This window comes from Porphyromonas levii (genome assembly GCF_018206105.1).
Lineage (GTDB): Bacteria > Bacteroidota > Bacteroidia > Bacteroidales > Porphyromonadaceae > Porphyromonas_A > Porphyromonas_A levii.
On record NZ_JADRGN010000016.1, the window covers coordinates 1 to 44,485 of the forward strand.

Annotated in this window: 36 protein-coding genes and 2 pseudogenes; 27 read left to right on the top strand and 11 right to left on the bottom strand. The window is 43.9% G+C overall.

From position 1 onward, the window contains the following. Positions 1-418 precede the first annotated feature (418 nt). The 9 genes from IX315_RS04815 (at position 419) to IX315_RS04855 (ending at position 14,973) form a co-directional block, all read left to right on the top strand. Positions 419-625, top strand: coding sequence for a hypothetical protein (locus IX315_RS04815; protein ID WP_211837237.1), 207 nt, complete (start codon positions 419-421; stop codon positions 623-625). 214 nt (positions 626-839) lie between these two features. Beyond that, complete coding sequence (locus IX315_RS04820; protein ID WP_018359265.1) at positions 840-3,344, top strand: ribonucleoside-diphosphate reductase subunit alpha; 2,505 nt, start codon at positions 840-842, stop codon at positions 3,342-3,344. 31 nt (positions 3,345-3,375) lie between these two features. Beyond that, entirely contained in the window at positions 3,376-4,416 is a 1,041-nt protein-coding gene (locus tag IX315_RS04825) for a ribonucleotide-diphosphate reductase subunit beta (protein WP_018359266.1), read from the top strand. A gap of 104 nt (positions 4,417-4,520) precedes the next feature. Next, positions 4,521-6,005 (top strand): proline--tRNA ligase, encoded by a 1,485-nt coding sequence (proS, locus tag IX315_RS04830; RefSeq protein WP_018359267.1) that lies wholly within the window; start codon positions 4,521-4,523, stop codon positions 6,003-6,005. A gap of 23 nt (positions 6,006-6,028) precedes the next feature. Beyond that, a complete protein-coding gene (locus tag IX315_RS04835) occupies positions 6,029-6,778 on the top strand; it encodes a 3'-5' exonuclease (RefSeq protein WP_211638633.1) in 750 nt (249 codons plus the stop codon). A 218-nt stretch (positions 6,779-6,996) separates the two neighbouring features. After that, positions 6,997-9,411: a TonB-dependent receptor gene (locus IX315_RS04840; RefSeq protein WP_211837238.1), complete on the top strand. Its 2,415-nt coding sequence runs from the start codon at positions 6,997-6,999 to the stop codon at positions 9,409-9,411. Positions 9,412-9,443: 32 nt separating this feature from the next. After that, entirely contained in the window at positions 9,444-10,943 is a 1,500-nt protein-coding gene (locus IX315_RS04845) for a PepSY domain-containing protein (RefSeq protein ID WP_018359065.1), read from the top strand. 345 nt (positions 10,944-11,288) lie between these two features. Further along, on the top strand, positions 11,289-13,043 hold the full coding sequence (gene recJ, locus IX315_RS04850) for a single-stranded-DNA-specific exonuclease RecJ (protein ID WP_018359066.1): 1,755 nt from the start codon (positions 11,289-11,291) through the stop codon (positions 13,041-13,043). Continuing rightward, positions 13,021-14,973: a RecQ family ATP-dependent DNA helicase gene (locus tag IX315_RS04855; protein WP_211636530.1), complete on the top strand. Its 1,953-nt coding sequence runs from the start codon at positions 13,021-13,023 to the stop codon at positions 14,971-14,973. The genes recJ and IX315_RS04855 overlap by 23 nt, the downstream gene beginning before the upstream one ends. Here IX315_RS04855 and IX315_RS04860 read toward each other — a convergent pair. Then, entirely contained in the window at positions 14,927-15,745 is an 819-nt protein-coding gene (locus IX315_RS04860; RefSeq protein ID WP_211837239.1) for an META domain-containing protein, read from the bottom strand. The genes IX315_RS04855 and IX315_RS04860 overlap by 47 nt on opposite strands. Position 15,746: 1 nt before the next feature. Beyond that, entirely contained in the window at positions 15,747-17,063 is a 1,317-nt protein-coding gene (locus tag IX315_RS04865) for a UDP-glucose dehydrogenase family protein (protein WP_018359069.1), read from the bottom strand. A 113-nt stretch (positions 17,064-17,176) separates the two neighbouring features. On the opposite strand from IX315_RS04865, the gene IX315_RS04870 reads away from it, so the two are divergent. From IX315_RS04870 to IX315_RS04910, 9 genes are all read left to right on the top strand, one after another. Beyond that, positions 17,177-18,166 (top strand): tyrosine-type recombinase/integrase, encoded by a 990-nt coding sequence (locus tag IX315_RS04870; RefSeq protein ID WP_211641045.1) that lies wholly within the window; start codon positions 17,177-17,179, stop codon positions 18,164-18,166. Beyond that, complete coding sequence (gene hpf, locus IX315_RS04875) at positions 18,135-18,425, top strand: ribosome hibernation-promoting factor, HPF/YfiA family (RefSeq protein ID WP_018359071.1); 291 nt, start codon at positions 18,135-18,137, stop codon at positions 18,423-18,425. Before IX315_RS04870 ends, hpf begins: the two co-directional genes overlap by 32 nt. 692 nt (positions 18,426-19,117) lie before the next feature. Then, positions 19,118-19,462: a helix-turn-helix domain-containing protein gene (locus IX315_RS04880; protein WP_018359206.1), complete on the top strand. Its 345-nt coding sequence runs from the start codon at positions 19,118-19,120 to the stop codon at positions 19,460-19,462. Further along, on the top strand, positions 19,453-19,842 hold the full coding sequence (locus IX315_RS04885; protein WP_211837240.1) for a helix-turn-helix domain-containing protein: 390 nt from the start codon (positions 19,453-19,455) through the stop codon (positions 19,840-19,842). Before IX315_RS04880 ends, IX315_RS04885 begins: the two co-directional genes overlap by 10 nt. Beyond that, complete coding sequence (locus IX315_RS04890) at positions 19,835-21,898, top strand: AAA family ATPase (RefSeq protein ID WP_211837241.1); 2,064 nt, start codon at positions 19,835-19,837, stop codon at positions 21,896-21,898. The genes IX315_RS04885 and IX315_RS04890 overlap by 8 nt, the downstream gene beginning before the upstream one ends. Positions 21,899-21,951: 53 nt before the next feature. Further along, positions 21,952-22,194 (top strand): helix-turn-helix domain-containing protein, encoded by a 243-nt coding sequence (locus tag IX315_RS04895; protein WP_211830934.1) that lies wholly within the window; start codon positions 21,952-21,954, stop codon positions 22,192-22,194. A 141-nt stretch (positions 22,195-22,335) separates the two neighbouring features. Then, the gene (locus IX315_RS04900; RefSeq protein WP_211830932.1) at positions 22,336-23,340 is read left to right on the top strand and encodes a type IV toxin-antitoxin system AbiEi family antitoxin; all 1,005 of its coding nucleotides are present in this window, start codon (positions 22,336-22,338) and stop codon (positions 23,338-23,340) included. Next, positions 23,318-24,157, top strand: a complete 840-nt coding sequence (locus IX315_RS04905; RefSeq protein ID WP_211830930.1) for a nucleotidyltransferase — start codon at positions 23,318-23,320, stop codon at positions 24,155-24,157. Before IX315_RS04900 ends, IX315_RS04905 begins: the two co-directional genes overlap by 23 nt. Beyond that, the gene (locus tag IX315_RS04910) at positions 24,157-24,792 is read left to right on the top strand and encodes a PP2C family protein-serine/threonine phosphatase (protein ID WP_211830928.1); all 636 of its coding nucleotides are present in this window, start codon (positions 24,157-24,159) and stop codon (positions 24,790-24,792) included. The genes IX315_RS04905 and IX315_RS04910 overlap by 1 nt, the downstream gene beginning before the upstream one ends. Positions 24,793-24,923: 131 nt before the next feature. On the opposite strand, the pseudogene IX315_RS04915 reads toward IX315_RS04910, so the two are convergent. Continuing rightward, positions 24,924-26,459 (bottom strand): annotated as a pseudogene (locus tag IX315_RS04915) (helicase-related protein); the annotation flags it as partial. 279 nt (positions 26,460-26,738) lie between these two features. On the opposite strand from IX315_RS04915, the gene IX315_RS04920 reads away from it, so the two are divergent. The 9 genes from IX315_RS04920 to IX315_RS04960 all read left to right on the top strand — a co-directional run bounded on the left by IX315_RS04920 (position 26,739) and on the right by IX315_RS04960 (position 34,409). Beyond that, positions 26,739-27,968, top strand: coding sequence for a site-specific integrase (locus IX315_RS04920; protein ID WP_211638818.1), 1,230 nt, complete (start codon positions 26,739-26,741; stop codon positions 27,966-27,968). A gap of 22 nt (positions 27,969-27,990) precedes the next feature. After that, positions 27,991-29,265, top strand: coding sequence for a site-specific integrase (locus IX315_RS04925; RefSeq protein ID WP_134849847.1), 1,275 nt, complete (start codon positions 27,991-27,993; stop codon positions 29,263-29,265). Positions 29,266-29,269: 4 nt separating this feature from the next. Continuing rightward, positions 29,270-29,734, top strand: coding sequence for a DUF1896 family protein (locus IX315_RS04930; RefSeq protein WP_134849846.1), 465 nt, complete (start codon positions 29,270-29,272; stop codon positions 29,732-29,734). Between the two features lie 841 nt (positions 29,735-30,575). Then, positions 30,576-30,863 carry a helix-turn-helix domain-containing protein gene (locus IX315_RS04935; RefSeq protein ID WP_134849845.1) on the top strand — a complete coding sequence of 96 codons (288 nt, stop codon included), beginning with the start codon at positions 30,576-30,578 and terminating at the stop codon, positions 30,861-30,863. A 16-nt stretch (positions 30,864-30,879) separates the two neighbouring features. Continuing rightward, positions 30,880-31,182, top strand: coding sequence for a helix-turn-helix domain-containing protein (locus IX315_RS04940; protein WP_134849844.1), 303 nt, complete (start codon positions 30,880-30,882; stop codon positions 31,180-31,182). 5 nt (positions 31,183-31,187) lie between these two features. Beyond that, positions 31,188-31,562 carry a DUF3408 domain-containing protein gene (locus IX315_RS04945; protein WP_134849843.1) on the top strand — a complete coding sequence of 125 codons (375 nt, stop codon included), beginning with the start codon at positions 31,188-31,190 and terminating at the stop codon, positions 31,560-31,562. A 186-nt stretch (positions 31,563-31,748) separates the two neighbouring features. Continuing rightward, on the top strand, positions 31,749-32,138 hold the full coding sequence (locus IX315_RS04950; protein WP_134849842.1) for a plasmid mobilization protein: 390 nt from the start codon (positions 31,749-31,751) through the stop codon (positions 32,136-32,138). Continuing rightward, the gene (locus IX315_RS04955; protein ID WP_134849841.1) at positions 32,122-33,132 is read left to right on the top strand and encodes a relaxase/mobilization nuclease domain-containing protein; all 1,011 of its coding nucleotides are present in this window, start codon (positions 32,122-32,124) and stop codon (positions 33,130-33,132) included. Before IX315_RS04950 ends, IX315_RS04955 begins: the two co-directional genes overlap by 17 nt. Before the next feature lie 89 nt (positions 33,133-33,221). Beyond that, complete coding sequence (locus IX315_RS04960) at positions 33,222-34,409, top strand: IS481 family transposase (RefSeq protein ID WP_211837243.1); 1,188 nt, start codon at positions 33,222-33,224, stop codon at positions 34,407-34,409. Between the two features lie 21 nt (positions 34,410-34,430). Here the strand turns inward: IX315_RS04960 and IX315_RS04965 are convergent, their stop codons facing one another. From IX315_RS04965 to IX315_RS05000, 8 genes and pseudogenes are all read right to left on the bottom strand, one after another. Then, the gene (locus tag IX315_RS04965; protein ID WP_134849839.1) at positions 34,431-35,612 is read right to left on the bottom strand and encodes an HlyD family secretion protein; all 1,182 of its coding nucleotides are present in this window, start codon (positions 35,610-35,612) and stop codon (positions 34,431-34,433) included. A gap of 3 nt (positions 35,613-35,615) precedes the next feature. Further along, positions 35,616-36,959, bottom strand: coding sequence for a TolC family protein (locus IX315_RS04970; RefSeq protein WP_167620631.1), 1,344 nt, complete (start codon positions 36,957-36,959; stop codon positions 35,616-35,618). Positions 36,960-37,003: 44 nt separating this feature from the next. Then, the gene (locus IX315_RS04975; protein ID WP_134849837.1) at positions 37,004-39,184 is read right to left on the bottom strand and encodes a peptidase domain-containing ABC transporter; all 2,181 of its coding nucleotides are present in this window, start codon (positions 39,182-39,184) and stop codon (positions 37,004-37,006) included. Between the two features lie 3 nt (positions 39,185-39,187). Then, the gene (locus tag IX315_RS09870) at positions 39,188-39,664 is read right to left on the bottom strand and encodes a CPBP family glutamic-type intramembrane protease (protein WP_134849836.1); all 477 of its coding nucleotides are present in this window, start codon (positions 39,662-39,664) and stop codon (positions 39,188-39,190) included. Between the two features lie 136 nt (positions 39,665-39,800). Next, the gene (locus tag IX315_RS04985) at positions 39,801-40,031 is read right to left on the bottom strand and encodes a hypothetical protein (RefSeq protein WP_134849835.1); all 231 of its coding nucleotides are present in this window, start codon (positions 40,029-40,031) and stop codon (positions 39,801-39,803) included. A 185-nt stretch (positions 40,032-40,216) separates the two neighbouring features. Next, positions 40,217-40,420, bottom strand: a complete 204-nt coding sequence (locus tag IX315_RS04990; RefSeq protein WP_134849834.1) for a hypothetical protein — start codon at positions 40,418-40,420, stop codon at positions 40,217-40,219. Positions 40,421-40,467: 47 nt separating this feature from the next. After that, positions 40,468-40,635, bottom strand: coding sequence for a hypothetical protein (locus IX315_RS04995; protein ID WP_167620630.1), 168 nt, complete (start codon positions 40,633-40,635; stop codon positions 40,468-40,470). 147 nt (positions 40,636-40,782) lie between these two features. Beyond that, a pseudogene (locus tag IX315_RS05000) lies at positions 40,783-44,485 on the bottom strand (DUF2958 domain-containing protein); the annotation flags it as partial.

Genomic DNA, 44,485 nt, shown 5'->3' on the forward strand with positions numbered 1-44,485 from the left:
ACCCTATATCAGCGAAATTTATTCCTAGGAATAAATATTTTTATTTGTACAGATAAATAAATTTATTCCTAGGAATAAATTTCGTTGCTCAGGCGAGACAAAAGTAGTGCTCGCCTAATAGAGATTCATTCAGATACGATGATCTCTATTAGGTGAGCTTTATTACTTTCTTTACTTTTATGAGAACAACTATATGTTTTTTGAAGTTAAAAGAAAAGAGATATATGAGTAAGCTGAAATTATTTTTGGAAGCGTAAAGAGCTACACCGTAAATGCACCTATCCAAACCTATGGAGAGGGTGCTAGAGGCTACAATCAGTACGATGGCACTGTAGACGAAATACATTTCCAGAGTATCGAGACCTTTGGTCAAGGCTCGGTAGGCGTCCAGATTAGTAAGCCTATTGGCACACTTACCGTGGAGAAAGATATTGTCAACCATGGCTCTATTGGCAATTCGCTAGTGAAGGGGGTCATTGTCCAACTCCCTGCGTATGCCCTAAGTATCAAGGAGGGCGGTTCGGTAAACCTTATCGATGTGAAAGGGAGCATACGTACCACAGGTGACAACATAGTTTCCTACACGCTCGAGAAGGGTGGTGAAGTGAAGCAGTTGACTGTATGAGGCACTATCGAAGCCCTCGGAAAAGGAAGTAAGGATAGAGATTAAAGGCGGTAGTCTCTATCCTTCCATACCATGAAGTTATTCTCCTTGGGTGCTACAATGGAGGTGTCATACTTTTACATTTATGAAATTTTATTTGGAGTAATAGTAGCTAAAAAGAGAAGTTTACTGTACCTTTGTGGATAAAGTAGAATGTATCCCCTTTTTCTGACCGATGAAGATAATCAAACGAAATAAGCAAGCTGAAACGTTCTCTGTAGCTAAGATTAAGAACGCCCTGAGCAGAGCTTTCAGGGCTACAGAGACAAGGATTACCAACTCCCAATTAAACGCTTTATGCGAAAGTATCCTCGCCGAGATTGGCACCCCGGATGCTATTGAAGTGGAGACGGTGCAAGACATCGTGGAAACGTGCCTAATGGCGAATGGTTACTACAAGGTGGCTAAAGCCTATATCCTCTACAGGACAAAGCATAGCGAAGCACGCGAAGTGATTAATCTATTCCGAAAGTACATTGTAGATGAGGAGATAATCTCCCTTCTTAAGGAACTTCAGGAGCAATACACAGGAGCGGCCTATGCGCTAGACCTGCTCTACGCCAAGTTTTATGCCTTTCATAAGGAGGGGGCAGACCCTTTGCAGATGCTTATCAAGGCTGCCGTAGAACTCATTACTAGAGAGGCGCCCAATTGGGAGTTCGTTGCCGCTCGACTGCTGGGCTTGGAGCTGCGCAAAGGACTAGAGAAAGTGGAGGCGAAATATCATATCTCCACCTTTTACGACAAGATAAAGTTCCTCACCGAAGAGGGGCTTTACGGTCGGTATATCTTGGAGCACTATTCCAAGGAAGAAGTAGATGATCTGGCAGCTATCATGGATAACCGCCGCAATAATCTACTTACCTATAGTAGTCTGCACCTAATAGCCAAACGCTACCTTATACACTCTGGCAACCACGTAGTACTGGAGAGCCCTCAGGAGATGTTTATGGGTATCGCTATGCACCTTGCCATACCTGAGCAGAACAAGGTACAATGGGCTAGCAAGATCTACGATATCCTCTCGCAGCTAAAGGTGACTATGGCGACGCCTACGATGAGTAATGCGCGCAAGCCTCTTAGTCAGCTCTCGAGTTGTTTTATAGATGTGATGCCGGACAACCTCATCGGTATCTACCGTACGATAGACAACTTTGCCCAGGTCTCTAAGTATGGTGGCGGTATGGGTATTTACCTTGGCAAGGTGCGTGCTGTGGGAAGCGATATTCGCGGATTTAAGGGCGTGGCTGGCGGCGTACTCAAATGGGTGAAGCTGGCTAACGATACAGCTATTGCGGTAGATCAATTGGGCGTACGACAAGGCTCAGTAGCACTGTACCTAGATATATGGCATCGTGATATGCCGGAATTCCTCCAGATCAGGACCAATAACGGTGACGACCGCATGAAGGCGCACGATGTATTCCCTGGGGTATGCGTTCCCGACTTCTTTTGGCAGCAGCTTGAAGCAGACCCCAATGGCACGTGGCACATGCTCTGTCCGCACGAAGTCTTGAGCGTAAAGGGGTATGCCCTTGAGGACTACTGGGGAGAGGAGTGGACACGACGTTACCAAGAGTGTCTGCAAGACAATCGGCTCGCCAAGCGCCCTATTGCCATCAAAGATATGCTCCGCCTTATCATAAAGAGTGCGGTGGAGACTGGAACACCATTTATCTTCAATAGAGATACGGTGAACCGTATGAACCCCAACGGTCATTGCGGTGTTATCTATTGCTCCAACCTATGTACCGAGATTGCCCAAACACAGAGCGAAATCCGACTGAAGCAACAGACAGTGGTGCTAGAGGATGGCGAAGAGGTGGTGGTAGAGAAGACTATCGCAGGCGACTTCGTGGTATGTAATCTGGCTTCGCTCGTACTGGGCAATATCGACACAGATAGCTCTACAGAGCTGAGAGATACGGTGCACACCATTGTGCGTGCGCTAGACAATGTGATTGATCTCAACTTCTACCCCATTCCGTATGCCGAGATAACCAATCATAAGATGCGCCCTATCGGCTTGGGGAGTAGTGGATATCATCACCTACTTGCAAAGCGAGGCATCGCTTGGGAGAGCCAAGAGCACCTCGACTTTATGGATAAGCTCTATGAGCGTATCAATTACTACGCTATCGAGGCTTCGTCTCTCCTTGCTGCCGAGAAGGGGAAGTACGCTCGCTTCGAGGGGAGTGACTGGCAGACGGGGGAATACTTCACGAAGCGCGACTACACGAGTGAGCGTTGGCAAAAGCTAGCCGCACAGGTGGCTGAACTGGGTATGCGCAACGCTTATCTACTTGCTATAGCCCCAACGAGTTCGACCTCAATCATTGCAGGTACGACAGCGGGCACTGATCCTATCATGAATCGCTTCTTCCTAGAGGAGAAGAAGGGCTCGATAGTACCGCGTGTGGCGCCCGACCTCTCCGACGAAACCTATTGGCTCTATAAGACGGCGCATCTGATAGACCAAAATTGGGTGGTAGATGCAGCGGGAGTACGGCAGCGTCATCTAGATCAGGCACAAAGTGTCAACCTCTATATTACCCAAGACATCACCTTTGGTGGCATACGAGACCTTTATCTCAGAGCTTGGCACCAAGGGGTAAAGACACTCTATTATATCCGCAGTCTGGCACTCGAAGTAGAGGCGTGCGAGACTTGCTCTGCATAAGTATTACGCAATCAAATACAAATCATTCCCCATGGAACTAAAAAAGAAAGCGCTCTTCAATGAGCATGGCGATATAGACCTATCGAAACGTAGGATGATCAATGGCAATACCACCAACCTTAATGACTTCAACAACATTAAGTATAGTTGGGTATCCAACTGGTATCGTACAGCGATGAATAACTTCTGGATTCCCGAGGAGATTAACCTAGGGCAGGATGTAAAAGACTACCGTATCCTGAGCAACGCCGAGAAGACAGCCTACGACAAGATTCTCTCATTTCTGATCTTCCTAGATAGTATACAGACGGCCAACCTCCCCAACGTAGGAGAGTATATTACGGCCAACGAGGTAAATCTATGCCTTACTATTCAGGCCTTTCAGGAGGCGGTACACTCACAGAGCTACAGCTATATGCTAGACTCCATCTGTTCACCTGAAGAGCGCACGTCTATCCTATACCAATGGCGAGACGATGAGCATCTCCTGAAGAGAAATAAGTTCATTGGCGATATATACAATGACTTCCAGCTGCACAAGACGCCCGAACAGCTAGTCCGTACTATGGTGGCTAACTATATCTTGGAGGGGGTTTACTTCTACTCTGGGTTTATGTTCTTCTACAACCTAGGGCGTATGGGCAAGATGCCAGGCTCCGTGCAGGAGATCCGCTATATCAATAGGGATGAGAACACCCACCTTTGGCTCTTCCGCTCCATTATACTCGAGCTTAAGAACGAACACCCAGAGCTATTCACCCCAGAGCGCGAAGCGGAGTTCGTAGAGATGATAAGGGAAGGAGCGCTGCAGGAGATCGCTTGGGGGAAATACGTCATCGGCGACGACATTGAAGGGCTCACCACTCAGATGGTCAGCGACTACATCATGTATCTAGCCAATCTTCGCAGCTCCAACCTTGGCTTAGGCGTAATTTTCCCAGGGCATGAGGAGGAGCCCGCAAGTATGAATTGGGTATCACAGTATAGCAACTCCAATCTCATCAAAACCGACTTCTTCGAAGCCAAGCCTAGCGCTTACGCCAAGAGCGCTTCCATAGAGGACGACCTTTAATACCGCAATTACAATGGGATAATTGGGATTGTATACCCCTCCTGATATCTGAGTATTTGGTATCTTTGTGCATTAAAATACTTTAGACGATATAGATAGATAATATGGCAAAGAAGACTGATGCCCTCACACCTCGTAGCGAAGACTACTCTAAGTGGTATAACGAGCTAGTGGTAAAGGCAGACCTCGCTGAGAATAGTGAGGTACGTGGCTGTATGGTGATTAAGCCTTATGGTTATGCGATATGGGAGAAGATGCAAGCGGTACTGGATGGCATGTTTAAGGAGACAGGACATGTCAATGCCTACTTCCCGCTATTTATCCCGAAGTCGTTCCTCTCTAGGGAGGCAGACCACGTAGAGGGTTTTGCTAAGGAGTGCGCAGTGGTGACCCACTACCGCCTGAAGAATAACCCCGATGGTTCGGGTGTGGTTGTTGACCCTGCGGCTAAGCTGGAGGAGGAACTCATCGTACGCCCTACTTCTGAGACTATTATCTGGAATACCTATAAGGGGTGGATACAGTCTTGGAGAGACCTCCCTATCCTATGCAATCAGTGGGCTAATGTTGTCCGCTGGGAGATGCGCACCCGCCTATTCCTCCGCACGGCAGAATTCCTATGGCAAGAGGGACACACCGCCCACGCTACACGCGAAGAGGCGCGTGAGGAGACCGAGCGAATGATCGGAGTATACCGCGACTTCGCAGAGCAGTATATGGCTATGCCTGTAATAGTGGGACACAAGAGCGAGACCGAACGCTTTGCGGGCGCTATTGATACCTATACTATCGAGGCGCTGATGCAAGACGGCAAGGCGCTACAGAGTGGTACTTCCCACTTCTTGGGGCAGAACTTTGCCAAGGCCTTCGGTGTTACCTTCACCAATAAGGAGGGCGAGGAAGAGCTCGTATGGGCAACCTCTTGGGGTGTTTCTACCCGTCTGATGGGTGCCCTCATCATGAGCCACTCCGACGATAATGGTCTAGTACTTCCTCCTAAGTTAGCCCCTATCCAAGTGGTCATCGTACCTATCTACAAGTCTATGGAGCAGCTAGAGGAGCTTCGTGTAGCCCTCAAGCCAATCGTGGATGGACTCAAGGCAAAGGGTGTCTCCGTAAAGCTCGACGACTCCGATAATAAGAAGCCAGGCTGGAAGTTCGCTGAATACGAGCTAAAGGGTGTACCCGTACGCCTCGCTATGGGTGGTCGCGACTTAGAGAATGGCACTATAGAGGTGAGCCGAAGAGATACGCTCACCAAGGAGACTAAGGAGCTTGATGGCATCGTAGAGTATGTGGCACAGCTGCTCGAGGATATCCAGAAGAACATCCTACAGAAAGCACTCGACTACCGTGCCGAGCATACCACCATCGTAGACACCTACGACGAGTTCAAGAGAGTACTAGATGAGAAGGGCGGATTTATCCTCGCCCATTGGGACGGTACCCCCGAGACAGAGGCTGCCATAAAAGAAGAGACCAAGGCAACTATCCGTTGTATCCCTTCCGATGGCGATACCACGCCAGGCACCTGCATGTATAGCGGCAAGCCTTCAGCCCGCAGAGTGCTCTTCGCACGCGCTTACTAAAAGCTCTCCCAATATGTAGCATTATGCTATACATTATAAATGAGCTACCGCCCCTAGCACCTAACATCGTCATGATGATAGTGCTGGGGGTGGTAGCTCTTTATATCCTCTTCCTCTTACTGCGCCAGTCCAGCTCCCGAAAGTTCAAACCAAAACCCACAGAGACCTATAAGGCAGTCCCTCAGACTAGGCAGGCAGCAATCGTAGTACCCCCAATCCCCCATGCGCCCACCGGAGCAAAGGCAAGGTGGATGGTTCTCGACCTACAGACCACAGGGCTAAGCACGATACGTGGAGCCGAAGACCTGATCGTTGAGGCTACTTGGCTGCTTCTAGATGAGGCATACCAGCTCATCCGCAAACGCACACACCGAGTGTACCAATCATACAGTGGCAGCCAGGAGGCACAAGAGGTGCATGGTCTATCAGAGCAAGACCTAAGGCGGCATGGCATAACAGAAGCTCAGCTGGTAGAGTACTTCCTCGCAGACCTATTGCCTCAAACCACGATTGTGATGCACAATGCTGAGTTTGACCTCGCTATTATCTTAAGCACCATCGAGCGAGTAGCACCTAATTCTCTGCCCCAAGTCAGGAGCCACTCCACCTTCTGTACCATGACCTATCTACCCCTCGAGCACTATCCCTCGCTAGGCGCACTCACCACAAGCATTACCTCCTTCACCCAAGCACAGTTCCGCGCCCTCCGACCTATCTCCTACCGCAACGCCTACTTCACCCGTCACTGTCTCATCGCCCTCCAACAATTGTAGGCACATGTGGCACAAGGACTCCCGTTTTCTTATTATCTTTGCATTGCTTAACAGCATTTATCATCATACAAAGGACGCATGCACATACGGTAAGCGGTATAGTAGCCATTTCAGTTTCCCCAAATCCCACCCTCCCTACTTGTGCCTCTACGGTCTTTTATGCAGGATGAACAGACGTTGGATAAATAGCGATTATTCATTAACATATTGATTATTAGATGAGACAACACTCTGCATTCGCACTCATTATGGGTGCATTATCTTTTCTTGCAACGCCACAAAAGGGGTTTGCCGACCAGCAACCAGTGAGCGTGCTGAGCTCTGATACGGATAGTATCTCGGGCAATACCTACAAGCTCAACACCTTAGTCATAACTGGCAATAGGCGACCCAAGATGAGCAAACTCGATGTGGCACTAAAGGACATCCCCGTAACGATTTCCAATATCAGGCTAGAGCCACTCAAGCTAAGAGGCATTTTCAACTTCCAAGAAGCTACACGCTTCGCTCCTAGTGTCAATACACGTACCACCTACGGTGCCTTCCAGCAAGTGAGTGTACGCGGATTCGACTACTCCCCTATCGAAGTCGATGGCATGCGCGATGAGCGTACCACCTGGAACTCATTCCCACTCCCCGACCTCTCTATGGTAGAGTCCATCGAGGTGGTAAAAGGTCCCTCTTCAGTACTCGGTGGGCACTCCTCTGTAGGTGGTTCTATCAATATCGTACGAAAGGCGGCAAAGAACGAACCCCTACTAGAGCTCTTACTCGCTACGGGATCGTGGAATACCCACCAGATTGCGGGCACCATTGGGGGCAAGGTAACCGAGGGTATCAATACCCTATTCAATGTCAATCGTGAATGGGGCGATAGGTGGAGACACACAGGAGACCGCAGGTTCTCGCTCTATAATAATACCACCTTTCAGCTAGCGGCAAAGCACATCCTAGACCTCAGGCTAAGCTACGTACACGATTTCTATGGTACCGAAGCCGGACTGCCCCGCACCATGCCTGGCGATATCACCTACGAGCCTACAGGTAAGGAGATATACAAAAAGGGAGATATGCTCAGAGGGCTCAACCCTACTTGGCGGTACAACAACCCTACCGACTTCATGTGGAATAAGGGCTGGAATGCCTATCTCCGCTACAACTGGTACATAGCAGAGGGCTGGAAACTATCCAATAAGATGATGTATAGCCACGACATCATAGACTACTTTTCTACCGAGTCCCTCTCCTATCCTACTAGCGACGAACCTATATACCAGTACTCCTATACCTCGAAGGGCAAGAAAAAGTATATCGATCTCGATCATATCGTCCTCGACTTCCCACTCCGCTTTCAGCACGTGGCGAAGACCTTCCAAAACCATATCGACCTCAACGGACGATTCAATCTAGGCAGCATCAAGAATAAATTTATGGTAGGGGCATCCTATACCTTCCTTGATCGCCACTCCTTCCAGGGGTACAACGTATCGGATAAGCCCTATAGCCCCAATACCTTCGGAGACCATGACGTCTACGGTCCTGGCGTAAATACACCCATCAATGTGTACGACCCACAGAGTGCCGGACCTATCTACCAACGCCTCAGTACTGCCGCCAAGTTTCACACACAAGTGATTGGCGTCTTCATGCAAGACATGCTGGAATTCACCGAGACACTCAAAGCCTTCGTAGCACTACGCTACAACAACTACTCTATCCGTCACTTCAAGGGCTTGGAGGTTGTGGATAGAAAGCCTGAGTATAAGGGAGGAGAAGTGGCAGACAACCTCACTTACAATGCTCTTACCTATCGCTTTGGCTTGGTATACGAACCTATCAAGGACGTCACACTGTATGGTAGTTATGCTAACTTCTTCCTCCCCGACCGTCGCTCTCGCACGCCAAACCCTAAGGTAATTTACATCAATAAGGAAGGTAAGATTATCGACCAGCAGACTGCCGACTTCTCAAAGTCTATCTTTGACCCCACCACAGGTTATCAAGCAGAGCTAGGTACCAGCTTCACAATCAATGAGAACTTCGAGGGTCGCCTCTCAGGTTACCATATCCTCCAGAAGAATCTCGTACGCACCATCGGCTATGTTCCAGGCACAGATGAGAAAGGTAAGGAGATACAGAAATCTGTTACCGCACAGTGTGGCTCTGTATTATCTTCCGGTGTAGAAGCCGAAGTCACCTACTCACCGCTTCACAACCTATCTCTATCGGCTGGCTATGGCTATAACCACTCCAGATATGGAGAGGTAGCACAGAATGAATTGGGCTTGAAGGGAGCCGACAAAGGCAACCTCCTCAACCACATTCCGCAGCACACATTCTTTAGTTATGGTAGCTACGCCTTTGTAAAGGGTGCTCTAAGTGGCTTAAACCTCAATTACAGCACCACCTACACAGGTAAGATGTACCGTGACTTCGGTTCCAATCTCTCGTTCGACCCCTACTTCCTACTCAATCTCGGTGCGAGATATACCGTAGCAGATACAGGTCTATCCATCGGTCTTATGATGAATAATGTACTGGACAAGAGATACTACGCACAAGCATTGGGGACTCAGCTTATCCCTGCTGAGCCTCGTAGCGTGAAGCTCATGCTCAATTACAAGATTTGGTAATACCCCCCAATTAATAGAATACATTTATCCTTATGAAGATAACTCGACTAATATGGAAGTGGGTGCTAGAGTTGCACCGATTCCTTGGCACCCTACTATCAGCATTCGTGCTCATGTGGTTTCTCAGCGGTATGGTTATGCTCTACCAGCATTATCCACGTGTGGGCGATAAAGAGCTACCCCACATGACCTCTTTGCCTGCCGAGATTACAGACTCCATCACTAGGCTTCCAGGTCAGGTATCTTCATTGACCTTGGCTGTAAGCAATGGACACCCCTCGTTCCGTATCTGGAGCGAGGAGGGTGATCCTTTGCTCCTCGATGCCAAAACGCTAGTGGAGATAGATGGGCACACTACCCTAGAGGAAGCCAGAGAAAAGGCAAAAGTATGGTACCCCGAAATCAAGAGTGAAAGAGTACTTGACCACTTGGAGACTTTCGTACCACTCCCTCACTTTCGGAAAGATTTACCTATCTACCGCTTCGACCTCGCAGACGAGGCAGGCACTATTCTCCATTACTCCAGCCAGAGTGGCGCTCTACTCCAGTCCACTACACGCATGGAGCGCTTTTGGGCATACCTCGGACCTATTCCTCATTACCTCTATATATGGCAGTTGAGACAACACCGAGACACATGGATTCATGCCATAGAGTGGATAGCTGGCATAGGAGCGCTCATGTGCTTACTAGGTATCATCATCGGATGTGCTATGTACCTCAAGGTATGGCGCAAGAGGCACAAGTTTGCCTCACCCTATACCAAGAGCAAGTGCCTAAAGTGGCATCATATAGCAGGCTTTTTCTTCGGTTTCTTCGCCTTTACCTTCCTCCTCTCCGGGGCGCTTTCGTTTGGCAATCTCCCCGAGGGGCTGAAGCGCAAAGAGGCTAATCCCGACCTGATAGGTGCGCTCTACACTCAGCCCGATGTGGTGGTAGACAGCCTTCTGAAGAGCGATTTGGATTTGCTCCTCACCACCTTCCCCGAAGGCATCAAGCAGATTGAGGTCTCCCGCTTCGGAACTAAAAATATCTACGATGTAGCCTTTAGTGACGAGAGGAAGCCACTGATGATAGAGGGTGGGCAAGCTCTGCCACTCCATATTACGGAAGAGGAGGTTATGGAATATGTATCCAGCCATACTGATAGTCCTTTCACCCTAGAGGTAATCGATAAGTACGATGCCAACTACTCTAGGAGAGGCAAACAACAGAATCTCCCTGCCTACAAGGTGACACTTCAGGACGAAGACCAACACCTCGTATACATTAACCCCAAGACCGCTGGTATAAGGGTCTCCAACCTCAGCACACGAGGCGAGAGATGGATATTCCCTAAGCTCCACAACTTCAAGATGGGGGGCATCCTCTCCAATAATGATACAGTGCGAAAGGCGCTCATCTGGATTCTACTACTCGGTGGTACGGTATTGAGTGGCACAGGGGTATGGCTCGGAGTACGTTACTTTAGCAGAAAACTCCGGTCTGTAAGACGAATAAAACGCTCTCAGGCGAGCGCCCGTTGCGACTAGCGCAAGTAGGTAAATTTATTCCTAGGAATAAATTTATTTTTCTGTACAAATAAAAATATTTATCTCTAGGAATAATTTTATTTATTCCTAGAGATAAATATTCATAGTCAGGCGAGCCACATGCAACGCATTAGGGACGACAATCAAGGGGGATATAGGTGTATGACAATTGACCCAAGAGGGGGCAGTGTTAAATAGGCACAGGGTGGAGACCTGTATAATGCATGTTTGCATCATTGGCTACGCAAATAAGGTTTCCTCCCTCCCCCTTATCCACTCTCACCCCCCACGCAATGCAGCTCTGTATATATGCGGTGTCGGCAAAAAAGTGTACCTTTGTGTGATATGGGTCTTGATTGGAAATACAACCCTCTAAGTGAGGATGAAAGGGGACTGGCAAAGGATTTGGCAGTTCAGGCTAAGCTATTGCCGCAAGTGGCAGAAATGATTATGAAGCGAGGGGTAAGAGACTCCGAAGCTCTGAGTCGCTACCTAAAACCTTCGCTCAAAGACCTTCACGACCCATTCCTCATGCCGGATATGGACAAGGCGGTATCGAGGCTGAATAGGGCTATTGGCAATAAGGAGAAAATCCTAATATATGGTGACTACGATGTAGACGGTATCACTGCCGTAACACTCGTATACATGTACTTCCGATACATCACAGCCTCTATTGACTACTATATCCCTGATCGCTACGAGGAGGGCAGCGGAATATCCAAGCAGGCTATAGAATTTGCGCACAAAGAAGGCTTTACCCTCTTTATCGCACTCGACTGTGGCATAAAGGCGAATGATATGGTGGCTTATGCCAAGAGCCTAGGGATAGACTTTATCATCTGCGACCACCATGTGCCAGATAGCGATCTGCCGGAAGCCGTTGCTAACCTTAATCCTAAACTCCCTGGCTCACCCTATCCTTTCAAAGAGCTCTCGGGCTGTGGCGTAGGCTACAAGCTCCTTCAAGCCTTTGGGCACAATAATGGCAGCGATTCTAGGGTACTGGAGGGGATGCTCGACCTTGTGGCAGTAAGTATAGCGGCAGATCTTGTACCTCTGGAGGGGGAGAATAGAACCCTAGCCTACTTTGGACTCAAGCAGCTCAACCACCGCCCATCGGTGGGGCTCAAGGGGATTATCAATGTGAGTGGACTAGGGAGCAAGCAGCTGGATATGACCGACATTATCTTTAAGATTGGTCCTCGCATCAATGCCTCTGGTCGTGTGCAGAGTGGTAGAGAGTCGGTAGACCTTCTACTCACGCGTGATGCTAAGGAGGCGAAGGAGATGAGCCACCACATAGATGAGTACAATAATCAACGTCGACTCATAGACCACTCTATCACTCAGGAGGCCAATGAGATTGTGGAGAGCTTCACCGATATGCAAGATCGCAAGATTATCATTGTGTATGACCCTTCGTGGCACAATGGCGTGATAGGTATCGTAGCATCCCGACTTTCGGAGAAGTACAATAGACCGACTATAGTACTCACCGATACACAAGGGGATATGGTCAATGGCTCGGCACGAAGTGTGATGGGCTATGATATCCACAAGCTATTGGAGGGAAGCAAGGAGATACTCGAGAACTTCGGTGGGCACCCCTACGCAGCAGGGCTAACGATTCAGAAGAAGCACCTACACCAGTTCATCAAAAACTCTACCGAGATGGCAGACCGAGAGCTGACCATAGAGGACTTGATGCCGAAGCATGAGATAGACTTGCAACTAGAGCTGCAGGATATCTCGGCTACGCTAAGGCGACAGATTAAGCGTATGGCACCATTCGGTCCGGGCAATGAGAAGCCACTACTGTGCACCAATGGCGTGGTGAGCGTTACCCCTCCACGACTGATGGGGTACAAGAAAAGCCACCTCCGGCTAATGGTTTCTAAGCCCAATGAGATGCCTATCTACCAAGCTGTGGCATACAACCAAGCGGAGCTTCTTCCACTAATCGCCAAGGGTAAGCCCTTTGATATCCTCTACACGGTAGAGGAGTTTTACCGCCAAGGAAAGCACGGTATCCAGCTCAATATCCAAGATATCCACATAGAGGGGAGAGAGGGATATGAGACCCCTACGAACAAGTAACGCCACACCCGAGGAGGTACTAAAGGAGTACTGGGGCTATGAGCACTTCCGACCTATGCAGGCGGAGGTGATTGGGAGTATCCTAGAGGGGCACGATACACTGGCACTGATGCCAACGGGTGGAGGCAAGTCCATGACATTTCAGGTTCCTGCTATGCTCTGTGAGGGAGTAACGATAGTGATATCGCCCCTTGTGGCGCTAATGAAAGACCAAGTAGATAACCTCAGAAAGCACAATATTAGGGCTGGCTACCTACACAGTGGACTACGACGTGGCGAGATGCTAGCTATCATGGACAATTGTACGTATGGGTATTATAAGATCCTCTACGTATCGCCGGAGCGTCTCTCCAACCAATTATTCCTCAATCGTATTGGCTCATTGGATATCTCCTTTGTGGTGGTAGACGAAGCCCACTGTATTAGCCAATGGGGTTACGACTTCCGTCCAGACTACCTCAGGATAAGCGAGTTCAGACACCGTATCCCCGAGGTGCCCCTCCTTGCACTTACTGCCACTGCAACCTCGCAGGTAGTGGAGGATATACAGATGCGCTTGGAGTTTAGGGAGGGAAGCAAGCTATTCAAGAAGAGTTTTGCTCGTAAAAACCTCTCCTACGTAGTACGGGAGACCTACGATAAGCCACGCGAACTCGTCCACATCCTAGGGAATGTGGAGGGTAGCGCACTGGTGTATGTCCGAAGCCGCAAGAAGACAAAGCAGATATCGGATCTCCTGAGGGAGTTCGGCATGAGTAGCGACTACTTCCATGCGGGTCTGCCTACGGAAGTCAAGGCACAGAAACAGAATGCTTGGCAAGCTGGGCAAACCCGAATAATGGTCTGCACGAACGCTTTTGGTATGGGTATTAATAAGGAGGATGTGCGCATCGTTATCCATCCGATGGCACCTCCTGCCCCTGAGTTTTACTACCAAGAAGCGGGGCGAGCTGGACGAGACAATAAACGCGCCTTTGCCGTGGTACTTTATACCCCGTCGGAAGACGAGAGGCTTCTGTACGGGATGCTAGAGCGAGCATTTCCGCCAGAGGAGGTAGTACTACAGGTCTATGATACTCTGGGCACCTATTTCCAATTGGGCGAGGAGAGTGGAGAGGGTGCGCTCTATGAGTTTGACCTCTTCGACTTCTGCAAGCGCTACAGAGTACCAAGCCACGTGGTAACGGCTTCGCTATCTATCTTACAACTCTCGGGCTATATGGAGTACCTCGAAGACCACGAGATGGCGAGTAGGCTTATGATTACTACCGATAGGAATAGCCTATATACCCTATTCACAGACCAAGAGGAGGTCTACGATGATGTGCTGGAGTACCTGATGCGTAAGTATCCAGGGCTATTCACCGAGTATGCTTTTATAGACGAGCAGCAGATATGCAATGCTCTGGGATTGCGGCGAGAGGGACTGGTACAAGTACTAACGAACCTACGCCGTTGGCATGTTATTGACTACATCCCTGGGAAAAGGAGCAACTACATCTGCTATCTCAGGCAACGCATCCCAGCTAAACGCCTCAGGATTCCTGCCGGTATTTATCGAAGCCGTTACCAAATGGCGCGTAAGCGGGTGGATGCCATGATAGAGTACATGGCTACTCAGGCAGACTGCCGAGCCAAGCACTTAGTTGGCTACTTCGACGAACCCGACCCTCTGCCCTGCGGGTATTGCGACCTCTGCCTAAAAAAACAACCACCCGGTCTATCACATCGTAAGATAGACCAGGTAGAAGAGTATCTGCATGAGCACCAAACTACAACTATCGGAGAAGTGGCAACGGCCCTTTCCTTTTCCGAAGAGCTCGTCCGGCAAGCTATGGACTATCTAATCTCCGAGCACCATCGCCTACTGCTCAGTGGTGATGCTATTCTTTACGGCGCAGCAACAGGATCCGAGTATCATCCTCTCTGAGCAACCACACCAAGCCATTCTCCAATACGCCGTAGTGGTTTACCTGCTTTAGAGCAAAGGACATCGCAATCTCTTTGCTCATATCTTCGCAGAGTTGCCTAGTAGAGAAAATATCCTTGAATCGGATAAGGTTGGGTGCACGTAGCTCAAATTGGGCACCAAAGTCATTGCACCCAAGGTGCCCCAGTACCTCCTTCTTGGTCATGTCGAAGATGACATAAGGGAGGGTGCTCTGGTTGTTGCAATAATTGGTATTCCCGATACGTACCACCTCCCATGTACCAGCTAGGCTATCAACGGGCAGGGGCTCCACAAAAGGGAGCTCTAACTCCACAGCCTCAGGTTGGATGATTGGCGGAGTAGAGAGTTCGCTAGAGACCCTCGTGAGCCGTACCGCTACGGTGCCGTCATCAGTAAGGAGCGATAGCTGAGTACCGTCACTTGAGATCTCAAAACCTTTAACTCGATTCAGAGAATTCTTGATGACCAACTCCTCCTCCACCCTATCGCACACAACGAAAGGGGTAAGTATCTCTCCCAGAGTAAGCTTACCAGGCTCCACATCAATAGATACAGAGAAAGGAGTGCAGCCTAATGTACCATAAGCCAGACGCTCCTCGGGGTCAATGGCAATAATAGCCTCAGGATTATTGATGCCAAACCCACTTGCTTCCTGTACACTCCACGCCCCAGTAAGGTCCTTCACACTATGTTTATCGGTACAGCTACCAAATAAGAGCACTATAGCGAGCAGTGTAACAATCTCCCTCATATCACTTACGTCCAATACCTGTATACCTAAATCCTAAAGCCTCTAGCTCTGAAGGCTGGTAGATATTCCTACCATCCACCACGAGATTACCCCTCATTAGTTCCTTTACTTTAGACCAATTGGGGAGCCTAAACTGTTTCCACTCCGTGAGCAATACTACCGCATCAGCGCCCTCTACCACATCATAGATATTAGTGCCATACTTCACCGATTGAGGGAGGATACGTTCGGCATTTTCCATAGCAATAGGGTCGAAGGCATATACCTCTGCGCCCTCCAATACGAGGTGGGCAATCACTTCTATTGCTGGTGCCTGTCGCATGTCGTCTGTTTCGGGCTTGAAGGCTAGCCCCCATATAGCTATCTTCCTACCCTTAAGGTCTCCGAGATACGCCTTGAGCTTATCGAAAGGGCGGAGCTTCTGACGTTCGTTGGCTCTATGCACCCCTTCTATAATAGTCATCGTCACACCATGCTCCCTCCCTGTACTCGCGAGTGCCTGTACATCCTTAGGAAAACACGAACCACCATAGCCGCAGCCGGGGTAGAGGAATGCCTTACCTATGCGTTTGTCCGACCCCATGCCCTCTCTTACCAAAGAAATATCTGCGCCAAGCGCTTCGGCGAGATTGGCTAGCTCGTTCATAAAACTAATACGCGTAGCGAGCATAGCATTGGAAGCATACTTGGTGAGCTCGGACGATCGAATATCCATCCCTATCACACGGTAGTTATTAAGTAAGAAAGGGCGATAAAGCTTACCCATCAGCTCCTCGGCATAAGCACTCTTGTAACCAACGACTACACGGTCGGGGCTCATAAAGTCCTTAATGGCGGCTCCCTCCTTCAGGAACTCTGGGTTATTCGCCATATCAAGCGGCAGCTCTTCTAGCCCCCTCACCTTATAACCCTCACGGATAATCGCCTCCACCCTATCGGTAGTCCCCACTGGCACGGTGCTCTTGGTGACTACAAGTAGGTGCCTATTGGCAGTAGCTCCTATCTCTCTAGCCACCTCATAGACATACTTTAGGTCGGCCTGTCCCTCTTCGCCAGTAGGTGTCCCCACGGCTATAAAGAGCATCTCTACCTGATTGATTACCTCCGGCAATGAGGTATGAAAAGAGAGGCGTCCTTCCTCGGTATTCTTTAGTACTAGCTCCTCCAAACCTGGCTCATAGATAGGGATGACCCCTCTCCTAAGTGCCTCTACCTTTTCAGTATTAGTGTCCACACAGTAGACCCTTACCCCCATTTCGGCAAAGCAAGTACCACTTACTAGCCCTACATATCCAGTGCCTACAATCGCAATATTCATACGTATTATTATCTCTTTGGATTCTTCTACAAAGATACTAAATTAGACAGAGGCACGTAGATAGGATACAATTTGATTAAGTTTGCAAGGTAAGTAGTTTGGAATAGGAGAATATGAGTGAGCATATCCTTAAACGATTTGAGGGGTACCTACGGTACGAACGAGGAATGTCGGAGCTAACACGCACGGCCTACCTCGGAGATATTGCGCTATGGTTGAAACTAGAAGGCAAAGCCGATATGGATGACAACGCTCAGCTCACTGACTTCCTCCTTAGCTTCGATAATCGCAAAGCACGTAAGTCGCTAATCAAACTGATGAGCAATGGCAATACCCCACGTAGTGTGAAGCGACGCCTGAGCGCTATTCGTGGGCTTTACAACTATCTGATGAAGATAGAGCTCATAGAGCGAAACCCATTCAAGGCAGTCCAAGTGCCCAAGGATGGACAATACTTGCCCACCTTCGTTAATGCTGATGTACTCACAAAGCGAATAGAGCAGCTGTATAAAGAAGCTGCCGAGGCCGACACTCTAGAGCAGCAGCGACTTGGATGGCAGCACGCCTTTATAGTAGACCTTCTCTTCCAAACCGGTATGCGTGAGGCGGAGCTTGTAGGACTCACCTTAAATAATATCGATACCCGTGAAGGGAGGTTAAAAGTACTTGGAAAGCGCAATAAAGAACGAATTATCCCCCTCGGTTCTTTGATTTGTGAGAAAATAAATCTATATTTGGGGTACAGAAGTCCATCGGTGGATGGGTGTGAGCAATTTCTGCTCGATGATAAGGGGAAGGCAGCTACCAGCCACTATATATACAAGGTAGTTACTAAGGCTTTGGCACCACTTCCGCAGTATTCGCGTAAGAGCCCACATGTGCTTCGTCACAGTTTCGCTACAGCAATGCTCAATAATGGAGCCGACCTGATGAGTGTGAAGGAGCTATTGGGACACGAGTCGATTTCGAGCACAGCGGTCTATACCCACACCACCTTTGAGGAGCTTCGCAAGATGTACAACGCGCACCCCCGTAGCAGGGGATGCACTAGAAAAGAAAGGAGAACCGACCATGAAGACGAGGGTACAAGCAGTGAATTTTGAGATATCTCAACAGCTGATCGATTTTGTGGAGAAGAGGGTAGGAAAGCTCGAGCGTTTCTACGCAGATATTATAAATGCGGATGTGGCGCTCACCGTAGACAAGAAAGAGCAAGCCATGAATAAGCGTGCACGCATAACGCTAGCAATAAAGGGACCAGACCTATTCAGCGAGAAACTCGCAGACACTTTTGAAGAGGCGGTAGTAGAGGCGTGTGAAGCACTGGAGAAACAGCTAGAGAAGCACAAGGAGCGTAAGTAAATACTAATTCATAATTATTATACTGAGGGCTACGTGGTCGACGGACTGCGTAGCCCTCTAGCTTTCCCCACCCTACCTCTAATAGGGTCTCACAGTAGGGATTCAGCAATTGGCACATAAAAGAGAAGAGTCGCTGTAAAGACTGACTTTACAACGACTCTCTTGGCGGTATGGACGGATCTTGAACGGAAACGTCCTAAGTCGTTATTAATTACAGTCTACTAATTTTCCACTAATACCACTGTAGCAAAATTGTAGCACGCTTTTGAATATCTACAGACTACTACTCTGAATACTTATTGAACACACACTTGCATCCTTCTCAGCGGTACAAAGTTAGCGAAAAACGAACTAACAGCCAAACCTCTGTTAATTAAATCATTAACCTACTCCCTGCTACAAACCCAGGTGCAAGGTGCAAGCCTCTATATAAAGAAGGCTTGCACCTTGCACCTGAGGTTCTCTTAAAGCCTTGTATGATTATTGATTTCTAATGTGTCAAAGTATGCCAATTGAGGATTTTGAGCAAACAATGAGGAATTTTGCAATTACCATTGCAATCAATTCGCATGCAGGAAGTTAGAGTATTCTTAACTATTAATTATGCACCTAATGAGAAAACACTTGCAATTGGTGCATATTCTTGTAATAATCGGGTTGGTACATTTCTTAGGTGCTGGTAACTTTAACATATGAACAGAATAAATATAATTCTGAGAGAATTGAGAGAGCAAAGGAGCCTCAAACAAGAGGATGTCGCTGAAATGCTCAATGTTTCACCTAGTACCTATTCACGATGGGAACGAGGTGAAAAGGAACTATCTTCAAGTGAAATTGAGAGAATTTCTCGTGTGTTTTTTGGCAATGAATTAAAACTATATGCAATACTTGCAAGTCCTTTGATAGAATCATCACCCATCACAAATATTACAGTGTCAATATATACTGAGGAAGCATACAAAAACCTATTGGTGTATTTGTCATCTTGCAATCCAAAATCAATAATTATAATTCAGAATTCAAACCAATGGAAGTAATAGGATTTGAAAGTGATGCTTTTCAAGATCTTTTAGAACGGATTAAGAAGATTGAGGGCTTTGTCGAACGGAGCTCCTCACTCCTTCAAGAGATAGATGAAGAGCTTGAGATGACCTCTAAAGACGTGATGAACGTATTAAACATATCAAAGTCCACACTCTATCGATGGCGAAAATCACAAATGATACCATTCCGATTTACTGGCAATGGTGATGTACGCTATCCTTACAAAAGTGTATGTAATGCTATTAAGAGTAACCGACTCGCAGTTGTGGGGCTTACTTCAGATGATGCCCTAAGAGAATTAAACAAATACAAGGACAATATAATACTAAGCTGTTGTTCAACAAAATCGATAACAGAAGAGAGTGATGATTGATAAAGAACAGATATTAACTCTAACACAAGGAGGTTTGAATGTGTATAACCACTACTTGGGTTTCGAAGTGAACACTCATAAGAACTTCAGAAGTCCCTTTTATGACGATAAAAAGCCTTCATGCCATATCTACTATGATGCTAAAAGTACATCATACAAGTTTCATGACCACGGAGAACCGAGTTACTCTGGAGACTGCTTTTGGTTTGTTGGAGAGCTTTATGGATTGGATACGAGACGAGATTTTCTTGATATTCTCAAACTGATAGTTCAAGATTTAATGCTCCCGATAAGGGTCACAGATGATTATCCGTCACGTTTTGACAAGCGTCATATTCAGAGGAAATGGGTTAGACCTAAAGCTATCCAAGAAGAAGAGAGGATAGATAATAAGCCATATAAAATCCAAACGATATCCTACTCGCAGCCCTTTCTTACCTTTTGGGGAAGATATGGGGTAGATGAGAATACGCTCAAAAGATACAATGTCATCAATATCTCTCAGTTTGAATCCATCAATTCACAAGGTGAGGCTTATACTATAAAAGCAACTGGCACGGAGCCAATATATGGCTATAAGGGGTATGATTATGTCAAGATTTACAGACCCAATAGCACGAAGCTACGCTTTTTATATGGAGGTAGGAAACCTTCTCTCTATTGTTTTGGGCTTGATCAATTACCAACAAAAGGAGATGTTCTTTTAATCACTGGAGGAGAAAAAGATGTTCTATCACTTGCAGCACATGGCTTCAATGCAATCTGCTTCAATAGTGAGACTTCAGTAATTCCTGAGAGCCTAATTGATGGATTGTCACTTCGTTTTAGGCATATTGTACTCCTATATGATGTTGATGAAACAGGCATTCGAGAGAGTGAAAGACAGAAAGTAGCTTTGGAAAAGTACAAGGTCAGAAGTATTCAATTGCCACTGAGTGGAGGTCAATTTGAAAAGGATGTCTCTGACTTTTTCTCCCTTGGACATACGGCAGAAGAATTAAGAGCTTTAATTACAGCTTTACTTCAAGAAATATATTCAGAGACTCTTATGATGATGAAGTCATGCGAGATAGATTACGACAATCCGCCTGACCTATCTAAAGCAATCGTTTCTGTAAATAATGTCCCACTTGGCACACAGGATAATTTGTTTTGTATCACAGGTGGAGAGGGAACAGGTAAGAGCAACTTTGTATCTGCCATTCTTGCTGGAGCAATGAGATATGATGCTCTTGTACCAGAGGAAACTCTTGGATTGGAGGTGAATCCTAATCCCTATGGCTTAGCTGTAATACATTATGACACCGAACAATCAGAAGCACAGCTATATAAAAATCTTGGAAAGACCTTGCGACGAGCATCACTGGTGCAGGTTCCTTCTTTCTATCACTCTCTTTACTTAGCCTCTTTATCTCGACAAGACAGACTTAGGTTAATCAGAGATAGTATGGATTTACTCTACCACGAACACGGAGGCATCCATTTGGTAGTTATAGATGGAATTGCGGATTTAATTAGGTCTGCCAATGATGAAAGCGAGAGTATAGCGATAGTGGATGAACTCTACCGACTAGCAGGCATCTACAATACATGTATTATCTGTGTGCTTCATTTTGTTCCAAATGGAGTAAAGCTTCGAGGCCATATCGGCTCTGAACTTCAGCGAAAAGCTGCTGGGATTTTATCAATAGAAAAAGACGACAATCCAGAACTCTCCGTAGTCAAAGCACTTAAAGTGAGAGATGGTAGCCCTTTGGATGTACCGATGATGCTTTTCGGCTGGGACAAAGAGTTGGACATGTTCGCCTACAGAGGTGAGAAGTCCAAGGAAGAAAAAGAGAAAAGAAAGACGGTTGATTTAGCCTCTCTTGCCAAGGAGATTATGGCTGGGCGTGAGGTTATATCCTATAGTGAATTGGTTGATGCCGTGATGGAGGAGATGGATGTCAAAGATAGGACGGCGAAAAAGTACATAGCTTATATGAGAGAGCAAGATATCTTATCTCAGGAAAACAGTGGAAACTACATAAAAGGGAAGCTATGTCATACTTCTTAAATGAACCTCCTGAGTTTTCTGAGCACAAATCCGAGTTTGAGCTTCTTAAGGAGATGCTTGTCAATATGGAGGGTAAGCTAAATCAATTGCTTGCCCTCCAAAAAACGACTGTTCACCCTCCTTTGAGACCAGAATACTTAGATATTATTGATGTGTCAAAGCTCTTGAAAGTAGAGCAAAAGACTATCTACAACTGGGTGTCTCTCGGCAAAATACCTTTTATCAAAGCTAATGGTCGTCTCCTCTTTCTTCGTCATGAGATAGATGAGATGCTTCGAAGAAGAGATGAATGGTAACAGTTTGTTCAAATTATAGCTCTCGTTCAATTTTATTGAACGAGCTAAACTAAATGAATTAGTATTTGGCGGCTTTTGTTTTGTTCAGTATATTTGCAATGTTCAATAAAATTGAACAAGTATATATCACTGAACAAAAATATGGAGGAAATACAAATTATCGAACAGACTGTGAGAGCATTAGCCACTCAATGGAATGATGTTGATAACTTTATCTCGTACAAATGCTACAATGGTAAAGGCTCAGAGAATATGTATGTAATAACCATTTCTGGAATTGACTTCAATTGTATAGTGGAGAATGAAGTCAATAGAACGAATTTTTTGCGAATAAAAAATAGAGTTGAAGAGTATAGGTCAAACAACCAGGAACCATTCATGTTGGTGGCTAGTTATGTTAATCCATTTCTGTACGAAGAATTGCGTAGGCATAATATTAATGTTGCTGACACTGCTGGTAATTGCCAAATAAGATATACGAATGGTGCTAACGTGATGTTACAGCTTTCTCATACAGGGGAGAAAGAACCTGTGAGTATAAAGAAAAGCTATCCTCTGTTCCAAGAGGCTGGATTAAAAGTAATCTTTTTACTCTTACAAAATCCTGACAATGTTAGCAAAACATACAGAGAGATTAAAGAGCTAAGTGATGTCTCTCTCGGTACCGTAAAAAATATCATTGATGAATTGATAGCACGTAAATACATCTTGATCTCAAAAAGGAAAAGAGTATTAAAGGAGCGTCGTCAGTTGCTTGATCTATGGGCTGAGAACTACAATAGGATACTCAAGCCAAAACTATTTGTTGCTCGGTTAGCATTCCGAAGCCAACAGTATAGGGAAAGGTGGCAGGAAATCTCCTTGCCAGAAGGAATGTATTGGAGTGGAGAAGCAGCGTCTTATATACTCAATGGGTATCTTCTACCCCAGTCTTTTGAACTTTTTACTGACATTCCTATATCAATGATAATGAAAACAGGGGCAGTACGTACAGCAGATGGCGAAATTCTTGTATATCGAAAGTTTTGGAAAGAAGATACTCTACCATACATATTGATATATGCTGATTTAGTAGGAAGTGAGAATAGTCGTTGTATTGAAGCTGCTCAAAAATTATTAGATAATGAACTTTCAGATTTCAAGTGAAAAGATAGATAATCCTTTACTGATTGAACTTCTGAGAAACGTTAGTCGGTGCTTTAAGGAGATAGATCAAGATTTCTTTGTTATCGGAGCTACGGCACGTGATATTTTGATTCGTCAATTAGTTGGGGTTAGTTCTCAAAGAAGAACAAGAGACTTAGATTTAGCCATTGCTATTCCAGATTGGGAGTCATTCAGCCAAGTAACGCATACTCTTGTGAATAATGGTTTTGAAAAAGATTCAAATATGCTCCAGCGTTTCTATTATCGGTCGTATGAATTGGATATTGTTCCATATGGAGATGTCGCAGAGGATGATGGTTACATCTACTGGCCTCCAGAAGAGAATATTGCGATGTCTGTCAAAGGCTTTTCAGAAGTCTTGTCCGAAGCCATAACTGTGAGTATTGACAATGAGTTTGATATAAAGATAGCATCTCTTCATGGTCTATTTGTCCTAAAATTCAACGCTTGGCTGGATCGAAATGTTCAAACAAGTAAAGATGCCGAGGACATGTCATTTATCATTGACAATTACTTTATTGTAAATCTGGATAGGCAGTTTCATTCTGAGGTTTATGATTGGGAGAATTTTGATGATTATGTAGTTGGTGCATATTGGCTTGCATGCGATATAGTTGGACTACTTCCTGAAGAACATCTTAAGTACTATATGCAATGCCTTCAAAGGGAAGTTGAAAAAGAGGAAAACAGCCGACTTATCCAGCAAATTTTAGATAACTATGGCTCATTGTCATATGAGAAAGTCTTTCTTGCTTTTCAAAAGATGATTCAAGTATTCAAAAAAGAACTAAGCTGATGGATATATTAGTTGAAACTCATAGCAAAGCCTATTATGATGAGAATGGAGATTATATCCTACATCAAAGTCTATCTAATGGAGATAAACTCATTCTTTTAGCTGATGGAGTAGGAAGTTTAGACTATCCTGAACTGGCTTCTAATATCGTGTGCAATGCTATTAATGAATATGTGAGTCTAAATATCAATAATGATATTGATGTAGTCAGACTGTTAGGAGCAAGTATAGAATATGCAGATACCCATCTAGCTAATACTAGTAAGGAGCTGGGATCTAAAATGGGCGTTGCTCTTACTTTAATATATATCCAAAGAGGAGTGCTTTTCTACTCTTGGCTAGGGGATGTCCGATTGTACCTTCAGGAAGGAGATGGGGAGATTACTCAACTTACAAAAGATGATGTACTTGAACAAGATGGACAGACCTATCTTACTTCACACATTAGTGGGAGGGGATTCCGAAATCCTGTATCCATTAAACAGTATCCTCTCAGTTCAGGTGATATCCTATTGCTCTGTAGTGATGGATTCTATAGAAGTCATCGTATTGAAGAGAGCTTCACAGCTACAGAACTCACCTTAGATGCACCTATATATGATGATAGCTCTGTAATCAGAATAAGCATCAGGTAATTTAATAACGTAGAGAAAGTATATAACTTGCGAATTATCGGCAATATATTTGCTTATTGCCGATAATTCGCTCTAGTTTGATATTGGAAATACTTGCAAAATGTCCAATGTATAGTTGGACAAAAGCCTTTTTATCGCCACTTGGGACGGTAGCCGTTCTTGAGAGAGTCGTTGTCGTGCTTTTGTGATTGGCTTTCTTGTGGCGTTGTAGAATCAGACATTGATACTTGACGCGATTGCGTGGGGCTTTTACTGATTTGGTTTGACTGCTGTTGCTCGGAGCTGTCATCAGTGTCGGAGGGAGGAGCGAGGGAGAGAGCGATTTTGCGGTCAAGCTCGGAGGCCTGGCTCTTTAGGGAGCGAAGCTCCTCCTCTTTCTTCCAAGAACCATTGGCTATCTCCTTGTATGTGGAAATAGAGGCAGTCACCTTTGTAAGTTCCTTCTGATGACTCTCTATGACCTTAGGGATACGCTCTAGAGCATTGACGAAGTTGCGACAGGCTAGCTTTGGGTCAGTTGCCAAAGCTCCATTGTTGTAGGTGTAGTAGATATTACCCTCGCCCTTCACGAAAAAGCGGTTTTGCGTCAGTGCAAACAGTCCATCCTTAGCAGAGCTCTCCGATTTTACGAGGATAGGAAAACCATACACCAGCCCTACCTCTAGATATTCATTGCCTGTACGAGCCTTCTCAGCTATCTCGTGCAGTCGCTCTGCAATTTGCTTCTCGTCAGTCACACCTTCTACACCCTTTATCACGATTGCATTGAGTGGCTGTCCTGCTTCATCACGCTGGGCCACACTGTTGTACTTGCTCCAGTCACTCTCAGCTTGAGCAATTCTACTCTTATGGATATTCGCCTTAAACTCAATCTCTCCAATTGTATTCAGTGCCTGGTCACGCTCCCGATTAAAAGCCTTTCGCTCCGATTCTAGAGCAGTAATCTTCTTCTCTAATTTTGCCTTCTCCAAGAGGTCGGTATTACCAGAAAGCACTGCCACATACTCTGAGAAGTTTAGTCCGCTATCCTCATCCATAGCTCCCTCGTCTATCGTTCGGCTACCAAGCGAATTACTCTTAAGCTGATTGATGAAGAGCTGCTTGTTGTGTAGCAGATTGAACTTATAGCTATCAAGCGACCGCTCTACAGCATAAATAATAACATCCACCTTGTTATCTGCGTAGAGTTTTGCCACTTCATTACCCTTACGGACGGCACGCCCATTGCGTTGTTCCAAGTCGGAAGGGCGCCAAGGCGTGTCGAGGTGATGCACTGCGACTGCTCGTTGCTGTGCATTCACCCCAGTACCCAGCATCTCAGTAGAACCAAATAGCACTCTAACCTCTCCTCGATTCATCGCTTCTACCATTGCCTTCTTCGCTCGCTCCGTCTTACACTCTTGGATAAATCGTACTTCTGAAGATGGGATACCATAATCCTCCGTCAGCTTCCGCTTAATCTCCGAGTAAACCGACCACTCATAGGGCTTGTAAGTCCCTAAATCAGATAATACAAACTGCGTTCCCTTCTGCTTGTCAAACTTCTGATAGTAGTCCGAAATCATTCTAGCACAGTGAGAAGCCTTATTGTCAATGTGGTCTGAGTACTCTTGAGAAATCATCCTCATATCAAGGCTCATCTTGCGAGCAACATAAGTGGAATGTAGAAACAAGCAGAAAGATGAGGCATAAATATCCGTTATAGTCTGTTTATCAGTAAAATAACTATTTATTGCTTCGATGATATAAAGCAAAAATAGCTAATAAAAAGCAGAAGATGTGTGGACAAATCGTAACCCCTGCAAAACATAGCAAAAAAGGGTTACGAATAAATCTTTAATCTGCTTATACATAATGTTTTGTTGCTTTTTCTTGCATCTAATTTCTTATCCATTCAAGACGTTTTATGAAGTATTTTTATGACTAAAAAATAACCCGTAAACAGAATGGAAAAATCAAAGTTATCCGTGTCGTTTTTTCTAAAACGGCAACGAACAGACAAGCAAGGTAATGCACCTCTTATCGGACGCATACGAATAGAGCGTTTATCAGCTCAATTCTCTACCAAAATACACGTTCCAATTACTCTTTGGGACATTCGTAAACAGCGATTGTTGGGTAAAAGCCATATTGCACAAGAATGCAATCAAGCCATCCAAACGATAAGTACTGAACTTTACAAACGTTATGATGAACTATGCTTAACAGAAGAGGTGGTAACGCCTCAAAAACTCAAAGAGCGATATCAAGGGATAGCCGAAAGCCAAGATTTGCTCATGGTACATTTTCGAAACTATGTGGAGCAATATCGCCAAAGAGCTGGTATTGACCGCTCTTTGAAAACGTATAAAGCCGTACAATATGCTTATCAGCTTATGGCAGAATATCTTTTGTCTGAACACCATGTAAAAGATATTGCACTTTCTTTATTGGATAAAGAATTTATTGAGCATTACTCCGACTATCTCTTGGCAATACGCCCCTCTCGATTAGCCTTAGTAACAGTCAATCGGTGTATATCTATATTTATGTCAGTGGTTTCTCTTTCGGTAAAAAAGGGATTACTCCCTTTTAATCCTTTTGACGGATTTGTCAATAAACGCCCTAAAGCTACGCCACGACCTATAACGGAAGCGGAACTTAATCAAATTATTGAGTTACCTATTGAATGGTACAACTATCGTTTGGTAAGAGATCTGTTTGTCTTTTCTTGTTTCACAGGAGTTGCTATTGGTGATATTCGAGCATTGAAAGAAGAAAGTATCACACTAAATGACGATGGCACTCTATGGCTCAAGGGGCATCGACAAAAGACAAAAACACTGTTTCGCGTTCAACTCACTTCACCTGCTCTTGCTATTATTGAGCGGTATAAGGGAAAGCGAACGGGGTATCTTTTTGAAAATGTCACTTCTGATATTGTTCAAAATGCGATGAAATATCTTCAAAAGGCAATTGGAATGGAACGTTCGCTCACCTTTCACATGGCTCGCCACACCTTTGCTTCGGTGATTACGCTCGCAAAAGGTGTCCCCATCGAGACAGTATCTCAAATGCTCGGACATACCCATCTGGAGACAACTCAAATTTATGCTCGTGTTTCTTCCGATAAAATTTGGGAAGATATACGTGCGGTGGAAAAGAAAATCAATAACCGATATAAACTGATCTATTAACCTTTTCAAATATCAATTATATATGGCACGAAGTACATTTAAGGTTCTGTTTTACCTCAATCGGTCGAAGCAGAAAAAAGACGGCAGATGCCCTATTATGGGACGTATTACAATAGACAAAGAACAAGTGCAGTTCAGCTTGGGATTGCAGGCGTTTCCCGATGATTGGAATCCATCGAAGGGAAGATGCAAACAAAAGGGAGAGGAATACAAACATATCAATAAGCAAATTGATATGACAGAAGAGAAAATAGCCTTTTACTATAAACTTGTACTTCAGGAAGATGGTTACGTTACGGCTGAGAGAGTGAAAAATGCTTTCATAGAAAAACGAGAACAAATTCCTACGGTATTAAAAATCGGATATGAATACCTATCAAGCAGAAAACAGCTTGTTGGTATTCAATTAGCATCTTCTACCTATAACAACTATGTACAATCCTACAAAGCTCTCAAAGAATTTCTTAATGAAGTCAAACAAGTGGAAGATATTCCTTTCAAAGAAATTGATTACAGCTTTATTCTTGATTATGATTTCTTTCTAAAAACGACGAAGCGACTATCCCTCTCCAGTGCAGGGATGCGTATGCTTCTTTTACGAAGAATTATGGATTGGGCTCGAAAGAAACGCTTAGTTATCGGAGACCCATTTTTGAATTACAGAGTGGGCAGTGAACCAAAGTATCGTAAGTTTCTAACTGAAGAAGAATTATATAAGGTTCTGCAAACTCCTATAAAAGACAGATATATCAACTATATTCGTCATCTTTTCGTGTTTTGTTGCTTCACGGGTATTGCCATTACAGATTTACAAGAGCTAACCCCCAAGCATATTCATCAAAACACTGACGGCTCACGAGAGCTTCGACTTACACGAAAGAAAACAGGTGTAGAAGCCATTATACCTCTATTACCAATGGCTGAAGAAATTATGGCTTATTACAAAGTTGAACGAAGAAAGGATAATGAACCTTTGTTTGAGCGCATTACACGTAGACGTGTATCGGGGGCAATTAAGCTCGCAGGAGAAATTCTTCAGATTAAGAAAGGGCTCACTTTTCACATGGCTCGACATACCTTTGCTACCACTATATGTTTATCAAACGGTATCCCAATGGAAACGTTGAGTAAAATACTTGGACATCGCTCTATCGCAACTACTCAAATTTATGCGAAAGTAGTAGATAAAAAGATTAGCAACGATATGCAACAGCTTGTAAATACTCAAAAAGAGCAATTGGCTCAATTCACCTACTCCATTAAACAAAATAATTTATCAAACACTCAAATACTCTAACGTTATGAAAACAATCAAGATGAAGGAACAAGGCAAGCATAAAAGCAGGTTTAATTATTACGAAATTCGATTGCGGAGCTATTTACGGGATTATTTTCCCGAAAAACTCCATGATAATGCCTTTATTCGAGAGCGGAGCGATTTTGCTTCCGAGAGTTACGAGCAAGCCTTTTTGCAAGGCTATTCGCCTGATGAAGCACACGACATTGCAATGGAAGTGTTGTTTGCCGATTTACACTTCTCGTCCTATTATCTCATCGAGCAGATTTTGGAGAATGAGTTTGACAAAGAGATTGAAACAAAAGATCTTCAATCCATTGCTCTTTCCCTTGTAAAACATAATGATATACGACAAGCTATTGCTCAATATACGATAGACAAAGACTTTGATGGTTCTCCCGAATACGACCGATTATACACAGAGCTGACAGGTCTGATAGCAATGCTTTTCGAGCAACGAGAACGATAAGAAAAGCGTTTTTAGGTCTTCTGTTCGGCTTTGCTTTTGCTTAGCAAAGGAAGTAACGGCAGACTTCCTCTATCAAGGTCGAGCCTTGCGGTTTGAGAGGTGATTTTTTTAGTTATCCGCTCTTTTCCGCAAGGCTTTTCTTATACTTGAAAAAAATCACCCCTCAAAACCTTGCTTTAGGAAGTCCTGCGTTACAAAAGGAAATGCATCAGCAAAAGCATACGCCTTACTTCGACCTTTAGACGCATAAATTTTCTTTTAGGCTCCTTGCTTGCTCGGAAAGCGAATCGGCAATGTCATTGAACAACACCCAGCAAAAAGCTCCGCCCCCTTCTCTCATTACCGCATAAATATATGATTTGCTAAACAGCTACATTACTACATAGCTGCATTGCTAAACAGCTACATTGCTAAATTGCTAAATTGCTAAATAGCTAAATAGCTGCATTGCTAAACGACTAAATAACAGTAGTATAACATAAGCGACTAATAAATTTACTGACTTACTGACCAATTGACTTACCGACTAATTGATTTACCCACGAATTAACCTACCGACCAATTGACTTACTGACTAATTGATTTACCGACCAATTGACCTACTTACTAATTGACTGACCTTATTTGAAGGGGACTTGAAATCAGCATTTTCAAAGAATTTTCTTTTTCCCGTATTTTCCCGTTTTATCACTATTTATAGACAGCGAGGGACAGTAAGGGACAAAATCCCCAAAAGCTGTTTCTTTTCGCATATATTTGCCTTTGTCATTTGGAGCAAGAGTGGGCAAATGCTTGCTTTTTCCATGACCATAAAAAGCAAATAACCAAAATCTAAACTATTATGAACGTAACGATTATTGAACGAAAGGCGTGGGAGTATCTCCAATCCGCCTTTACCGATTTTATTCACAGGAGCGAAAAACTCTTGGGTAGCCCCAATCCACCATCGGAGTGGTTAGACAATGCTGATGTATGTCGTTTGTTGAACATCAGCAAACGCACGCTGCAAACCTATCGTGATACGGGTATCTTGCCTTTTGCAATGCTCCGACACAAAGCCTTTTATAAACGCTCAGACATTGAGATGCTTTTGGGAAAAGGCTGTTTAGAAGACGAATCCAATCTATGAACCAAATATTAGTACTATGGACAATGAAATCATTACGAGGGATGACCCTCGCTTTCGACTCTTCTTACAACTGATGGAGAGCTTGTTACAGAAATTAGAAGTTTATTGTCAGACGACCAAGCCACTTTTTAATGGTGAGCAATACCTCACGAGCGAGGAAGTCTGCGAAATGCTACACATCAGTCCTCGCACTCTGCAAGAATATCGTTCATCGGGGCTGTTGCCGTTCTACAAATTAGCAGGACGAAGCAAAGCCTTATTCAAATTAAGCGATATTCAAAAGGTCTTAGAAGAGCATTATTATAACCCTAACAAATAAAATCTATGACTATAGCAGAAAGACGCGAGCAACGCCTAAGAGAACTCCAAAAACAGCACTCCTTTTCAGATGAGTTTCTTAGAAAACTCCGTGTTGATGAAGACGAAAAGATAGAAAACTCAAATCCCTCGTCAGAGCTTACTGCATCTGACAAGATAGCCTATGACAAGTTAGAGCGTTTTAGACAACAATACTTAAAAGGTCAGAGAATTCAAGAACGCAAAGCCGTCTATATATCAGAGAATACACGGAATCGGTTAGGTCTTGTTGTGCGAAGATTAGGTGAATACGAGACCACCTTGTCAAGCTATATTGAACAGATTCTTTTGAAGCACTTAGAGCGATATGAAAGAGATATTGATGAATGGAGAAAATTATAATAATCAGTGCATAACTGAATGCAGTGTTTCATAAAATGATTGACATCAATGAATGCAGAGAAGAGAGTTTTGGGTTATCCAAAACCTATATATGTGGGTAATATTGCAAGACGTCAGTTTGTAGCCACAAACTGCGCTTGCCCCTTGCGGGGGAATAAGCCGTAATCACTCTCGTTCTCATCGGCTATGGGTAAAAAGACACAAGACAAGAAGACGGTCGTCTTACGGCTGCGATGCACCGAAGAGGAGAAAAAGAAAATGCTTTTTCGGGCAGAAAGAACGGGCAAAACTTTTTCCGAATATGCTCGAGAATGTTTGCTGAATGGGGAGATTGTGTCCGTCCCCCAGCTGACCGAAAATGAAAAAGAGGCGTTGTATGTTCTAAAACGAATCGCTCAGTTTTTTACTTACATTGCGAATCTGATTAAGACCAAAGATGAAACATGGGTACAGACGACAAAAAATCTTTCCATAGCAACACGATATGCCCTAAGACGATTCTACGATGCACGCTACAAGATCCCCGATGAGATTTATGATATGCTAAGCCTAAAGCCTTATGATTGCCAAATGTAAAGCCATTGCACACGGACGGAAAGCACTCGAATATATCCTAAAAGAAGGCAAACTCAAGAATGTTGTTCGAAGCCATCAGTTAGCAGGGAGAGGAGCTCAAGAGATCTACGAAGAGATGACGATGGTTAGCAGGTTCAATAGTCGTTGCAAGAATAAGTTCTTACGCATTGAGATCGGTATTGCTCCGACCGACGAAAAGAAAATGAGCTTGTCTAATTTGCAAAGCGTTGTGGATGACTTTGTCGAACAGATGGGACTGAATGAACATCAACTGATTGCCGTAACGCATAAGGATACGGACAATCTGCACGTGCATATCATTGCCAACCGAATGGATATTAACGGAGCGGTCTATGACACCACCTTTGTCAGCAATAAGGCTTCGAGGATCGCTGAAGAATTGGCTCGCAAGTACGGCTTGACGGTTGCGAACGACGTTGCTCAACGAAAGCGAGAGCAGAAACGTCAGCACGAGAATCCATACGCCAAAAACAGCAGACAAGAGGTTAAAAAGTATATACAACAGAGTGCTTACCGACTATTGAGCGAGCGGACGAATGGCGAAAAGGGAATGCTCCAATTCATTGATAAATTGAGCAAATTAGGAATTGCGATTATTCCTGCACGAAACAAACAAGACAAAGTCTATGGTTTACGCTTTGAGTGCAATGGTGAAACATTAAAAAGCTCAGAGATTGGCAGAGAATTTGGCTATCGCTCCTTATTTATCCAGTTTGGATTGCAGGATGTAATGAAGTTCTCTGGAAATGAAATTAAAGGCAAATCGGCTGTTCCAATACTATCCCCGAATACCAATAATCAAACTGTAACCGAATCGCTTGCTAATACCGTTGCAAGCACCATTGACAATGCGGTAGAAGCCGTAGCCAACACTTTTACAACAGAATCGGCTATCTCCTCCGAAATCGCCGAAGCCCAATGGCAACGCAAGCTCCGCTTCCAAGCTAAAAAGAAACGGGGAAGGAGAATGTGAATTAAAACAAATGACCTGAATTAATCAAGACTTAATCTGACAATTACGTATAAAAAGAATAAATTTGTAATACAAAAATAGATTGAGTTATGACCACATCAGAAAAAGTCATCAAGGACAAGTTGGGACTCCTTGAACTTTCCCAACAGTTAGGCAACGTGTCACGTGCTTGCAAAATTATAGGTTACAGTCGTGACAGTTTTTATCGTTTCAAAGAACTCTACGAGCAGGGAGGAGAGCTTGCCCTGCAGGAAATCTCACGAAAGAAGCCTGTGATAAAGACCCGTGTAGAGGAGCACATAGAGCTGGCAGTGGTTCAGATAGCCATAGACAACCCGGCTCTGGGACAGGTGCGTGTATCCAACGAGTTGCGTAAAAAAAGCATATTCGTATCACTTGGAGGAGTTCGCTCCATTTGGCTACGGCACGATATGGAGTCCTTTCAAAAGTGCTTAAAAGCATCGTCCGCAAAAGTAGAACAAGAAGGAATAATTCTTGATGAGAATCAGGTGGCTGCGCTGGAGAAAGCCAAGGCGGAGAAACAGGCGCATGGTGAAATAGAGACTTATTACCCTGGCTTCCTTGTGGCACAGGATACTTATTATGTCGGGTGTATAAAAGGCGTAGGGCACATTTACCAGCAGACGGTCATTGACACCTATTCAAAAATCGGCTTCGCCAAACTTTACAATAGGAAGAATGCTCTTGTTGCGGCAGACATGCCTAATGACAGCGTTGTTCCATTCTTTGAACAGCATGAACTGAAATTGATGAGGATGCTTACCGACCATGAGACCGAATATTGTGGAAACAAAGAAACGCATGAATATAAATTATATTTGGCCATTGAAGACATTGACCACACCAAGATCAAAGCGAAAAATCCACAGACAAACGACATTTGTGAACCATTCAACAGAATGGTACAGAACGAGTTCTACACTATTGCCTTTAGGAAGAAAATATACGCTTCGATAGAGCAGTTGCAGACTGACCTTGGCAGTTGGATAAACTCCTATAACACGCAAAGAACGCATTCTGGCAAATACTGCTTCGGTAAAACACCCATGCAGACTTTTATTGAAGGTATACAGGTAGCTAGAAAGTATAGGTTACAAGATACAGAGAGAATACAACCAGATGAAATAATTAGTGCTTCGTCGGGTTGTGAGTGTGAACAGAGTGGCGTATCGTCGCAACAAAAATCTGACACTTTTTTTTGCCCGATAGTATCCAAAATGTCAGAACAAGTCTTGAGTATTACAATTTATCTGTAGACACTTAACTTAAAAGCTATATTATTTGCTTTTTCTATTAGGATTAATCCAATTGTCAACTTTATCATACAATAATTGAAAAATGGTTCTTTTTGTTATTACAAATCTACAATTCATTGTCATTCCCCTCTTCAGTTCTCCTTCACACCCATTCTTCAGTTTCAAATAAGGACTATCAATACTACAGAGAACCTTAAAGTACGGAAGCATCCCCTCTTGGCTTTCTATTAAAGTTATATCGTTAAACACCTCTACCACCTTTCCTGAAAGGCTCCCCCATTCATTATAGTTGAAAGCATCTACTTGCATTCTCACTTCTTGACCAGTTTGTATATACCCAATATCCTTAGGAGGGATCAAACATTCTGCATACAGCTGACGATCTATTGAAAGCTCAAATAACTTTTGTCCCTGCTGTACAAAGCTTCCCTTGTCAATGCCTTCAATACGTTGAATAATCCCAGCGATAGGAGAAGTCACAACGGACTCTTTATGCTCTAGCTTTAGTTGTTTAATATGTGTACTCAATTCTCTCTGTTCTGTTATGTACCTATCTAATTCAGATTGCCACTCACTAGTTTGCCTATTGGCTAGTAAGTCCATAGCAATCCTAGAATTGTCATACTCTGCCTTTATCTTTTCAAATTCAGCCTTTGAAATATCTCCATATTCAAATAGCTTTTTATTACGCTGGTAACTATCCGAAACACTTTGAAGTCTTGTCTGGAGTTCAAAAAATTGAGATTTATAATAACTAAGCGACTTTCTATACGCAGGAGACAATAACCGGACGTCAGAATCACTGACTTCCTTCATAGCAATCCCGATAAGATATCGGAGGTCTCTTATATAATCAGATACTTCACTAAGTCTATTTGCATACTTAAAGTGCTCATTCTGTATTTGGTCGGCGTTTAGCAATAAAATGGTATCACCAACTCCTACCTTACTATTCTCTCTTACATAAATATCATCCACAAATGCACTATATGGACTATTAACGACCACTCGCTCACCAGGAGACTTGGCAATTCCTAGAGCTGTAGCATTAACATCAACCTTAACAAAAAAACTCAGGACAAAGACAATTAAAATGACAAATAGAACAATATTATATATTATATGTGTAGAAATATGATTGTCCTTAATAAGCTTTTCTGAGGAGTTTTCTATTATATCAACAGGAAATATCTGCTTACTCATGACCTAATTATTTATATAAGATTGCCCTTTGTAGTAGTTTAACACTCTTGTTTTGACTTGTAGTTTTATCCGAAAGTACATATACTCAAGCTCTGCCTCTAAAAGCTGATTATTTGATGATTGCAACTCAAAAAGACTTATCGCCCCCTCCTCAAACTTTCTTATAAGAGATGCATTTGCCGTGCGAGTAAGTTCCAAATTATTTTCAGACAGCTTCGACTGTGTATCTAAAGCCTCTATCTCGCTTTGGACTTGTAGTATTATGGCTTCAAATCCATTTCTATATTCATGAAGGTTATGATTAGAAATCGCAAGACTACCTTTAGCTTTGACAACCTCATGCTTTGCTCTAAAACGATTAAAGATAGGGAAAGAAATTGTTACTCCCACAAAATAACTGAGATTATTTCGAAGTTGATCTCCCATAGAAACCATTTTATTAGAACCATTTCGCAATAACGAATTGGAATTACTTTTTACTAATCCATTCAAGATTAACGATGGATAACTATATTGCTTTGCCACTACAAGCCCATCTTCCTTTGTTTCCACTTCCTTCGCTAGCTTCCTAAGATAGAGATTATTCTCAAGATAGGGCTTAACCTCAACATTTCTCCCTTTAAAATCCGTAGAGGTAATTCCTATCGGCATATCCTGCTCTATTACCAGTGTTTCACTGATAGGAAAGTTCATTACCCGTTTTAGCCCTATAAGACTCTTGTCGTATTCTAGCATAGCCTTAGACACCTCCAATTCTGCTTTAGACAATGCAGCTCTCATCTGAGACAAATCTGAAATAGAGCTTCCTCCTAAGTCATACATCCTTTCAAGTCGCTCAGTTTGGTAAGCATAACTCTTCACCATTTTCTTTCGTTGAGCTACTACATATGCGTTATACAAAACCTCGAAGTAGGCCATCATCGTTTTCTCCGCAACATCCTCTCGAGCCAGTTGAATATTAAGCTGTGATATTTCTATATTCCTCTTGGATACCTTGTAATTGTACGTCAACTTCCCTCCTGAATAAAGAGGCATTTGGAGTTTGAGTGCATAGATATTCCCAAACAATGTATTATACTTGGGATTGTTGGAAAGACTTTTCTCCTTATCTGTACTATTAAGGCTCATTGACACATCTGTCGAAAAATCTATTGTGGGGAAATATGCCCAATACGCTTGGGTTCGTTCGGAATTGGCAACCACACCATTCTCCATCTCTATTTGGACTTTTGGGTGATTATTTACCGCATATTTAATACATTCATCCAAGCCCATAGTAACTCCTTGTGCAGAAGAAAACACAATTGGACAAAGAAAGAGGATAAAAGAAATAATTACTTTTCTCATAAACATATACTCAAGTATAAGAAAACACAACGAACATAGTAAAACTAAATAGAACCCGTCATTTGCAAGTGAAATAGCCTTTTGTAGACCTCAGAATTCTCCATTAAATTCGAATGTACACCTTCTGCCACCACTTTTCCATCATCCAACACCACTATTTTATCAGCATCAGTTATAGTTCCTAATCGATGGGTAATAATTAATATAGTTCGACCCTCCTGCTTCATTCTCACGATTGCATCCTTTACATACTGTTCGCTCTTGGAGTCTAGTGCCGAAGTTGCTTCATCCATCACAACTACTTTAGGATTTCTATACAGCACTCGAGCTATAGCCAATCTTTGCCTCTGGCCTCCACTAAGTTTCACGCCATTCTCACCTACATTAGTTGCAAAATCATTAGGCAAATTCTGGATAAAGTCAAGCATCCCAATAGAGCTACACACATCTACTATTCTTTGGACATTAGGTGTACTATCACCCAACGCAATATTTTCAAGAATAGATCCCTCAATCAAATCTACTTTCTGTGGCACTACACCGATAATATTTCGCAAAATACTATTTTCAATATGCTTTATATCAATCTCCCCAATCTTGATGCGTCCTTCAGTCAAGGGATATAGATTTTGTAATAATGAGGCAAGGGTAGATTTACCCGATCCACTCTCTCCTACAATCGCTGTAATGCTACCTTTCTTGATTTGCAGATCAAGGCTCTCAAAGATTTTGGCACGTGTCCCATAGGAAAAAGAAACATTCTCGAAGCTAATGTCTCCTACATGTTCATCACCAATGCTTATTTTTTGCTCTTCATCCTCTACTTCCAAGTCCATGATTTCGAACAAACGATCTGAAGCGATTTTGGCATCTTGAAATTCAAGATTCATCCCTATAAGACCCCCAATAGGTCCAATAAAGTACCCAATCAAGGCATAAAAAGAGAGCAATTCACCAGGAGTAATCTCATAGTCTAATACAAATACAGACCCAGCCCACAATAGAACGATTGTGAACAACTGCGAGATCACCATAGAAGCAGTACCTGCACTTAGAGCATTCACCCCAGATCTATATGCGGTATTCAAAAGCGCTACAAATTTAGTCTCGGTCTTGATATTGGCAAATTCTTCTACTCCAAAGCTCTTGATAGTTCGCACCACATTGATAGACTCGACGAGATGAGACTCCAAATTCGCTGCTTCTTCCATTATTCTTCTTTGGGTTTTCTTATTTGCCTTATTGTATATCCAATAAATTGTAGCATACAATGGTATTGCGAGTAGTATTATCAGTGCCAACTTCCAATAGTAGGTAAACATCAAAGCAAAAGCAAAAAGAATAGTAAATACCCCCGTAATCAAAGATAATAGTGTGCCACTAATAAATGATCGCACTTTCATAGCATCCCCGATTCTTGATATTAGCTCCCCAGTACGCATATTATCAAAGAAAGATTGTGGTAATCTGATCATATGCTTATAATAACCGAGAATTAATCTTATATCAATTTTCTGCCCTATTTTAAGCATAAATATTGACTTACAGTAGTTGATAAAAAGACTAAGTGCAAGTATTATTACCATAACAACACCCATGAGGTTCAATAGGTTATTGTTATGGTTGGGAAGAACAAAGTCTACAATCTTCTGTACAAATATAGAAGTCCCCAATCCCAGTATAGTATACACAAGAGATCCAAATATAGATTGGATAATAACTCTTTTGTGAGGCTTGAGCAAATACAATAACCGACTAGTAATTGAAACCTTCTTATCCTCTTTCCGAAAGGCCTCCTCATCAGGCAGCAAAATCACCAAGATACCAGTCCACCTCTCCTCTAACTTAGCTAGTGACCATTTTTCCAACTTTCCACTAGAGGGATCCATTATCTGCACCCACTTATCAGTGAACTTATATATCACCACATAATGTTGCAACCTACCATCAACAATAGTATGAGCAATAGCGGGCAAGGGTATCTTTCCTAGTGGCTCTAGGTTTGGGGTGCCATCCTGCCTCAAAGACTTCACCGCTTTGGTCATAAAGCCGAGCTTCTCCGCAGCTGTGATTAACCCCAATACATTTGTACCCTTTCTATCTGTGGATGCCATTTGGCGTATTCGAGCAATCGGCATCGACAATCCATAGTAAGCCGAAATTGATGCTAGGCAAGCTGCACCACAATCTGTTATATCGTGTTGCTTTATCTCGATTACACTCATAAACTAGGTTGTAAAGATTAGCTCGTACACAAGAGGAGTAGCATTTATCAATAAATGGACCGTATATATCGACGCAAGCGGATGATTCCCTTGGCGTAGATGATAGCCAAATACGAGGAGTATCCCAGGGAAAAAGGCAAATATAACATATACCATTGAGTAAAAATGCAACAAAGCAAATACAAGACCAGTAGTCATAATAATAAGCCACATTCGCTTTCGGAAGAAATCTATCTTACTCAATAAATAATATGGGAGTGCTTGAAAAAGTGCAGTCTCAATCAGAGGGGTTATAAGAATAACAATGGCGTAATCAAAAACACTCTGAGGTGGATCTAAGTTTTGTGATGAAGGTAGTTGAATACCACTAAACCTAACCAACATATTAAAAGAAACATTCCAAAGACACCCGACAGCCCAGAAAATACTCACAAATAGTAGGGCTGGAACATTTGTAAGCCACCTAAAAATCTTGTTCATACCATACTATAAAACTTACAAGAAAAACTCTTGAGGAAGATAATATAAACTTATCCTCCTCAAGTGCAACTTATCGGTAAGACCTCTCTAGTAATCTACTGAAGTCTATCCTCAAGAATCAAACCATCAGTAAGGTTTACTTAAAAGGCACTGTTAACATATTATAACCGCCTTGTTCTACAATCATTTCCACGTTCTTTTCCATTACGTATTTGGCTGCTTGACCAACAGCTCTAGCACCAGAACTTACACCATATGCAATCCAATACCATAGAGATTCGCCTCCGCTGAACTCCACATATTCATTAAGGGTAAGGTCTTCAAGCCCGTTGATTCCTGAATTTTCAAAAAAATCTAATCTTTCCATAAAACTCTGTTGTTTACCATTAAAGTATAGTTATCTAAATAAAGCTCTTTCCTCCTTATTTTTGAAAAAAGCGAATAACACCTCTAATAAGGTCAGGACCGTACAAAAAAATCACTGAGACTAATAATCCTATACCTACAGCCATCAAAATTAAGAGGACGGGCTTCATTATCTTTCTTTCAGTTCTAGTGTCTCGGTTTTCTTCCATTGATACCATCACTCCAACCTTCTCGAACATCCTGGAATTCTGTTATAAAAGTACTAACTAAAGCACCAGCCACAGCACCGAGGATAATTCCCGTAACTACTCCTATTCCACCATCCACATCTCTCACTTCTTCTTCTCGCAAGGGTTCTAAACCCACTACATTTAAATCAAATTCTTTCATCTTCTAAAGTTGTTAGTTATAAACTAAAATTGAAATCTTTGGCAAACTTAAAAAGAAAATAAAATATGACCAAATTTTTGAACAACTATCTCGTATTTGTAGATTTCAGTATCAAGTGCAACTCTAATTTCAAATGTTTCCAATATTTCAGATAGACCTTTGAAAAAATGTTCTATCAAGTATGTAATTTTTATATTTTCGCTCTTGTTTGCCATGAATATTGTATCTTTGCTGAAAAGAAAAAGCGTTCTTTGAAGGTTAGGAAAAGTAGTGCAGAGAAAAGCACCTCACTTGTTTCCAAATCGTAACCCTTTGTACGAAATATATTTTTAAATAACTGATAATCACCCATAAGTATATTTAATTCTCATTTTTCGTGCATAGTCTGTGGCAATGAGCATCTTTGCCTTTTCCTCACTCTCACTCAGCGGTGCACGCCCCAAGAGCGTGGCATTACCCGTCTTGGCAAACTCCATCAGTTTAGTAATAAAAACTTCTTGTTCGGGAGTTGGCGGTATGTTGTGCAGTATCTCATTCTTTTCAGGTCTATCTATCCCAATGTCCTTAGCTGTCCGGTAATCACAAATCTCCGCATAGAAGGAGGCAAGCTCTGGCACCTTGATAAACGTCCTAAAGCGTTCCTTTTGGATGATTTCATTGGTGACTGAGAACTCGTAGTCGGTGGACTTCTTGGCGAATACGGCCGCCCAAGCATCAAAGGTATTGATGCCTTGCTTCTCCAAAGCTTGTGGACGGAGATATTTGAACAAGAGATACAGTTCGGTCAGAGAGTTACTGATGGTTGTTCCTGAGAGAAACGTTGCCCCCAAGTCTTTGCCTGACCGCTCCTGAATAGTGCGTAACGCAAAGAGCATATTGAGAGCCCTTTGTGAGCCATCTGGATTACCTAAGCCACTTACCCGACTGTGACGGGTGTTAAAGAGTAGATTCTTAAAGCGATGACTCTCATCCACAAAGAGGTGGTCAATACCCATCAGCTTAAAATCCACTGCGTCATCCTTACGCTCTGTAAGGTCATCAGCAATGGTCTTCAGTTTGACCTCCAAGTTTTCCTTTCGCTTCTCCAACCCCCGTAACATACTGCGAGATACCTCCACCCCTTGTTGCCTAAGCACCTCAAGGTTTTCCTCCACAGAGTCCAACTCCTTTTGGAGAATTGCCTCCTGCACTTCCAAGGATTGTGGAATCATTCCGAACTGCTCATGTGTCAAGATGATACAGTCCCAGTCATTATTCTTGATGTCGTTGAAGATGCGTTGGCGGTTCTGCTTCGTAAAGTCATTCTTCCCAGGATAAAGCACCTTGGCATTGGGGTACGCCTTGCGAAAGGTGTCCGCTATGTCAAAGACATTTGCTTTCAGCCCAATAATCATTGGCTTATTTGCTAGCCCTAGTCTCTTCATTTCATAAGCAGCTACGCACATAATGAGCGTCTTGCCAGCTCCCACCTCGTGGTCGCAGATACCTCCACCATTTGTTTTCAGCATCCAGACCGCATCCTTTTGGCTCTTATAGAGTGCAGGGATACCCAGTCCTTTTAGGTCAAGATGAGGAAAAGTCTGATGTGTACCATCAAAGTCGGGACGGGCAAAGCAATTGAATAGCTTATTGTACCGCTCTGCCATCTGCTCCTTAAAGGTCTCAGGCTGTCTTCCCAGCCAATCTACGAAGCTTTGCCGAATCTCTTCAATCTTTGAGTTCGCTTGCTGAATCTTCTCCCCATCCCTTACCTTAATCGTCTTCATCATCCCCGATACAGGGTCTGGCACCTCCTTACTTTTATTGATTTCGGGGATGGTGTTCTGCAGAGCATGTCCTAATAGCTTGATACCATCATACCGCCTAAACTCTCCCTGCACCGCATACTTGTTCCATATATTGGCATTCTTACGCTCACACTGTACAGCATACTCATCCATATTGGCGTGGTACGAGACATCCACCTCCGTGCCAAAGAGATCCGATGCAAAGAGCGAATAGACCTTACTCGGGATCCATCGCTCCCCTAGATTGAAGTCTAAGTCAGCAAAAGGGACAGGCGTAGGAATAGCAGCTTTGAGAGCCGAAAGACTTCGCTTCGCCTCTTCCACGTCGGGATGCTCCAAGAGCCATGACTCCAATCGCTCCGCTTTCTCAATGACATTGCCCGAGATGTACTTATCGGCAATCTCGTAGTTACCCACCTCGGGATTATAGAAGATACGGTCTTCTAATTCGGTCACGAGGTCGCTCTCTTCTGTTTCGGGGAGTAGCGAAGCCATATAGCCCAAGTCCACCTCCCCAAACTTATTGAGCGAAGCGGAGAGTGCCTCCAAAGGGTTTGCCACGACTGTAAGCTCCTCATTCGAGAATGCGGTAGGGTGGTCAAAGATATCTGCCTTAACCAGCTTTCCATCGATGCTTCGCTCCAAGAAGAGCATCTCTACCCCAGTAGCATCCATCTTGATAAGGTCCACATTGGAGCGGTCATTGAAGTGTCCTCTTTGTGCTACAAAAGCATCGTAGAGGCGATTGAGCTTCTGTCGCTCCTCCTTATCCTCCACCCGATTGTGAGCCTCATAGTCATAAAGACGGTGATAGCTGTCCCTTATCTCCACATACTCCTTTAGCTTCGAGAGCTGTCCATAGGACAAGTCCATCGGATTGAAAAGAGGACTACTCTTTACTCCCGACAAGAAACCGATCTGACCATTCTGAACCACAATGGAGCCATCACGCAGGTGACTATCGGGAAGTGAGAGAAAAGGTCGAGGAGATGTATCAAATACCTTCTTCACCTCCTTAATGGGCTTACCCGTATTGGGTATAATATCCCCCTCCTCATCAAAAGAGAAGAGTGATGGCTGGGTCATCTTAGGAGTAGCTCTCTTGGCACTCCTTTTTGGAGAGGCAGGCTTAGCCACACTTTGTTTTGACTTCTCTTTCTTCTCAGTCTGAAGTTCCTTATTGACCCGATCCACCTCCTTTGTCCATTGGGTATATTCCTCTGGAGCAAAAAGTGGTAGCATGGATGCCTCAGACCTCTCATCGTACAGCGTTGGGTCATCTATCGGGTGATGATCATCGTCAAAGTACACCAACTTACCACCCATCTCCCTCGGTGCTTCAAAGTCAGTGCGAATAACCCTCTCCTCCTGCTGATGCTGCTGCTTCTCATAGAGCTTTTGAAGTGAGAGTACTGGCACTCCCTCGGGAGCGACCTCTTCCTCCACTTCCTGCTTTTGTGTGTATTGCTCGCCAATGTACTCTTTGAGTTCTTCAATCTGATGGAGCGGCTTCGGATCAAAGTAAAGGTCACGCTCAATGCATAGTCCCATCACCTTAACCTCTCTCATCTCTGCCAGCGACATATAGCCCAACTCCCAGCCATAGCCCATGGTGGTCAATCCAAAACCAAGTTCCTCCTTCGGTTCATATTCTAGAATATAAGAGGTGTAGGCACCCATCGGGAAGAAGTAACGTCCATAGGCAATCTTATCGCCCAATAGCTTTATCTTCTCCGTGGCATAGAGCTTAGGCAGCAGCTTTTCCAGAGGCTTAGGCATTAGGTCGTAGGCATTCTCAGCCCCTTTTTGAACCACCTCCTGCTCCTCTTGCTTTACTTCTTTCTTTTGCCCTAGCACTCCAGTCTCATAGAGGGAGAGGTCAAATTGTTTACCCATATCTATAGTCAGTTGCTCCCGAATTTCATTGGCAATCCCCTCTACACCGCCTTCGTGGGTATAAACCCAAGTGGGCTTGCCATAAGGGTCGCTTCCTATTCTTTTGTCTGTAGCAATAATCCGCTGGCGAGCTTCTTCTCCCTCAAAAAGAGCATTGTGGGTAAAAGCGATACTAAAGCCATCACCCTTAGACACAGCATAGCTCTCAATAAAGAACTTCTCCAGGGGAGTCAGTTCCTGCTTATTACTCTGTTTCTGTAGGATAATCAAGTCACTCCCCACCTCTGTCCCTGCATTCTCTGAGAACATGCCCGAGGGGAGCCTCAGTGCAGAGACGAGGTTGCTATGCTCCATTAGATACCTCCGAATAGGCTCATTTTTA

Coding starts and splice junctions, on each gene's coding strand:
- IX315_RS04845 (WP_018359065.1), top strand. CDS start 9,444: ATGAAGATAACTCGACTAATATGGAAGTGGGTGCTAGAGTTGCACCGA.
- hpf (WP_018359071.1), top strand. CDS start 18,135: ATGAAGACGAGGGTACAAGCAGTGAATTTTGAGATATCTCAACAGCTG.
- IX315_RS04880 (WP_018359206.1), top strand. CDS start 19,118: ATGAACAGAATAAATATAATTCTGAGAGAATTGAGAGAGCAAAGGAGC.
- IX315_RS04930 (WP_134849846.1), top strand. CDS start 29,270: ATGAAAACAATCAAGATGAAGGAACAAGGCAAGCATAAAAGCAGGTTT.
- IX315_RS04990 (WP_134849834.1), bottom strand. CDS start 40,420: ATGAAAGAATTTGATTTAAATGTAGTGGGTTTAGAACCCTTGCGAGAA.
- IX315_RS04840 (WP_211837238.1), top strand. CDS start 6,997: ATGAGACAACACTCTGCATTCGCACTCATTATGGGTGCATTATCTTTT.
- IX315_RS04865 (WP_018359069.1), bottom strand. CDS start 17,063: ATGAATATTGCGATTGTAGGCACTGGATATGTAGGGCTAGTAAGTGGT.
- IX315_RS04825 (WP_018359266.1), top strand. CDS start 3,376: ATGGAACTAAAAAAGAAAGCGCTCTTCAATGAGCATGGCGATATAGAC.
- proS (WP_018359267.1), top strand. CDS start 4,521: ATGGCAAAGAAGACTGATGCCCTCACACCTCGTAGCGAAGACTACTCT.
- IX315_RS04965 (WP_134849839.1), bottom strand. CDS start 35,612: ATGAGTAAGCAGATATTTCCTGTTGATATAATAGAAAACTCCTCAGAA.
- IX315_RS04910 (WP_211830928.1), top strand. CDS start 24,157: ATGGATATATTAGTTGAAACTCATAGCAAAGCCTATTATGATGAGAAT.
- IX315_RS04885 (WP_211837240.1), top strand. CDS start 19,453: ATGGAAGTAATAGGATTTGAAAGTGATGCTTTTCAAGATCTTTTAGAA.
- IX315_RS04985 (WP_134849835.1), bottom strand. CDS start 40,031: ATGGAAAGATTAGATTTTTTTGAAAATTCAGGAATCAACGGGCTTGAA.
- IX315_RS04870 (WP_211641045.1), top strand. CDS start 17,177: ATGAGTGAGCATATCCTTAAACGATTTGAGGGGTACCTACGGTACGAA.
- IX315_RS04855 (WP_211636530.1), top strand. CDS start 13,021: ATGAGACCCCTACGAACAAGTAACGCCACACCCGAGGAGGTACTAAAG.
- IX315_RS04975 (WP_134849837.1), bottom strand. CDS start 39,184: ATGAGTGTAATCGAGATAAAGCAACACGATATAACAGATTGTGGTGCA.
- IX315_RS04950 (WP_134849842.1), top strand. CDS start 31,749: ATGGGTAAAAAGACACAAGACAAGAAGACGGTCGTCTTACGGCTGCGA.
- IX315_RS04970 (WP_167620631.1), bottom strand. CDS start 36,959: ATGAGAAAAGTAATTATTTCTTTTATCCTCTTTCTTTGTCCAATTGTG.
- IX315_RS04890 (WP_211837241.1), top strand. CDS start 19,835: ATGATTGATAAAGAACAGATATTAACTCTAACACAAGGAGGTTTGAAT.
- IX315_RS09870 (WP_134849836.1), bottom strand. CDS start 39,664: ATGAACAAGATTTTTAGGTGGCTTACAAATGTTCCAGCCCTACTATTT.
- IX315_RS04920 (WP_211638818.1), top strand. CDS start 26,739: ATGGAAAAATCAAAGTTATCCGTGTCGTTTTTTCTAAAACGGCAACGA.
- IX315_RS04900 (WP_211830932.1), top strand. CDS start 22,336: ATGGAGGAAATACAAATTATCGAACAGACTGTGAGAGCATTAGCCACT.
- IX315_RS04940 (WP_134849844.1), top strand. CDS start 30,880: ATGGACAATGAAATCATTACGAGGGATGACCCTCGCTTTCGACTCTTC.
- IX315_RS04905 (WP_211830930.1), top strand. CDS start 23,318: ATGAACTTTCAGATTTCAAGTGAAAAGATAGATAATCCTTTACTGATT.
- recJ (WP_018359066.1), top strand. CDS start 11,289: ATGGGTCTTGATTGGAAATACAACCCTCTAAGTGAGGATGAAAGGGGA.
- IX315_RS04935 (WP_134849845.1), top strand. CDS start 30,576: ATGAACGTAACGATTATTGAACGAAAGGCGTGGGAGTATCTCCAATCC.
- IX315_RS04820 (WP_018359265.1), top strand. CDS start 840: ATGAAGATAATCAAACGAAATAAGCAAGCTGAAACGTTCTCTGTAGCT.
- IX315_RS04925 (WP_134849847.1), top strand. CDS start 27,991: ATGGCACGAAGTACATTTAAGGTTCTGTTTTACCTCAATCGGTCGAAG.
- IX315_RS04995 (WP_167620630.1), bottom strand. CDS start 40,635: ATGGCAAACAAGAGCGAAAATATAAAAATTACATACTTGATAGAACAT.
- IX315_RS04860 (WP_211837239.1), bottom strand. CDS start 15,745: ATGAGGGAGATTGTTACACTGCTCGCTATAGTGCTCTTATTTGGTAGC.
- IX315_RS04955 (WP_134849841.1), top strand. CDS start 32,122: ATGATTGCCAAATGTAAAGCCATTGCACACGGACGGAAAGCACTCGAA.
- IX315_RS04895 (WP_211830934.1), top strand. CDS start 21,952: ATGCTTGTCAATATGGAGGGTAAGCTAAATCAATTGCTTGCCCTCCAA.
- IX315_RS04835 (WP_211638633.1), top strand. CDS start 6,029: ATGCTATACATTATAAATGAGCTACCGCCCCTAGCACCTAACATCGTC.
- IX315_RS04945 (WP_134849843.1), top strand. CDS start 31,188: ATGACTATAGCAGAAAGACGCGAGCAACGCCTAAGAGAACTCCAAAAA.
- IX315_RS04960 (WP_211837243.1), top strand. CDS start 33,222: ATGACCACATCAGAAAAAGTCATCAAGGACAAGTTGGGACTCCTTGAA.